Here is a 49,388-nt window from a genome sequence, read left to right on the forward strand (position 1 = left end):
AGGTATCGCTCCAGCTGAAGGAATGCGCCATACCTGTATGAGCGGGCGCCCCCGCGACCACCGGCGTAGCCGCTGCCATCCACCGCGTCGCCTGCTTCGCGGGTGAACCCGCTCCCACAGGGGCGGCGCACCCCCGGCAGTTTGTCGGCTTAATCGTTTCGATAGCTGTCACACTATTGTATTGTCGACTATGTTGCATTCTGTCCCAGTACACTTTGCAACTGTTACGGTATCCTCTACCGTCACTGAGCCGTACAAGAATAACGAGTCTGCCGCCATGACCAACCTGCTGTTGTACCAGCGTATCGCCCAGCAACTGGCCGATGACATCCGTCGTGGTGTCTACCAGCCAGGCGAGCGGGTACCCTCCGTGCGCAAGATGAGCGCCCAGCTCAATGTCAGCCATGCCACGGTGCTGCAGGCCTATGCCAATCTCGAGGACCAGGGGCTGATCCGTGCGCGGCCGCAGTCCGGCTACTACGTGCACCAGACCACGGCCCTGACCGCGCAGACCCCGGACATCGCCCGGGTCGAGCGCCCCGGCCTGGTCACCCGCGCCAGTATCATCCAGCAGGTGCTGACCGAGGCTCGCCGTGATGGCGTGTTCCCGTTCGGCGCCGCGGTGCCGCACGTCGACTACCTGCCGGTCCGTGCCTTGCACCAGCAGATTGCCAAGGTCACGCGCTTCCACAGCCCGCGTGCCTTCAGCTACATGTTCAGCCCCGGTTTCGAGCCGCTGCGCCGGCAGATCGCCATTCGCATGCGTGATGCCGGTGTGCTGGTCGACCCGCGTGAAGTGATCGTGACCCATGGCTGTGTCGATGCGCTGCAGATGTCGCTGCGCGTGCTGACCCGTCCCGGCGACCTGATCGCCGCCGAATCGCCCACCTATTACGGGCTGCTGCAACTGGCCGACCTGCTAGGCCTGAAGGTGATCGAGATCCCCAGCGACCCGTCCACCGGTATCAGTCTCGAAGCGCTGCAGCTGGCGGCCAACCAGTGGTCGATCAAGGCCCTGGTTCTGACTGCGCGTCTCAGCAACCCGCTGGGTGGCACTGTCCCGGAAGAGCGGCAGAAGCAGTTGCTGCGCCTGGCGTCGGACTTCGATATCCAGATCGTCGAGGATGACATCTATGGCGAGCTGATGTTCGAGCAGGGCAAGACCAAGGCGCTCAAGGCATTCGACCGGTTGGACCGGGTGATCTATTGCTCGAGTTTTTCCAAGACCCTGTCCCCCGGCGTGCGCGTTGGCTGGATGATCGCCGGGCGCTATCAGGACGAAATCCAGCGCCTGCAAACCTTCACCACCCACTCGGCCTGCAGCGTGACGCAGATGGGGGTGGCGGCCTACCTGGAAAATGGCGGCTACGACCGGCACCTGCGTTACATCCGCCAGGAGTACCGCAAGAACCTCAGTGCCTACCAGCTGGCGGTGCAGCAGCACTTCCCCGAGGGTACCCAGATGACCCGGCCGACGGGCGGTTTCATCCTGTGGGTGAGCCTGCCGGGGCGGGTCAATACCCAGGAGCTGCATGTGCGCGCGCTGGAGCAGGGTATCAGTATTGCGCCGGGGCTGATCTTCAGTAACACCGAGCAGTTCAACCACTGTATCCGGCTTAATTGCGGTATACCCTGGAACAAGGAAGCCGAGCGTGCGGTGATCACGCTCGGTTTGCTGGCTCAGCAATTGTGCCGGGAGCCAGCAGCGGCACTTTTGTAGGCTTGCCACGCGCCCGTGGAACAGGGAGCATACGCACTTTTCCTGCCAGTCTGTCTATTTGCCATGAATGCTTTGCGCCGTTTTGCCCTGATCTTGTGCCTTGTACCGCTCGGCAGCCTGGCTGGTGTTGCCCAGGCTGCGCAGCCGGCAGGCCAGGCGCAGGCGGCGCCGGTGCAGAAAGCCAAGCCGGTGCAGAAAGCCGCAGCCAGGCCAGCGCACAAGCAGCCTGCAAAAAAAGCCGGTAACAGCAAGGCCAGGCCGGCGCGCAAGCAGGTGAGCAAGGAGGTTGCCAAGCCGCTACCCAAGGCGAAGCTGGACCTCAGCCTGCCGGCCGATATGGTCGATGACCTTGAGCCGAATGTGGGCAGCCCTTCGCCGATACAGCGACGCAAACCTTTGCTGCCACCCATGTTCACTGAAAAGCCGGAGACCAGCGACAGCCCGTTCCAGCTCAATGGCCGGTTGATCAGCAACGAAATGCAGCTGCAGCTGCGCAATGACAGCCGTCGTGACGTGGAAGGGGCGGCCATCGATTTCGAGTACCGCCAGTAGCTGGCGAACTGACTGCCGGGTCACGGCAGATTTCATCATGCCAGCAATTTCAAACGCCTGTTTGAGCGGTTACTATCCAGGGACGTTCGTCCCGTTTTGTTCCAGGGAGTCCTGATTTTGGTGAATAGCCATGAATTGCCGTGAGGGCTGTGGTGCCTGCTGCATTGCCCCGTCCATCACCTCTGCGATGCCGCGCATGCCCAATGGCAAGCCGGCTGGCGAGCGCTGCCTGCACCTGACCGTCGACAACCTCTGCGAGCTGTTCGGCAAGCCCGAGCGGCCGGCAGTGTGTGGCGGTTTCAAGGCGGATGTGGAGGTATGCGGCAGTGACCGTGACGAGGCCATCAGGATTCTTGGCTGGTGGGAGCAGATGACGGCGGCGTGACAGGCTGGATCTTCGACAACAAGGATAAACATGATGAGATCGTTCAAGCGTATTGCTCTGCTGTGTGGCATGGGTGTTCTGCTGTCGCCCGCGGCCTGGGCCGAAAACTGGCAGGTGGCCAAGGACGAGGAGGGGATCAAGGTTTCCCTCAGTGAAGTGGCCGGTTCCAAGTACAAGGCCTATCAAGGCGTCACTGTGATCAAGGCGCCGCTGGCCAAGGTGCAGGCGTTGCAGGAGGACGTGGTCGGGGCTTGTGCGTGGATTCACGAATGCAAGTCGCAGAAGCTGCTCAAGCACGAAGGTGACCAGAGCTGGACCTACACCCAGTTCAATACGCCGTGGCCGGTCACGCCGCGGGACTCGGTGTTACATGTGACCACGGTGAAGGGGGCTGATGGCAGCCTGGTGCGCAACCTGAAGGAAGAGCCGACCTACGTCCCGGAAGAGAAGGGCTTTGTGCGGGTGGCGAAGGTCGAAGGCTTCTGGAAGCTGGTGCCCAAGGGTGACAGCACGGAAGTGACCTATCAGGTGCACACCGAGCCGGGTGGTAGCGTGCCGGCGATGGTGGCCAACAAGTTCGTGGTGGATGCACCGTTCAATACCCTGAAAGGGTTGCGAGAGCGGGCTGAGAAAAACTGAGGCTTTTGGGTTGCCTGTCCCGGCCTCTTCGCGGGCTTGCCCGCTCCCACAGGTGCGTCATGGTCTTCGAGGCCTGTGGAGTTCCTGTGGGAGCGGGCAAGCCCGCGAAGAGGCCGGCACAGGATGAATAAAAAAGGCTGCCCGAGGGCAGCCTTTTTGCGTTCGGCTATGGAAGCTTACTTGCGGTCCTGCAGCGCAACGATGTCGCGCTTCTGCTCGCCGGTGTACAGCTGGCGCGGGCGGCCGATCTTGTACGGGCTGGAGAGCATTTCTTTCCAGTGCGAGATCCAGCCCACGGTACGTGCCAGGGCGAAGATCACGGTGAACATGCTGGTCGGAATGCCGATCGCCTTGAGGATGATTCCCGAGTAGAAGTCGACGTTCGGGTACAGCGAGCGCTCGATGAAGTACGGATCGGTCAGGGCGATCTCTTCCAGGCGCATGGCCAGTTCCAGCTGCGGGTCGTTCTTGATGCCCAGCTCGCGCAGGACTTCGTCGCAGGTCTGCTTCATCACGGTGGCGCGCGGGTCGCGGTTCTTGTACACGCGGTGACCGAAGCCCATGAGCTTGAACGGGTCGTTCTTGTCCTTGGCCTTGGCGATGAACTTGTCGATGTTCGAGACATCGCCGATTTCATCGAGCATGGTCAGTACCGCTTCGTTCGCACCGCCGTGGGCCGGGCCCCACAGTGCGGCGATACCGGCGGCGATACAGGCGAACGGGTTGGCACCCGACGAACCGGCCAGACGAACGGTAGAGGTGGAGGCGTTCTGCTCGTGGTCGGCGTGGAGGATGAAGATCCGGTCCATCGCCTTGGCCAGCACCGGGCTGATCGGTTTGATCTCGCACGGGGTGTTGAACATCATGTGCAGGAAGTTTTCCGCGTACGACAGGTCGTTGCGCGGATACATCATCGGCTGGCCCATGGAGTACTTGTAAACCATCGCGGCCAGGGTCGGCATCTTGGCGACCAGGCGCACCGCGGAAATTTCGCGGTGTTGCGGGTTATTGATGTCCAGGGAGTCGTGATAGAACGCCGACAGGGCGCCGACCACGCCGCACATCACCGCCATCGGGTGGGCGTCGCGGCGGAAGCCGTTGAAGAAGGACTTCAGCTGCTCGTGAACCATGGTGTGGTTCTTCACGGTGCTGACGAACTGGGCCTTCTGCTCGGCATTCGGCAGTTCGCCGTTGAGCAGCAGGTAGCAGGTTTCGAGGTAGTCGGACTTTTCGGCGAGCTGCTCGATCGGGTAGCCGCGGTGCAGCAGGATACCTTTGTCGCCGTCAATGTAGGTGATCTTCGACTCGCACGAGGCAGTCGCCATGAAACCAGGGTCGAAGGTGAAGTGACCAGTGGCCCCCAACCCGCGGACGTCGATTACATCAGGACCAACGGTGCCGGTTAAAATGGGCAGCTCGACGGGGGCAGCGCCCTCGATGACCAACTGCGCTTTTTTGTCAGCCATGTGGCCTCCTATTAATGCTTGAAATCATCAGACAGACCCCCCACGCAGGGCCCGCACCACTATAGAGGGATAAATTCAGATGTCAATTTGCCTAAAGGCTTGTTGAAACAGGCATTGAGGCCTGATTTTTCGCGAAATTCTCGCCCATTTACGCCTTTTGTGCGTTAAAGGCAATGCGCTATTTGGGCTACCCCGTCACGTTGTCATAAGCAGCCTAACTGTCTATACTCGCAACCCGACCGCCAGGGGCTTGCAAGCCCGAACTGCTGGGGGTCGCCGTTCCCTGGGTGGTGGGTACCTGACCAGTACACTTACCAACAACTTTGCCCTGATTCGCTAGGGGCTCTTCAGTGTGAAAAAAGCCGTGAAAAGCCAACGACCTGTAAACCTAGACCTAAGGACCATCAAGCTCCCCGTCACTGCGTACACGTCCATCCTGCATCGTATCTCCGGCGTCATCCTGTTCCTTGGCCTTGCCATCATGCTTTATGCACTGGGCAAGTCGCTGGGTTCCGAGGAAGGCTTTGGTGAGGTGAAGGCGTGTCTGACCAGCCCGCTGGCCAAATTCGTGACCTGGGGCCTGCTATCCGCCCTGCTTTATCACCTCGTGGCAGGTGTACGTCACCTGATCATGGACATGGGCATCGGTGAGACGCTGGAAGGCGGCAAGCTGGGCTCGAAAATCGTGATCGTCATCTCCGTGGTGCTGATCGTTCTGGTGGGAGTTTGGGTATGGTAACCAATGTCACGAACCTGTCGCGTTCGGGCCTCTATGACTGGATGGCGCAGCGCGTTTCTGCGGTCGTTCTCGCGGCTTACTTCCTCTTCCTGATCGGCTACGTGGTCGCCCACCCAGGCATCGACTACACCCAGTGGCATGGTCTGTTCTCCAACAACGCGATGCGGATCTTCAGTCTGCTGGCCCTCGTTGCCCTTGGCGCTCACGCCTGGGTCGGCATGTGGACCATTGCGACCGACTACCTGACGCCAATGTCGTTCGGCAAGTCGGCAACTGCGATTCGTTTCCTGTTCCAGGCGGTATGCGGCGTTGCGATGTTCGCTTACTTCGTCTGGGGTGTGCAGATTCTCTGGGGTATCTGATCCATGGCTAGCATTCCAACCATTTCCTTCGACGCCATCATCATCGGTGGCGGCGGCGCCGGCATGCGCGCAGCGCTGCAGCTGGCTCAAGGCGGCCACAAGACTGCCGTGGTCACCAAGGTCTTCCCGACCCGTTCGCACACTGTATCCGCCCAGGGCGGCATCACCTGCGCCATCGCTTCGGCCGACCCGAACGACGACTGGCGCTGGCACATGTACGATACCGTCAAAGGCTCCGACTACATCGGTGACCAGGACGCTATCGAATACATGTGTCAGGAAGGCCCGGCTGCGGTCTTCGAGCTGGACCACATGGGCCTGCCGTTCTCGCGTACCGAAACCGGCCGCATCTACCAGCGTCCGTTCGGTGGCCAGTCCAAGGACTTCGGTAAAGGTGGCCAGGCCGCCCGTACCTGTGCTGCTTCCGACCGTACCGGTCACGCGCTGCTGCACACCCTGTACCAGGGCAACCTGAAGGCAGGCACTACCTTCCTCAACGAGTACTACGCTGTTGACCTGGTGAAGAACCAGGACGGCGCGTTCGTCGGTGTGATCGCAATCTGCATCGAAACCGGCGAAACCATGTACATCAAGTCCAAGGCCACCGTTCTGGCCACTGGCGGTGCCGGTCGTATCTACGCCTCCACCACCAACGCCCTGATCAACACCGGTGACGGTATCGGCATGGCGCTGCGTGCAGGCGTGCCGGTGCAGGACATCGAGATGTGGCAGTTCCACCCGACCGGCATCGCCGGCGCCGGTGTACTGGTTACCGAAGGTTGCCGCGGTGAAGGTGGCTACCTGATCAACGCCCACGGCGAGCGCTTCATGGAGCGTTACGCGCCGAACGCGAAAGACCTGGCCGGCCGCGACGTGGTTGCCCGTTCCATGGTCAAGGAAATCATCGCCGGCAACGGCGTGGGCCCGAACAAGGACCACGTGCTGCTGAAGCTGGACCACCTGGGCGAGGAAGTGCTGCACAGCCGCCTGCCAGGTATCTGCGAGCTGTCCAAGACCTTCGCCCACGTCGACCCAGTCGTCGCGCCGGTCCCGGTCGTACCGACCTGCCACTACATGATGGGCGGCGTTGCCACCAATATTCATGGCCAGGCCATCACCATGGACGCCGAAGGCAAGGACCAAATCATCCCGGGTCTGTTCGCAGTGGGTGAAGTGGCGTGCGTATCGGTCCACGGTGCCAACCGCCTGGGCGGCAACTCGCTGCTCGACCTGGTGGTGTTCGGTCGTGCCGCTGGCCTGCACCTGGAAAAATCGCTGTCCGACGGCGTGGAATACCGCGACGCCAGCGACACCGATATCGATGTTGCCCTGAACCGCCTGAACAAGCTCAACGAGCGTACCACTGGCGAAGACGTTGCCAGCCTCAAGCGCGAGCTGCAGAGCTGCATGCAGAACTACTTCGGTGTATTCCGTACTGGCGAATACATGCAGAAGGGTATCGAGCAGCTGGCCGGCCTGCGTGACCGTATTGCCAACGTCAAGATCAACGACAAGTCCCAGGCCTTCAACACCGCGCGTATCGAAGCGCTGGAGCTGCAGAACCTGCTGGAAGTCGCCGAAGCTACCGCCATCGCGGCCGAAGCCCGTAAAGAGTCCCGCGGCGCCCACGCCCGTGAAGACTTCGAAGACCGTGACGACGAAAACTGGCTGTGCCACACCCTGTACTACCCGGGTGAGAAGCGCGTTGCCAAGCGCGGCGTCAACTTTGCGCCGAAGACTGTTCCAGCCTTCGAACCAAAAGTCCGGACTTACTAAGGGTGGCTGCTATGTTGAAAGTCGAAGTTTATCGTTACAACCCGGACACCGACTCGGCGCCCAAAATGGAGTCGTTCGACGTCGATACCGGCGGCAAGGACCTGATGGTTCTCGATGTATTGGCGCTGATCAAGGAAAAGGACGAAGGTTTCTCGTACCGTCGCTCCTGCCGTGAAGGCGTTTGCGGTTCCGACGGCATGAACATGAACGGCAAGAACGGCCTGGCCTGCATCACCCCGCTGTCGGCGGTGGTGAAGGGCAACAAGCTGGTTCTGCGCCCGCTGCCGGGCCTGCCGGTCATTCGTGACCTGGTCGTCGACATGAGCATCTTCTACAAGCAGTACGAGAAGGTGAAGCCGTTCCTGCAGAACGACACTCCTGCGCCGGCCATCGAGCGCCTGCAGTCGCCGGAAGACCGCGACAAGCTGGACGGCCTGTACGAGTGCATCCTGTGCGCTTGCTGCTCGACTTCCTGCCCATCGTTCTGGTGGAACCCGGACAAGTTCCTGGGCCCGGCTGCACTGCTGCAGGCCTATCGCTTCCTGGCCGACAGCCGTGACACCAAGACCCAGGAGCGCCTGGCGTCCCTGGATGACCCGTTCAGCGTATTCCGCTGCCGCGGGATCATGAACTGCGTCAACGTTTGCCCGAAAGGTCTGAACCCGACCAAGGCAATCGGCCACGTACGTAACATGCTGCTGCAAAGCGGCACCTGATACAAAGAGTTGTACCTGCAGTAAGCCGAGGTGCGGGTGGTGAGCCCGCACTGAGGTAAAACCCGAACAAGGGCTCACAAAGCCCGCGTTCATTACCTATGAAGATATGAGACCAGCAGGGGCTTTCCGGGCTGGTACCCGGAAAATCAGCAGGATCCAAGTGGCGTGGTTCAGTCGCTGTATTCGGACTTTTCCAGGTTTGCTGTGGCTCTCGCCGATCAGTCCCCTAACCGAGGGTGACCAAGCATGCAAGAAAGCGTGATGCAGCGCATGTGGGAAAGCGCCCACCTTTCAGGTGGTAACGCTGCATATGTGGAAGAGCTTTATGAGCTCTACCTGCACGACCCTAACGCTGTGCCAGAAGAGTGGCGCACCTACTTCCAGAAGTTGCCCGCCGACGGCAGCACCGCTACCGATGTATCGCACTCGACAATCCGCGACCATTTCGTACTGCTGGCAAAGAACCAGCGCCGCGCCCAACCGGTATCCGCCGGGAGCGTGAGCAGTGAACACGAGAAGAAGCAGGTTGAAGTTCTGCGACTGATCCAGGCCTATCGTATGCGCGGCCATCAGGCTGCCAAGCTCGACCCGTTGGGGTTGTGGCAGCGTCCTGCGCCCGTAGACCTGTCGATCAATCACTACGGCTTGACCAATGCCGATCTTGATACGACCTTCCGTGCCGGCGACCTGTTCATCGGCAAAGAGGAGGCGAGCCTACGCGAGATCTTCGAGGCGCTCCAGAAGACATATTGTCGCACCATTGGCGCCGAGTTCACCCACATCGTCGATTCCGAGCAGCGCAGCTGGTTCCAGCAGCGCCTGGAAAGCGTGCGCGGCCGTCCGGAGTTTTCCGCTGACGTGCAGGCCCACCTGCTCGAGCGCGTGACCGCCGGTGAAGGCCTTGAGAAATACCTGGGCACCAAGTACCCGGGCACCAAGCGTTTCGGCCTCGAGGGCGGCGAAAGCCTGATCCCGATGCTGGACGAGATGATCCAGCGTTCCGGTTCCTACGGCACCAAGGAAGTCGTGATCGGCATGGCCCACCGTGGCCGCCTGAACGTTCTGGTCAACACCTTCGGCAAGAACCCGCGCGAGCTGTTCGACGAGTTCGAAGGCAAGAAGATGAACGAGCTGGGCTCCGGTGACGTGAAGTATCACCAGGGCTTCTCCTCGAACGTGATGACCCCGGGTGGCGAAGTGCACCTGGCCATGGCGTTCAACCCGTCCCACCTGGAAATCGTCTCGCCAGTGGTCGAGGGTTCGGTGCGCGCCCGTCAGGACCGCCGCAACGACACCGTTGGCGACAAGGTACTGCCGATCTCGATCCACGGCGACGCAGCATTCGCCGGCCAGGGCGTGGTCATGGAAACCTTCCAGATGTCGCAGACCCGCGGTTTCAAGACCGGCGGTACCGTGCACATCGTGATCAACAACCAGGTTGGTTTCACCATCAGCAACCCGCTGGACGCGCGCTCCACCGAGTACGCCACCGACGTTGCCAAGATGATCCAGGCGCCGATCCTGCACGTGAACGGGGACGACCCGGAAGCCGTGCTGTTCGTGACCCAGCTGGCCATCGACTACCGCATGCAGTTCAAGCGTGACGTGGTCATCGACCTGGTCTGCTACCGCCGCCGCGGCCACAACGAGGCCGACGAGCCGAACGGCACCCAGCCTTTGATGTACCAGCAGATCAGCAAGCAGCGCACCACGCGTGAACTGTACGCTGAGGCGCTGATCCAGGCCGGCCGCATCGATTCCGAGCGCGCCCAGGCCAAGATCGACGAGTACCGCAACGCGCTGGACAACGGCCTGCACGTGGTGAAGAGCCTGGTCAAGGAGCCGAACCGCGAGCTGTTCGTCGACTGGCGTCCGTATCTGGGCCATGCCTGGACCGCGCGTCACGACACCCGCTTCGACCTCAAGACCCTGCAGGAACTGTCGGCCAAGCTGCTGGAGATCCCGGAAGGTTTCGTCGTCCAGCGCCAGGTCGCCAAGATCTACGAAGACCGTCAGAAGATGCAGGCCGGTGGCTTGCCGATCAACTGGGGTTATGCAGAGACCATGGCCTACGCCACCCTGCAGTTCGAAGGTCACCCGATCCGCATGACCGGCCAGGACATTGGCCGTGGCACCTTCTCGCACCGTCACGCGGTGCTGCACAACCAGAAGGACGCCAGCACCTACGTACCGCTGAAGAACCTGTTCCCGGGCCAGCCTCAGTTCGAACTGTACGACTCCTTCCTGTCGGAAGAAGCGGTACTGGCCTTCGAATACGGCTACTCGACCACCACGCCGAACGCGCTGGTGATCTGGGAAGCCCAGTTCGGTGACTTCGCCAACGGTGCGCAAGTGGTGATCGACCAGTTCATCACCAGCGGCGAGCACAAGTGGGGCCGTCTGTGCGGTCTGACCATGCTGCTGCCACACGGTTATGAAGGGCAGGGCCCGGAGCACTCCTCCGCGCGCCTGGAGCGTTACCTGCAGCTGTGCGCCGAGCACAACATCCAGGTCTGCGTACCGACCACCCCGGCCCAGATCTACCACCTGCTGCGTCGCCAGGTCATCCGTCCGCTGCGCAAGCCGCTGATCGTGCTGACGCCGAAGTCGCTGCTGCGCCACAAGCTGGCCATCTCGACCCTGGAAGACCTGGCAGAAGGCTCGTTCCAGACCGTGATCCCGGAAATCGACAGCCTCGATCCGGCCAAGGTCGAACGCCTGGTCCTGTGCGGCGGCAAGGTTTACTACGACCTGCTGGAAAAACGCCGTGCCGAAGGCCGCGAAGACATCGCCATCGTGCGTATCGAGCAGCTGTATCCGTTCCCTGAGGACGACCTGGTCGAAATCCTGGCGCCTTACACCAACCTCAAGCATGCGGTCTGGTGTCAGGAAGAGCCGATGAACCAGGGCGCCTGGTACAGCAGCCAGCACCACATGCGCCGTATCCTGGGCCGCCACAACAAGGCACTGGTCCTGGAATACGCCGGCCGCGACGCTTCCGCCGCGCCAGCCTGTGGTTACGCATCGAAGCACGCCGAACAGCAGGAAAAACTGCTGCAAGACGCCTTCACTGTTTAATGCCTTCGCGCACCTGAAACCGAATTTAAGGAAACACAGATAATGGCTATCGAGATCAAAGCCCCAACCTTCCCGGAATCGGTTGCCGATGGCACCGTTGCCACCTGGCACAAGCAGCCGGGCGATGCCGTCAAGCGTGACGAGCTGATCGTCGACATCGAGACCGACAAGGTCGTCCTGGAAGTACTGGCCACCGCCGACGGCGTGCTGGGCGCCATCGTCAAGGGCGAGGGCGACACCGTCCTGTCCGACGAAGTACTGGGTTCGATCGTTGAAGGCGGTGCTGCCGCCGCTGCACCAGCTGCTGCCCCGGCCGCTGCTGCCCCGGCTGCCGCTGCTGCCGACGCTGGCGAAGAAGACCCGGTTGCCGCCCCGGCCGCGCGCAAGCTGGCTGAAGAGAACGGCATCGACCTGGCTACCGTTGCCGGCACCGGCAAAGGTGGTCGCATCACCAAGGAAGACGTCGTCGCTGCCGTCGCCAACAAGAAGTCGGCGCCTGCTGCAGCTGCCAAGCCTGCCGCCGCTGCCGCTGCTGCCCCGGTTGTCGTTGCCGCTGGCGACCGCACCGAGAAGCGTGTGCCGATGACCCGCCTGCGCGCCAAGATCGCCGAGCGTCTGGTCGAAGCCCAGTCGAGCATGGCCATGCTGACCACCTTCAACGAAGTCGACATGACCGAAGTCATGGCCCTGCGTTCGAAGTACAAGGACCTGTTCGAGAAGACCCACAATGGCGTACGCCTGGGCTTCATGTCGTTCTTCGTCAAGGCCGCCACCGAAGCCCTGAAGCGCTTCCCGGCTGTCAACGCCTCGATCGACGGCAACGACATCGTCTACCACGGCTACGCCGACGTCGGCGTTGCCGTGTCCAGCGACCGTGGCCTGGTGGTACCGGTACTGCGTAACGCCGAGTCGATGAGCCTGGCGGAAATCGAGAACGGCATCGCCACCTTCGGCAAGAAGGCCCGTGACGGCAAGCTGGCCATCGAAGAGATGACCGGCGGCACCTTCACCATCACCAACGGTGGTACCTTCGGTTCGATGATGTCGACCCCGATCGTCAACCCGCCGCAGGCCGCCATTCTCGGCATGCACAACATCATCCAGCGCCCGATGGCCATCAATGGCCAGGTGGTGATTCGCCCGATGATGTACCTGGCGCTGTCGTACGATCACCGCCTGATCGACGGCAAGGAAGCGGTAACCTTCCTGGTCACCATCAAGAACCTGCTGGAAGATCCGTCTCGCCTGCTGCTGGACATCTAACCCTCTGGCTGCGTACCGTGCCGGCCCTGGCTTCGCAGGAAGCCATGCCGCGCGGTCCGCGGCTTGTAGCTTGTAGCTGATAAGGAATCTTTTATGACCCAGAAATTCGACGTAGTGGTGATTGGTGCAGGTCCTGGCGGCTATGTGGCTGCCATCAAGGCCGCACAACTTGGTCTGAAGACTGCCTGTATCGAGAAATACACCGACGCCGAGGGCAAGCTGGCCCTGGGCGGCACCTGCCTGAACGTAGGTTGCATCCCTTCCAAGGCGCTGCTGGACAGCTCCTGGAAGTACAAGGAAGCCAAAGAGAGCTTCAACGTCCACGGTATCTCCACTGGTGAAGTGAAGATGGACGTCGCCGCGATGGTTGGCCGCAAGGCTGGCATCGTCAAGAACCTGACTGGTGGCGTTGCCACCCTGTTCAAGGCCAACGGCGTTACTTCGATCCAGGGCCACGGCAAGCTGCTGGCCGGCAAGAAAGTCGAAGTCACCAAGGCTGACGGCACCACCGAAGTCATCGAAGCCGAGAACGTGATCCTGGCTTCCGGCTCGCGCCCGATCGACATTCCGCCGGCTCCGGTCGACCAGAACGTCATCGTCGACTCCACCGGCGCCCTGGAATTCCAGGCCGTGCCGAAGCGCCTGGGCGTTATCGGTGCTGGCGTGATCGGCCTGGAGCTGGGCTCGGTATGGGCTCGCCTGGGTGCTGAAGTCACCGTCCTGGAAGCCCTGGACACCTTCCTGATGGCTGCCGACACCGCCGTGTCGAAAGAAGCCCAGAAGACCCTGACCAAGCAAGGCCTGGACATCAAGCTGGGCGCGCGCGTCACCGGCTCGAAAGTCAACGGCAACGAAGTCGAAGTGACCTACACCGACGCCAACGGCGAGCAGAAGATCACCTTCGACAAGCTGATCGTCGCGGTCGGCCGTCGCCCGGTGACCACTGATCTGCTGGCCGCCGACAGCGGCGTGACCATCGACGAGCGTGGCTACATCTTCGTCGACGACTACTGCGCTACCAGCGTGCCGGGCGTGTACGCCATCGGTGACGTGGTGCGCGGCATGATGCTGGCCCACAAGGCCTCGGAAGAGGGCATCATGGTGGTCGAGCGCATCAAGGGCCACAAGGCCCAGATGAACTACGACCTGATCCCGTCGGTCATCTACACCCACCCGGAAATCGCGTGGGTCGGCAAGACCGAACAGGCCTTGAAGGCCGAGGGCGTTGAGGTTAACGTGGGCACCTTCCCGTTCGCGGCCAGCGGCCGAGCGATGGCTGCCAACGACACCGGTGGTTTCGTCAAGGTCATCGCCGATGCCAAGACCGACCGCGTCCTGGGTGTCCACGTGATTGGCCCATCGGCTGCCGAACTGGTACAGCAGGGCGCAATCGCAATGGAATTCGGCACCAGTGCCGAGGATCTGGGCATGATGGTCTTCAGCCATCCGACCCTGTCCGAAGCGTTGCATGAAGCAGCGCTGGCAGTGAATGGCGGCGCCATTCACGTGGCCAACCGTAAGAAGCGTTAATTATAAGAAACCACGGCGGGCTGCCCGTCGTGAGTCTTGCGTGCATGACTCACCGCGGAAAGTCCGCCGGACCGGATCACACGGGAAAACCCGGGGTCAACGGTCACAGGTGGTGCGGCGCCAGTGATGGCGCAGCGCCGAAGCGCAGTACCTAACGAAGACGGTAAAAAGCATGAATCTTCACGAGTATCAGGGTAAGCAGCTGTTCGCTGAATACGGCCTGCCAGTTTCCAAGGGTTTCGCTGTCGATACCCCTGAGCAAGCTGCAGAAGCCTGCGACAAGATCGGCGGGAACGAGTGGGTGGTAAAAGCCCAGGTTCACGCGGGTGGTCGCGGTAAAGCGGGCGGCGTCAAGCTGGTTCGCAGCAAAGAAGACGCCAAGGCGTTCGCTGCACAGTGGTTGGGCAAGAATCTGGTTACCTACCAGACCGATGCCAACGGTCAACCCGTCTCCAAGATTCTGGTCGAATCCTGCACTGACATCGCCAAAGAGCTGTATCTGGGCGCTGTAGTCGATCGTTCGAGCCGCCGTATCGTGTTCATGGCTTCCACCGAAGGTGGCGTGGACATCGAGAAAGTCGCTCACGAAACGCCTGAGAAGATCCTCAAGGCCACCATCGACCCGCTGGTCGGCGCTCAGCCGTTCCAGGGTCGCGAGCTGGCATTCCAGCTGGGCCTGGAAGGCAAGCAAGTTCAACAGTTCGCCAAGATCTTCGTTGGTCTTGCCAAGCTGTTCAAGGATCACGACCTGGCCCTGCTGGAAGTGAACCCGCTGGTGATCAAGGCCGACGGCGACCTGCACTGCCTCGATGCCAAGATCAACATCGACGCCAACGCCATGTACCGTCAGCCTAAGCTGAAAACCTTCCACGACCCGTCGCAGGACGACGCCCGTGAAGCCCACGCTGCCAAGTTCGAACTGAACTACGTTGCCCTCGAAGGCAACATCGGCTGCATGGTCAACGGTGCCGGCCTGGCCATGGGTACCATGGACATCGTCAACCTGCACGGCGGCAAGCCGGCCAACTTCCTCGACGTTGGCGGTGGTGCTACCAAAGAGCGCGTTACCGAAGCGTTCAAGATCATTCTGTCCGACAGCAATGTCGCGGCCGTTCTGGTCAACATCTTCGGCGGCATCGTTCGCTGCGACATGATTGCCGAAGGCATCATCGGTGCAGTGAAAGAAGTCGGCGTGAAAGTTCCGGTCGTCGTTCGCCTTGAAGGCAACAACGCCGAACTGGGCGCTAAAGTACTGGCAGAAAGCGGTTTGAACATCATTGCGGCAACCAGCCTGACCGACGCTGCTCAACAAGTTGTCAAAGCTGCGGAGGGCAAGTAATGAGCGTCCTGATCAATAAAGACACCAAAGTCATCTGCCAGGGCTTCACCGGCTCGCAGGGTACTTTCCACTCCGAACAGGCCATCGCCTACGGCACCAAGATGGTCGGCGGCGTAACCCCAGGCAAGGGTGGCACCACCCACCTGGGCCTGCCAGTGTTCAACACTGTGAAAGAAGCTGTGGAAGCTACCGGCGCTGACGCTTCGGTCATCTACGTTCCGGCTCCTTTCTGCAAGGACTCGATCCTGGAAGCTGCCTTCGGCGGCATCAAGCTGATCGTGTGCATCACCGAAGGCATTCCTACCCTGGACATGCTGGATGCCAAGGTCAAGTGCGACGAGCTGGGCGTGACCCTGATCGGCCCTAACTGCCCAGGTGTCATCACCCCGGGCGAGTGCAAGATCGGCATCATGCCAGGCCACATCCACCTGCCAGGCAAGGTCGGTATCGTTTCGCGTTCCGGCACCCTGACCTACGAAGCTGTGAAGCAGACCACCGACGCCGGCTTCGGCCAGTCGACCTGCGTCGGCATCGGCGGTGACCCGATCCCGGGCTCCAACTTCATCGACATCCTGAAGCTGTTCCAGGAAGACCCGAAGACCGAAGCGATCGTCATGATCGGCGAGATCGGCGGTTCGGCTGAAGAAGAAGCTGCGGCCTACATCAAGGCCAACGTCACCAAGCCTGTCGTTTCCTACATCGCTGGTGTTACCGCACCTGCGGGCAAGCGCATGGGCCACGCTGGCGCCATCATCTCCGGCGGCAAGGGCACTGCGGACGAGAAGTTCGCGGCCCTGCAGGACGCTGGTGTGAAGACCGTGCGTTCCCTGGCTGACATCGGCAAGGCCCTGGCCGAGCTGACTGGCTGGGAAGTCAAGAAGTAATACTGCTACACCCCCCACGCGCACAGAGGCCACCTTCGGGTGGCCTTTGTCGTTTCTGGGTATTGGGTATTCCTGTGCCGGCCTCTTCGCGGGCTTGCCCGCTCCCACAGGAGATCTCCACATTACGGGCCTGTGGTGATCCCCTGTGGGAGCGGGCAAGCCCGCGAAGAGGCCGGCACAGGCAACATGGATTTTTCGATGGGTTTGATAGGAATTTTCACGCAGACGAATGTTTCAATCCGAGGATAATTCTCGCTGTCCTCGGTCGCACAGACGACAAACATGTACGCACATCGGACAAGCAGCACTGTGCCAGTGCGTTTGACTGACAAAACAGTTACATTACGCGTTCACTCTGTGCCCGTACCCCAAAAGGGAACGACACGCTAAACGGGTCTGGCCTATCAAGCCGGGCAGCATTTCCCCTCATCCAAAGGGAAATCCCCTCTCGAATCCCGATTTCAGCAGTGTGGTACTACCTTAAATGAAAGTTCTCAAAGGCCAGGATATCCTGGCGCTTGGCTTTATGACGTTTGCGCTTTTCGTGGGCGCTGGCAACATCATCTTCCCGCCTATCGTCGGTCTGCAGTCTGGCCCGCACGTATGGATGGCGGCCTTGGGCTTCCTGGTTACCGCCGTGGGCCTGCCGGTCATCACCGTGGTCGCCCTGGCCAAGGTCGGCGGCGGCATGGATGCCCTGAGCAGCCCGATCGGCAAGTTCTTCGGTGGCCTGCTGGCGGCCGTGTGCTACCTGTCGGTCGGCCCGCTGTTCGCCACCCCGCGTACCGCGACCGTATCATTCGAAGTGGGCGTTGCGCCGCTGACCGGCGAAAGCCCGCTGGCGCTGTTCATCTACAGCCTGGTGTACTTCCTCGTGGTACTGGCCGTGTCCATGTACCCGGGCAAGCTGCTCGACACCGTGGGCCGCTTCCTGGCGCCGTTGAAGATCATCGCCCTGGCGGTGCTGGGCATCGCCGCCTTCGCGCTGCCTGCCGGCACCATTGGTGAAGCGCAGCCGGCCTATGCCGCCGCAGCGTTCTCCAAGGGCTTCTCCGATGGTTACCTGACCATGGACACCCTGGGTGCCCTGGTGTTCGGTATCGTCATCGTCAACGCCATCCGCTCGCGCGGTGTCGAGTCGCCGAAGCTGATCACCCGCTATGCCATCATCGCCGGCCTGATCGCCGGTGTCGGCCTAGCCCTGGTGTACATCAGCCTGTTCCGCCTGGGTGCAACCAGCCACGATATCGCGGCTGACGCCACCAACGGCGCGGCGGTACTGCATGCCTACGTGCAGCACACCTTCGGTTCGCTGGGCAGCGGCTTCCTCGCCGTGCTGATCGCGCTGGCTTGCCTGGTGACCGCAGTCGGCCTGACCTGTGCCTGCGCCGAGTACTTCAGCCAGATGCTGCCGCTGTCGTACCGTGCACTGGTGGTGATCCTGGCGGGCTTCTCGCTGCTGATCTCCAACCTCGGCCTGACCAAGCTGATCATGTTCTCGATCCCGGTGCTCACCGCGATCTACCCGCCGTGCATCGTGGTGGTCGGGCTCAGCTTCGTGAAGGACCTGTGGAACTCGCCAACCCGTATCCTGGCGCCAGTGATGCTGGTGTCGCTGCTGTTCGGCATGGTCGATGCAATCAAGGGCAGCGGCATTGCCCACGTGCTGCCGGACTTCATGGCCCACCTGCCGTTGAGCGACCAGGGCCTGGCCTGGCTGGTGCCTTCGGTGGTGACCCTGGTTGGCGCCGTGGTCTGCGACCGCATGCTCGGCAAGCCGCGCGAAGCGCTGGCCTGATAGTCGAAGCCTGAGGGCGGCACCGGCCACAAGCCGAAGGGTGCTCGCCAAGGGTGGAAACTCAAGAGCCCCGTATCCTAGAGGATGCGGGGCTTTTTCTTTGCCTGTACCGGCCTCTTCGCGGGCACGCAAACCTCAAAGGTGGCGCTGTACCTGTGCGAGCGGGCGTGCCCGCGAAGAGGCCGGATGAGCAGTGCAAATATCAGGATGGATGTGTGCCTTTTGCCGCTTGCCAGCGTCGAAATCCGGTCCCTATCCTTCAGGTATCTGGCCCTCCCGGGAACCCTGCATGAACTTCATCCAAAGCAACTTCAACAACCTGTTGGCCATCGCCTGGTTCGCCCTGTGCTGGGGCGGTTACACCCGTTATGCCATCTGGAAGGGCCGCGACACCGCGTGCCTGGCCAGCGTGCTGCACCTGTACCGCGAAGACTGGATGCGCCGCATGCTGCTGCGCGACAACCGCATTGCCGATGCCAGCGTGATCGGCAATCTCGAGCGCAACGCCTCGTTCTTCGCCTCCAGCACCCTGATCATCCTTGCCGGTATCCTCACCGTGCTCGGGGCCTCCGACCGGGCGCTGTCGCTGCTGGCCGACCTGCCGCTGGTGCAGCAGACGTCCCAGGGCATGTCGGAGATCAAGCTGCTGTGCCTGGCCATGGTCTTCGTCTACGCCTTTTTCACCTTCAGCTGGTGCATGCGCCAATACAACTTCGCCGCAGTGCTGGTGGGTTCGGCGCCGATGATCGGTGAACGGCTGGTCAATGAACTTGAACGCAAGGCATTCGCCTCGCGGGCGGCGCGGGTGCTGTCGCTTGCCGCCAACCAGTTCAACCTGGGCCTGCGTTCCTATTACTTCGGCATGGCCATGTTGAGCTGGTTCATCAGCCCATGGTTGTTCATGGTCATGAGTGTCGGCGTAGTGCTGATTCTGTACCGCCGCGAGTTCCATTCGGATGTGTTGGATGTGATGGTGTTCACACCTACCGAAAGTGTTTCGATCGAACCCGCCAAGGAAAACACCGCTCCTGGCACCTGAAACGTTTAATCCATAAGTTTCAGGCACAAAAAAACCCGACAATGTCGGGTTTTCTTGTTTTAGCCGATTACTGCTTGGCAGGTTCGGCTGGAGCAGCTGGGGCAGCTGGGGCAGCTGGCGCGGCTTCCGGAGCCGGAGTAGCCGGAGCGGCTTCTTCGGCGGCCTTCTGCTCGGCTTCGGCCTGATCTTTGGCGGCTTCGGCGTTTTCCTTGGCAGCCTCGTTCATTTTATCCTGAGCTTCGCCCGCTTTTTCCTGGGCTTGCTCGGCGTGTTGCTGTGCGTCCTGGGCTTTGTCTTCGCTCGCTTTATCGCAAGCGGCCAGGCCCATGGCAGCGGCCAGCATCAGAGCAAAAGCAAAAGGTTTACGCATGGGGGTGTTTCTCCTTGGTGGAATAAGTGACTTGTTCCTTCGAGTGCAACTACGCGGAATAAGTTCCGCGAAGATTACACATATATAACGCCTCGTTCTATATAGACTTTTTAACGATTTTATGCCGCTGCGGCAATGCGCAGGGAAACAGCCAATGAGCGATTCAACCTTGATGGCCATGGCCGAGCGTTTTCTCTCGGCGTTGAAACATTGTCAGTTGTTGCAAATGCGTGTGGCGCAAACCAATGCCGATGGTATGACCTTGGTGCTGCCCTGGTCTCCGGCTATCGTCGGCAACCCGCAGACCGGCGCCGTGCATGGCGGCGCGCTGACCACGCTGATGGACACCACCTGCGGCATGGCCACATTGTGCGTGCTGCCGCGCTTCGAGGTGTGCCCGACACTGGACCTGCGCATCGACTACATGCACCCGGCAGAGGCCGGCAAGGACATCTACGGCCATGCCCAGTGCTACCGGGTCACCCGCGATGTGATCTTCACCCGTGGCACGGCCTACCAGGACGACCCCGCCCAGCCGATCTGCCAGGTGGTGGGCACGTTCATGCGCCTGGGCCAGGAGATCAAGGGTGGCATCCGTTTCGGCAACAGCCTGAAGGAGGGCGGGGCATGATTCCGCACGAGGTTCGTCAACAGCTCAACGCCGCCCACGCAGTGGGAGACTATCGGCCTTTGCTGGCACTGATCCCCTATGCCGGCCTGATCGGCATCGAATGCGAGCGCGAGGGCGATGACCTGCTATTCCGTCTGCCGGCCAGCCAGGACAACATCGGCAACCCGCTGCTGCCGGCCATCCACGGCGGGGTGATCGCGGGCTTCATGGAGCTGTCGGCAGCGCTGTACCTGCTGATCTTCAGCGAGAGCGCGAGCATTCCGAAGATCATCGACTTTTCCATCGATTACCTGCGCGCCGGGCACTTTCGCGATACCTATGCCCAGTGCCAGCTGTGGCGCCAGGGCCGGCGGGTGACCAATGTGGCCATCACCGCCTGGCAGGGTGACAGGCAGTCGCCGATCGCCACGGCTCGCGCGCATTTCAAGATCGAACCGGAAAAGCCCTTGAAATCATCCGGGCAGCCCCCATCTGCATGACATCCGCCGCTAACGCAGGCCAACCCGGCCGCCAGGCGTCAACTGCCATCAGATCGGAGTTTTGAAGACCATGAGTGTGGAGACTCAAAAAGAAACGCTGGGCTTCCAGACCGAGGTAAAGCAGCTGCTGCACCTCATGATCCATTCCTTGTACTCGAACAAGGAGATCTTCCTGCGTGAATTGATCTCCAACGCCTCCGACGCCGCCGACAAGCTGCGTTTCGAGGCCCTGGCCAAGCCAGAGCTGTTCGAAGGCGACGCCGACCTGAAGATTCGCCTGAGCTTCGACAAGGACGCCGGTACCGTGACCCTCGAGGACAACGGCATCGGCATGAGCCGCGAAGACGTCATCGCCCACCTGGGTACCATCGCCAAGTCCGGCACTGCCGACTTCATGAAGAACCTCACCGGTGACCAGAAGAAGGACTCGCACCTGATCGGTCAGTTCGGTGTGGGCTTCTACTCCGCGTTCATCGTTGCCGACAAGGTCGATGTGTACAGCCGCCGTGCCGGCCAGCCGGCCGCCGAAGGCGTGCACTGGTCGTCGAAAGGCGAGGGCGAGTTCGAAGTCGCCACCATCGACAAGCCACAGCGCGGCACCCGCATCGTCCTGCACCTGAAGAAGGACGAGCAGGAGTTCGCCGATGGCTGGCGCCTGCGCAACGTGGTCAAGAAGTACTCCGACCACATCGCCATGCCGATCCAGCTGCCGAAGGAGCAAGCTGCCGCCGAAGGCGAAGAACAGCCGGCCGAAGAGTGGGAAACCGTCAACCGTGCCAGCGCCCTGTGGACCCGTCCGCGTACCGAGATCAAGGACGAGGAGTACCAGGAGTTCTACAAGCACATCGGCCATGACTTCGAAAACCCGCTGGCCTGGAGCCACAACAAGGTCGAAGGCAAGCTCGAATACAACTCGCTGCTGTACGTGCCGGCCCGCGCGCCGTTCGACCTGTACCAGCGCGAAGCGCCACGCGGCCTGAAGCTGTACGTGCAGCGCGTGTTCATCATGGACCAGGCCGAGTCGTTCCTGCCGCTGTACCTGCGCTTCATCAAGGGTGTGGTCGATTCCAACGACCTGTCGCTGAACGTGTCGCGTGAAATCCTGCAGAAAGACCCGATCATCGACTCGATGAAGACCGCGCTGACCAAGCGCGTGCTGGACATGCTGGAGAAGCTGGCGAAGAACGAGCCCGAGCAGTACAAGGGCTTCTGGAAGAACTTCGGCCAGGTGCTGAAGGAAGGCCCGGCCGAAGACTTCGCCAACAAGGAAAAGATCGCCGGCCTGCTGCGCTTCGCTTCCACCCAGGACGACAGCGGCGAGCAGAGCGTCGCCCTGGCCGACTACCTGGCACGCGCCAAGGAAGGCCAGGACAAGATCTACTACCTCACCGGCGAGTCGTACGCGCAGGTCAAGAACAGCCCGCACCTGGAAGTCTTCCGCAAGAAAGGCATCGAGGTACTGCTGCTGACCGACCGTATCGACGAGTGGCTGATGAGCTACCTCAACGAGTTCGACGGCAAGGCCTTCGTCGACGTCGCCCGTGGCGATCTGGACCTGGGCAAGCTGGATTCGGAAGAAGACAAGAAGGCCCAGGAAGAAGTCGCCAAGGACAAGGAAGGCCTGGTCGAGCGCCTGAAGGGCGCGCTGGGTGACAGCGTGGCCGAGGTGCGCGTGTCGCACCGCCTGACCGATTCGCCGGCGATCCTGGCCATCGGTGAGCAGGACCTGGGCCTGCAGATGCGCCAGATCCTCGAAGCCAGCGGGCAGAAGGTGCCGGAGTCCAAGCCGATCTTCGAGTTCAACCCGACCCACCCGCTGATCGAGAAACTGGACAACGAGCAGAGCGAAGACCGCTTCGCCGAGCTGTCGCACATCCTGTTCGATCAGGCGGCCCTGGCGGCCGGTGACAGCTTGAAGGACCCGGCGGCTTACGTTCGTCGCCTGAACAAGCTGCTGGTCGAGCTGTCTGCTTGAGTTGATGCATAGGAAAGCCCGCTTCGGCGGGCTTTTTTCATGGCGAGCATATTGATGACGAGTGCCAAAGGAGTGCTTGATGAGCAAAGTAATCGTCGAATCGCTGGTCTATCACCTGTCCGGCAAGGCGTATGAAAGCCGCCTGGTCTACGAGCCGGGCGCGCTGGGGCGGCCAGGCCTGGTGATGGCGCCGAACTGGATGGGTATCGGCGAAGGTGCCGAGCGCATCGCCAAGGAAGTGGCCGAGAAGGGCTATGTGGTGCTGATTGCCGACCTGTACGGGCAATCGGTGCGTCCGTCCAACGCCGACGAGGCCGGCGCGGCGATGATGCCGTTGAAGAACGACCGTGGCGAGCTGCGCAAGCGCATGCAGGAAGCCCTGGCGCAACTGTTGGGGCAGTCGAAGGCGCTGCTGGAGCCGGGCAAGGTCGGCACGTTTGGTTTCTGCTTTGGTGGCTGCTGTGCACTGGAGCTGGCCCGTACTGGCGCCGATTTGCGTGCGGCGGTGTCGTTCCATGGCACGCTGGACACGCCGAACCCGGAAGATGCCAAGCGCATCAAGGGCTCGGTGCTGGTGCTGCACGGCGCTTCCGACCCACTGGTGCCGAAGGAGCAGCTGCCGGCGTTCGAGGAGGAGATGAACGCGGCCAAGGTTGACTGGCAATTGCTCAGCTATGGCGGCGCGGTGCACTCGTTTACCGACCCGAGTGCCAATGTGCCGGGCAAGATGCAGTATGACCGGCGTACCTCGGAGCGGGCGTTCCGCTCGATGCATAACCTGCTGACCGAAGTGTTCCAGCGCTGATGGCGCATTGGGGCTGCTGCGCAGCCCTTCGCGGGCTTGCCCGCTCCCACAGGTACGGAACTGCCCGTAAGTGCAACGCCGTCCCAGTGGGAGCGGGCAAGCCCGCGAAGGGCCGCAAAGCGGCCCCAATTACCGCGGCAGCTCGATCCTCGAAGTTTCCCCCGGCACCACCGGCCAATCCCCCGCAGCCCACTTTGCCCGGGCCTGTTCGATCAGTTCCACATCGCTGGCGACAAAGTTCCAGTTCATCCGCCGCGGCCCATCCAGCGGCGCTCCACCAATCAGCACCAGCTGGCACTCACCTTCCGCATACAATGTCACCTCTTCGCCCTCCGGCAGCACCACCAGGCTGCACGGCTCCACCTCCTCATCGTTCATCAGCAATTCGCCATCCAGTACGTACAGCGCCCGTTGCGCATGCTCATTCGGCACCTGCAAGGTAGTCGCCGGCTGCATCCGCACATGCGCGTAAAGGGTAGGGGAGAGCACCGGCACCGGGGATTCCAGGCAGAACCCGCTGCCGGCAATCATGCAGATGCGCACCCCCAGGTTGTCGCTGACCGGCAGGCTTGCCGCCGGGTGGTGGCTGTAACTTGCCGGGCCTTGTTCATGCTCGCGTGGTGACGCCAGCCATACCTGCAACCCGTGCAGGCGTGAACCATGGGCCAGGGCATCTTCAGGCGTGCGCTCGACATGGGCCACGCCGCTGCCTGCGGTCATCCAGCTGACATCGCCCGGCAGCACCCGCTGCGCCGAGCCGAGGCTGTCCTTGTGCAGGATTGCCCCTTCGAACAGGTAGGTAAGGGTCGACAGGCCGATATGCGGGTGCTGGCGGATATCCATGCCGTGCCCCGGGGCATAGTCGGTTTCGAGCATGTGGTCGAAAAACACGAACGGGCCGACGCTGCGGCACTGGGCCGACGGCAGCGGGCGCAGGATCGGCTGGCCCTCGACCGATTCGGCACGTGGGCGGATGACCAGGGGGCTGCTCATGGGAAGGCTCCAGGCAAGGTGGAAATGCCCCAAGCATAGCGGTTTGCCTGCCGCGGCTGAACCGTCTCGTTGGCTGGCCGGTCTAGAGGTGTGGTACCCGGAAAAGGAAGCTTCATCATGATCGTCAGAGCGCTGGCCTGCGTGCTGTTATCCACCTGGCTGTGCCAAGCGGCGCAGGCGCGCGACTACCGCTACAGTGATGCCCACCTGCACTACGTCGACTTCTTCCAGGAAAGCGAAGGCATGCCCGCGCTGATCAAGGCCATGGATGCCGCCGGTATCGAGCAGTCGATGATTTCCGGCGTCCCGGTGGCCAAGAAGTGGCACGAAGACGAGCCCAAGCGCCCGCGCTATTACGCTGGGGATGACGCCGAAGCCTACTGGTACAGCGCCACCGACACCTACGTGGCCGCGGCGTTGCAGCAACTGCCCGACGAGCAGCGCAAGCGCTTTCATCCGTTCCTGGCCGGCTTCAATCCGGTGGACAAGAACGCCGCCAGCCATATCGAGCGCATGCTCGATCTGCATCCGGGGCTGTGGCAGGGCATTGGCGAGGTGTTCACCCGCCACGATGACCTGACGGCACTGACCAGCGGTGACACGCCGCGCGCCAACAACGAAGCCATGACGCGTATCTATCACCTGGCAGCCGAGCGCGACTTGCCGGTGCTGCTGCATTCCAACATCACCTCCAAACGCGAGCGCAACCCCTTGTACCTGGCGGAGATCGAAGAGCCGCTGCGCAATCACCCGCACACGCGGTTCATCTGGGCGCACGCCGGCAGCAGCATGGAGATTCACCGGCACCAGACACAGATGGACTTTCTGCTGCCGGTGCTGACGCGGTTACTGGAGGATTACCCGAACCTCTATGTCGATTTGTCGTGGAGCGTGCTGGAGCCTTATCTGCTGGATGACCGGGGTGTGCCGCGCAAGGAGTGGTTGGCACTGGTCGAGAAATTCCCGGAGCGGTTCATGCTGGGTTCGGATGTGGTGGGGCGGTTTGGTAGCCTTGGGGAGCAGATGCATGGGTTCAGGCCGTTTCTGGATGCATTGCCGGAGGCGGTGGCGAACAAGGTGGCTCGGGAAAACTTTCTGGGAGTGCTGCCCAAAGTTCACCAATAACCTGTACTGGCCTCTTCGCGGGCACGCCCGCTCCCACAGGGACCCCACAGGTTCCGAAGTCTGTGCAAGACCTGTGGGAGCGGGCGCGCCCGCGAAGAGGCCGGTACAGACGATACAAATGAAAACGCCCCGAACCAGTCGGGGCGTTTTCGTTTACCGCAGCAGCGTCTTACTTGCCTTCCCAGCGCTTGAGCACCAGGGTGGCGTTGGTGCCGCCGAAGCCGAAGCTGTTGCTCATGACCGTGTCGATCTTGGCGTTTTCTTCGGTCTTGCGCAGGATCGGCAGGTCGGCGACCTCCGGGTCCAGCTCGTCGATGTTGGCGGAGCCGGCGATGAAGTTGTTTTCCATCATCAGCAGGCAGTAGATCGCCTCGTGTACGCCGGCAGCGCCCAGCGAGTGGCCCGACAGGCTCTTGGTCGAGCTGATCTTCGGTGCCTTGTCGCCGAACACGGCGCGAACGCCCTTGATCTCGGCAACGTCACCGACCGGGGTCGAGGTGCCGTGGGTGTTCAGGTAGTCGATCGGGGTGTCGACGGTCGACAGCGCCTGCTGCATGCAGCGGATGGCACCTTCGCCGCTCGGGGCAACCATGTCGTAGCCGTCGGAAGTAGCGCCGTAGCCGACGATTTCCGCGTAGATCTTGGCGCCACGGGCCAGGGCGTGCTCCAGCTCCTCGACCACCACCATGCCGCCACCGCCAGCGATGACGAAGCCATCACGGTCGGCGTCGTAGGCGCGCGAGGCCTGCTCCGGGGTTTCGTTGCGCTTGGTCGACAGGGCGCCCATGGCATCGAACAGGAACGACTGGCTCCAGTGCTCTTCTTCACCACCACCGGCGAAGACGATGTCCTGCTTGCCCCACTGGATCTGCTCCAAGGCGGTGCCGATGCAGTGTGCCGAAGTGGCGCAGGCCGACGAGATCGAGTAGTTGATGCCCTTGATCTTGAACGGGGTGGCCAGGCACGCCGAAACGGTGCTGCCCATGGTGCGGGTAACGCGGTACGGGCCGACGCGCTTGACGCCTTTCTCGCGCAGGGTGTCCAGCGCTTCCATCTGGTTCAGGGTCGAGGCGCCGCCGGAGCCAGCCACCAGGCCGGTACGCGGGTTGGAAACCTGCTCTTCGGTCAGGCCGGCGTCCTTGATCGCGTCCTGCATCGCCAGGTAGGCGTAGGCAGCAGCGTGGCCGACGAAGCGGTAGACCTTGCGGTCGATCAGTTCTTCGAGGTTGAGGTCGATGGACCCGGAAACCTGGCTACGCAGCCCCATTTCCTTGTATTCCGGGTTGTAACGGATACCCGGACGGCTGTTGCGCAGGTTTTCGGTGACGGTAGCTTTGTCATTGCCCAGGCACGATACGATGCCCAGACCAGTGATAACGACGCGGCGCATGCGAATAACCCTTAGAAATTGTCAGTGGAGGTGAACACGCCGACCCGCAGGCCTTCGGCAGTGTAGATCTCGCGGCCGTCGACGCTGACCGAGCCATCGGCGATGGCCATGTTCAGCTTGCCCTTCAGGACGCGCTTGATGTGAATGTTGTAAGTGACTTTCTTGGCTTCCGGCAGTACCTGGCCAAAGAACTTCACCTCGCCCGAACCCAGGGCGCGACCGCGGCCCGGCAGGCCCTGCCAGCCGAGGAAGAAACCTACCAGCTGCCACATGGCGTCGAGGCCCAGGCAGCCCGGCATTACCGGGTCGCCTTCGAAGTGGCAGGCGAAGAACCACAGGTCCGGATTGATATCCAGCTCGGCGACCAATTCACCTTTGCCGTACTTGCCGCCTTCTTCGCTGATATGGGTGATGCGATCGACCATCAGCATGTTCGGCGCGGGCAGTTGCGCATTACCTGGGCCGAACAGCTCACCGCGACTGCAGCGCAGCAGGTCTTCCCGAGTAAAGGCGTGTTGTTTGGTCATGCGAGCTCCTCAATAACCCCCTGCGGCAGGGGATGAATCTTCCCGGCCGGCCCGATACGCATCGCGTCCGAGACGGCAGCCTACAGGTAGACTATTGCGTTGTGGTGAAAGTCACAGTGCACCCGGTGAAAGAAGTACAGGTGTGCACTGAAACGTCTATTTTCAGGTCCGATGAAGGTCCTGTCCAGTGTTTAAGACTGCCGCACTTTAGCATTTATCGCCAGTCGCGGTTGTCTGACCAGGTAGCCAGCGCTGCAGCACACGCTGCAGTTCGGTGCGGCGCAAGGGTTTGCTCAGGTAGTCGTCCATGCCGGCCGCCATGCAACGCTCGCGGTCGCCCTGCAAGGCGTTGGCGGTCAGGGCGATGATCGGTAGCCTGGCGCCGTTGGGCAGCTGGCGGATACGCCGGGTGGCTTCATAGCCGTCCAGGTGCGGCAGGCGGCAGTCCATCAGCACGGCGGCAAAACGCTGCCGGCTGACCCGTTCGACCGCCTCCAGGCCGTCCTCGGCCGTGCATACCGCCAGCCCCAGGCTACGCAGCATGGCCTCGATGACACTTTGGTTGACCGGATTGTCCTCTACCAGCAGCACCTGATCATTGTCGGCCACCGCCGGCGGCGCAGCGCTTGGCAGCGTCAGCGATACCGGGGCAGGGCTGGCCAGGGCCAGCGGCATCTCCAGGGTAAAGGTCGAGCCCAGGCCTTCACGGCTTTCGCCGCGCAGCTTGCCGCCCATGCGTTCGGCCAGGGTGCGGGCGATCGACAGCCCCAGCCCGGTGCCGCCATAGCGGCGGGAAATCGAGCTGTCGGCCTGCTGGAAGGCGACGAACATCATTTCCAGGCGCTCGTTGTCGATGCCGATCCCGGTGTCGCGCACGCTGCAGGTCAGCCAGATCAGCTGGCGGTCGAGCACCTGCCAGTGCGCCTCCACCTGTACCTGGCCGCGTTCGGTGAATTTCAGCGCATTGCCGACCAGGTTCAGCAGGATCTGGCGGATGCGCGTGGGGTCGCCGTTCACCTGCAGCTGCTCGATACCCGCCGGCAGTTGCAGGTGCAGGGCAAGGCCGCGCTGCTGGGCGCTGTGCTGGAACGACTGGACGCTGCTGGTGATCAGCTCGCCCAGGTTGAAGTCGATGTGTTCCAGTTGCAGCGCGGCGCGTTCGATGCGCGAGAAGTCGAGGATGTCGTTGATGACCTTGAGCAGGTGCCCGGTGGATTCGCTGGCCACCGCGGTGTACTCGGCCTGTTCGCTGTTCAGCTGGGTGGTTTCCAGCAACTGCAGCATGCCCAGCACGCCATTCATCGGCGTGCGCAGCTCGTGGCTCATCATCGCCAGGAAGTCCGATTTGGCGCGGTTGGCCTGTTCGGCCTCCTCGCGGGCCTGGATCAGTTCGGCAATGGCCTGCTTCTGTTCATTGCTGGCCTGCTCCAGGGCGTGGGCCAGGTTGTTGATGTGGCGCGCCAGGTGACCCAGTTCGCTGTCATCGACCACCGGCAACAGGGTGTGGTACTCGCCCTGCTGGATGGCCTTGACCGCATGCCCCATGTCGCTGATCGGCTTTGCCAGGCTCAGGGCCAGGCGGCGCGCCAGCAGGAAGGTGAACAGCAGGGCGAACAGCGCGAGGATACCGGCCTTGATCACGATTTCCTGCTGGCGCTGGCTGAAGGCGTCATCGGACATGCCGACGATGACCCGGCCCAGGTAATCGTCGCCGATGGCCGGGGTGGTGGCCTTGCCCTGTTGCAGGAAGTCGCTGTCCAGGCGGATCTGCTGCAGGCGGATGGGCGCCTGGAACACTTCGACACGTTGCGCGCGGTTGGCGCTTTCGTCGGACTGCTCCACGTACACCAGGATGTGGTTGCGGCTGTCCTGCACCTCGAGGAAGCGCACGTGGGGGATGCTGAGCGTGGCGCGCATCAGGCCCTCGAGCACTTCGTTGTTGCCCGAGATCACCCCGTATTCCGAGGCTGGCGCCAGCTGGTTGGCGATCAGTTGCCCGGTGTGGTTCAGTTCCTGGCGCAGGTCCTGGATACGCACGAAGGTGAAGAAACTGATCAGCAGCAAGGTCAGCAGCAGGGCAGGGCCGAGGCTGATGATCTGGGTGCGGGTGTGGATGTCCCAGCTCAGGCGCTTGCTCATGGGGTGGGTTCTCCTTCGGCCAGGGCCTTGGCGGCGGCGTTCGGATCGATCGGTTCAAGGCCCAGGGCGCGCGCCACCTGCTGGTTGCCGCTGACGCCGAAACGTACCGGGTACAGGCTGCGCGGCCAGCGCGCCGGTGGCTGGTCGAGCAACTGGTCGAGTACCGCCAGCCAATCGTCCTGGTCGCTGAAGGTGCTGGCCAGGGCGCCGGCGCGGACGAACCCGGCGTTCGGGCCGATCAGCGCCATCTGCCGGCCATAGCTGCTCAACAGCAGGTTCTTCGCAGTCTTGGAGTTGAACAGGTCGGCGTCGTCCAGGCCCAGCAGCACGTCACTGTTGGCCAACAAATGTTGCAGAGGTCGGCTGTCGCGCGGGTCGGGCCAGTCCTGGGCAATGATCTCCAGGCCCAGCGCGCGGGCGGCATGGCGCAGCTCTTCGAGCAGAAAGCTGCTGTGCTCACCGTACAGCACACCAATGCGCTGGGCCTGCGGCAGCAGGTAGCGCGCCAGGCGCAGCTGCCGGCCCAGCGGCGGGTCGCTCCACAGCAGCGTGAGGAACGCGGGCCGCGACTTTCCCAGGCGCTGTTCAGCCTGTACCCGGCTGACCCTCATGGCCAGGGCCGGCGGGCCGGCGGTTTCCCCAAGGCGCCATTCCAGTGCGGCGTTGTCCAGCAAGATCAGGCGCTGGTCAGCCTTGAGCTTGCCCGGGGGTGGCAGGTCGGCGGTGGTCTGGAAATGCACGTGATCGTGCGGCCGGCGGCTTTCCAGCGCAGCGACGAAACTGCGAATGCCGGGCTGGTCTTCCGCGCCTACCAACACGATTTCGCTGGCGGACAGCGGCCCCATCGGCCACAGGCACAACAGCAACAGGCGCAGCAGCAGGGCCATCAGAACTCCAGCTCCGCGCTGACGCTCAGGCGGTGGCGGCTGTCGTAGCGGTTCTGGATTGCCGTGGTCGGCTCATCATCCAGGCGCTGTTGCCACAGCGCCGCCAGCTCCAGGTTGCTGCCATGCACCCGGAAGCGCTTGGCCAGGCGCAGGTCCAGGCGCTCGTAGCGGTACTGGTTTAGCGCATCGTCGCCGTAATAGAACAGCGCACTGGACCAGCCGTCGCCCCACTCGCGCATCCACCCGGCCGAGCCGCTGTTGCGCGCGCTGAGGCGGCGGTCGGCGGGGTTGCTGGCCCAGGCATCCACGTAGGCGTAGGTAAGGCGCAGGCGGTCGCGCAGGGTCGGGCGCCAGTCCAGTTGCGCCTCGCTGCCGCTGAAACGGGCCTTGTTGGCGTTGCTGGCGATGTACTGGTTGTTCTTCAGGGGCTCGCTGATCATTCCGGTGATCTCGTCGTAGAACAGCTTCACATCCATGTTCAGGTCGATGTCGCTGAAGTAGCCGTTGTAGCCCAGCTCGCGCGAGCGCATGCGTTCCTGGTCGAGGTCGCCCGGGCCACGGGTCTTGACGAAGTACTCGCCGTTTTGCAGCTTGAATGCATTAGGGGTTGGGGTCAGGTTCTTGACCGTGTAGCTCCAGTTGACGTTGTTCTCGAACATGTCTGGCGAGCGCACTGCCTCGGAATACACCGCACGCAGGCCATGGCGCGGGGTGATCAGGTAGTTGACCGCCACGCGCGGGGTCAGCGAGCTGCCGGACAGGCGCGAGTCCTCGAACATGGCACCGCCCTGCAGGATCCAGTGCTCGTCGGCGCGCCACTCCAGCTGGCCGAACAGGCGCCAGGTCTGGTCGTCGATGCTGCCATTGAAGTAGGTCTGCGAGTCGGCACGATCATAGCGGTAGTTCATGCCGCTGAGCAGGCGCAGGCTGTCGGTCAGGCTCAGGGTGTCCTGGATTTCCAGGTCGTAGCGGGTTTCGCGGGTGCTCTGGTCGACGTCGCCGCAAACCTGCTGCTTGCCACCGTTCGCCCATTGCTGCTGGACCTTCTCCAGAAGCGCTTTCATCACGGGATCGTTGGTCGAAAGTGGTGCGCCGGTAGCAATGCCGCGCGCCACTTTTTCGGCGAAGTCAGGGTTCATTTGCCAGAGCTGGGTCAATTCCGGGCTGAACGACTGCAAGGCGTCGCAGGCACGCCACACCTGCTGGCGGTCGAAATGCTGGGCAGAGCCCTGGATATACAGGCTGTGCTCGGAGCTGAAGTCCTTGGTCCAGCGCAATGAGCCGGCGTAGTCCTTGGCATTGACGTCAGCGTTGTTACCGGCTTCGTATTTGGCGAACACCGGCTGATAGGTATAAGGCCGCTGGTTGCTGCCTTCCTTCGCCGCCAGTTGCCATTCCAGGGTCTGGTCGTGCGCCAGGCTGTGGCTGGCGTTGATATTGAAGCGGGTCAGCCGGCGGCTGTCGCGGTAGTCCTGGCCGAACTGGTTCTCGTCGAAGCCATCGTCCTGCTGGCCGGACAGCGACAGGCGCATGTCGCCGCCATCCCAGCCGAAGCCGTGGCTGGCGTAGAAATCGTTGATGCCGTCCTGGCCGCGGGTCATCTTCAGCCGCGTGCCATGGCTGTCGGCAGGGTTGCGGGTAAGGATGTTGACCACCGCCATCAGCGCGTTGGCGCCGTAGCTGACCGTGTTGGGGCCGCGGAACACCTCGATGCGCTCGATATCCTCCATGGCCAGGGGGATGTCGCTCCAGTCCACCGTGGCCAGGCCGGCGCGGTACACCGAACGGCCATCGATCAGCACCTGCATGCGCCGGGCATCGTTGACGTTGCTGCCGTGGTAGTTGACCGTGGGTTGGTTGCCGGCGTTGTAGCCCACCATCATGCCCGGCACCAGGCGCAGTAGCTCGGGGATGTCGCGGGCACCGCTGGCGCGAATCAGCTCGCTGTCGAGCACGGTCATGCTGCCCGGGACTGCGGCGGGGGATTGTTTCAGGCGCGTGGCGGTCAGAACCTGCGGCAGGTCCGTGTTGTCGATGAACAGGTCATCGGCCACGGCCGGGCCACCGAGCAGGGCAGTCAGTATGAGCAGGCGCGGGTACGGGGGCGTGCCAGGGAACACAAAGCGGCCTTGTATCAGGATTGAAACAGGCATGGTAACCGACCGCGGGGGTTTTGCCAGTGATCTGCTCTACCTGTCGGGCCCTTTCGCGGGCACGCCCGCTGCCACAGCCGCTCTGAAGGACTGCGCTATCTCTGTGGGAGCGGGCGTGCCCGCGAAAGGGCCGGTACTGACACTGGTTCTGTAGCAGGCGAGCCGTATAATGGCCGGGTCGCCACTTAACTTTTGGCTTTAACGGATTGGATATGACTGAACAGCAACCTGTTGCAGTTCTGGGAGGCGGCAGCTTCGGCACCGCCGTGGCGAACCTGCTGGCAGAAAACGGTGTGCCGGTGCGCCAATGGATGCGCGACCCGGAACAGGCCGAGGCCATGCGCGTCAATCGCGAGAATCCGCGCTACCTCAAGGGCATCCGCCTGCACGACGGCGTCGAGCCGGTCAGCGACCTGCTGGCCACCCTGCAGGCCAGCGAGCTGATTTTCGTCGCCCTGCCATCGAGCGCCTTGCGCAGCGTGCTGGCCCCGCATGCCGAGCTGCTGCGCGGCAAGGGCCTGGTCAGCCTGACCAAGGGCATCGAAGCGCAAAGCTTCAAGCTGATGAGCCAGATCCTCGAGGAAATTGCCCCCGAGGCGCGCATCGGCGTGCTGTCCGGCCCCAACCTGGCCCGTGAAATCGCCGAACATGCGCTGACCGCCACGGTGGTTGCCAGCGAGGACGAAAAACTGTGCCAGCAGGTGCAGGCCGTGCTGCATGGGCGTACCTTCCGCGTCTATGCCAGTGCCGACCGCTTTGGCGTCGAGCTGGGCGGGGCGCTGAAGAACGTCTACGCCATCATCGCCGGCATGGCGGTGGCCCTGGGCATGGGCGAGAACACCAAGAGCATGCTGATTACCCGCGCCCTGGCCGAGATGACCCGCTTCGCCGTCAGCCAGGGCGCCAACCCCATGACTTTCCTCGGCCTGGCCGGTGTCGGTGACCTGATCGTCACCTGCTCCTCGCCCAAGAGCCGCAACTACCAGGTCGGCCACGCGCTGGGCCAGGGCCTGAGCCTGGAGCAGGCGGTCAACCGCCTGGGCGAAGTGGCCGAAGGCGTCAACACCCTCAAGGTGCTCAAGGCCAAGGCGCAGGAAGTGCAGGTGTACATGCCGCTGGTGGCTGGCCTGCATGCCATCCTGTTCGAAGGCCGCACGCTGAACCAGGTGATCGAGCACCTGATGCGTGCCGAGCCGAAGACCGATGTCGATTTCATTTCCATCAGCGGTTTCAACTGAGCCTTCAGCGGCTCTGACAACAGCAAGGAGCAACACATGAACGATACGCCCGAACGCGCCCAGCGCGAGTCGATCATCCTGCGGGTCCTGTGGATGGTGGTGTTCCTGGTGGTCTGGCAGCTGGCCGAGCTGCTACTCGGTGGCCTGGTGCTGGTACAACTGATCTACCGTCTGGTGTACGGCGCCCCCAGCGCCAGCCTGATGAACTTCGGCGACAGCCTGAGCCAGTACCTGGCGCAGATCGGCCGCTTCGGCAGCTTCCACAGCGACCAGAAGCCCTGGCCGTTCGCCGACTGGCCGGCACCGCGTGCCCCGGAAGGCGAGGCGCCGCATGCGGTGGCCCCGGCCCCGCACCCGGTGCGTGACGAGGAGCCCAAGCTGTGAAGCTGTGGGTGCTGCGCCACGGCGAAGCGGAGCCGCGGGCCAACAGCGATGCCGAGCGCCGGCTGACCGCCCATGGTCGCGAACAGGTGCTGCATAGCGCCGCCCGCCTGCTGGGCCAGCCGCTGCAGGCGATCATCGCCAGCCCTTACGTACGCGCCCAGCAAACGGCTGCCCTGGTGCATGACACCCTGGGCTTCGCCGAACCGGTGCGCACCGTGCCCTGGCTGACGCCTGACAGTGATGTGCAGCAGGTTATCGGCAAAATCGAGCACCTGGGCCTGGAGCATGTGCTGCTGGTCAGCCACCAGCCGCTGGTGGGTACCCTGGTCGGGGCTTTGCAGCATGGCCACACGCAGCAACCGGCAGGCATGAGCACTGCAAGCCTGGCGGAGCTGGAAGGGGACTGGCCGCTGGCTGGGTTGATGACCCTTCAGGCGATCAGCTCGCCGGCCTGAAACCCCGGGGCCGCTGCGCGGCCCTTCGCGGGCTTGCCCGCTCCCACAGGTGTGTCGCTGAGCTCATGGTTTACGCGATCCCTGTGGGAGCGGGCAAGCCCGCGAAGGGCTGCAAGGCAGCCCCAGTCAAACCGACAAACCTTAACTGACTCGCATTAGGACTTGGCGAAGCCCGTGCCATCCTCCGCCGCGCCGCGCCCGCAAACCTGACCTGATAGCCCTCGCCGATGACCTTTCCGGACGTTGCCGAACTGCCCCGCGATACCGACAATGGGCCATCATCCCCCATCCGGACCCGGCGCCATGTCGCAGCAGATCTTCTTCGCCCATGCCAACGGTTTCCCCTCGGCCACCTACGGCAAGCTGTTCGCCGCCCTGGCACCGGACTACCAGGTGCAGCACCTGGCCCAGCACGGGCACGATCCGCGCTTTCCGGTGGACGACAACTGGCAGAGCCTGGTCGATGAACTGCTGCATCACCTGGCCCGGCAGGACCAGCCGGTATGGGGCGTCGGCCATTCGCTGGGCGGGGTGTTGCACCTGCACGCAGCCTTGCGCTGCCCCGAGTACTACCGCGGCGTGGTGATGCTCGACTCGCCGGTGCTCACCCGCGCCGACCAGTGGCTGCTGCGCACCGCCAAGCGCTTCGGCTTCATTGACCGTATCACCCCGGCTGGCCGCACCCTGGGGCGCCGCGAAACCTTCAATGACCGCGACAGTGCCCGGGACTATTTCGCCGGCAAGTCACTGTTCCGCCATTTCGATCCCGAATGCCTCGATGCCTACATAGAGCACGGCCTGCAGGCGATGGAGCAGGGGCTGCAGTTGCGCTTCGACCCGGTCACGGAAATCAGCATCTACCGCAGCATCCCGCATACCAGCCCTGCGCCCGCGCGGCAATTGCAGGTGCCGCTGGCCATGGTCCGCGGCGAGCGCAGCAACGTCATTCGCCGCCACCACACACTGGCTGTGCGCGGCATGCCCAGGGGCGAATACCACAGCGTGCCGGGTGGGCACATGTTCCCGCTGGAGCGACCAACCGACACCGCCAGCCTGATCAAGGGCCTGTTCGACCGCTGGAGCCAGGCATGAGCGCGCAGGTCGAGGAAATCCGCCTGAGCCTGGGCCATATCGAACTGGCGGCGCACCTGTTCGGCCCCGAGGACGGGCTGCCGGTAATCTCCCTGCATGGCTGGCTGGACAACGCCAACAGCTTCGCCCGCCTGGCGCCGCAGCTGAAAGGCCTGCGCATCGTCGCCCTGGACCTGGCCGGGCATGGTTACTCCGAGCACCGGCCGCTCGGCGCCGGCTATGCCCTGGCCGACTACGCCCATGACGTGCTGCGGGTGGCCGAGCAGCTGGGTTGGCAACGTTTCGCCCTGCTGGGCCATTCGCTGGGGGCAATCATTTCCGTGCAACTGGCTGGCGCGCTGCCGGAGCGGGTCAGCCATCTGGCCCTGATTGACGGCGTCATCCCGCCGACCGGCGCCGAGCAGGACGCCGGCGAGCGGTTGGGCATGGCACTGCAGGCCCAGTTGCGCCTGGATGGCAAGCGCAAGTCGGTGTACACCACACTGGAGCAGGGCGTGCAGGCGCGCATGAAAGGCATGGTCGCGGTCAGCCGCGAGGCAGCCGAGCTGCTGGCCCAGCGTGGCCTGATGCCGGTGCCCGGCGGTTACAGCTGGCGCAGCGACAGCCGCCTGACCCTGCCTTCGCCAGTGCGCCTGAGCGAGGCCCAGGCCATGGCCTACGTGCACCGGGTGAGTTGCCCGGCGCGCCTTGTGGTGGCTGCCGACGGCATGCTGGCGCGCCACACAGGGTTGCTGGAGCAGCTACCCTTCGAGCAGGTGACGCTGCCCGGTGGCCATCACCTGCACCTGAACGATGAGCAGGGCGCGGCCCTTGTCGCAGACTGTTTCAATCGCTTCTTTGGCTTTGCTTGACTTGCACCGGACAAGTGTCGAGGCTTGGCGGGTTGAACAGGGAGACAACCATGCAACTGCCAGACATCCTGGAGCTTCACCTCGGCGCTGAGCGCCGCCTGGCTCGCCAATGAGCGCGCCTGTTGCCATCCGTAATGCCATCGCTGCCTGCCTGGTGTGCGCCAGCCCCGTTTTGTGGGCCGGCAGCCTGCCGGTACCGGTGGACGCCAAGGTGGTCGACCAGCGCCCGGCCGTGGAGCAGGAGCGTGTCTACCCCATGGGCCCGCTGCGCAAGATCAGCGGCCGCCTGCGGGTCGAGGACAAGGTCGAAAGCCGTGGCCAGGTCAGCTCGGTAACCTACGAACTGCCGGTCGAGCGTACCGCCCGCGAAGCCTTCACCAGCGCTCGCGAAGCACTGCAGCGCGACGGCGGCTACCCGCTGTTCTGGTGCCAGGGCCGCGATTGCGGCGAGGCCAGCCTGTGGGCCAATGATGTGTTCGCCAATGCCCGCCTCAACGGCGGCGACGAGCAGCAGGCGTTCATCCTGCTGCGCCGCTCGGCGGAGCAGGCCGATACCCTGGTCGCGCTGTACAGCGTCACCCGCGGCAACCGCCGCGCCTACCTGCACGTGGAAGAGTTCGTCGCCGGCAGCCCGCTGGGCGAACTGCTGCCGACCGCCGCCACGGTGCTGCGCGAAATGCGCGACACCGGCAAGCTCGACTACCCTGACCTGGCCGCACCGCAAGACGCCTGGGCGAACCTGTTGGCCCGCAGCCTGAACCTCGACAGCACCCTGCGTGCCAGCCTCAGTGGCGCCCAGGCTGAAGCCTGGCGCGAGGCCTTGGTCAAGGCGGGGGTGCGCAATGGCCGCCTCGAAGTCGGTAGCGCGCCTACCGACGGCCTGCACCTTGAACTGATCCGTTGAACGGGCACCACCATGGCTAACAATGACCGCTTGCTGGTCCAGATTCTGCTGCTGGCGCTGCTGGGTGCCGGCCTGTGGGTAATGGCACCTTTCATTTCAGCGCTGTTGTGGGGGGCCATCCTGGCCTTTGCCAGCTGGCCGTTGATGCGCTTGCTGACGCGTGCGCTGGGCGGGCGCGAAACCCTGGCGGCCAGCCTGCTGACCACTGCCTGGATCCTGATCGTGGCGCTGCCGCTGGTGTGGCTGGGGTTCAACCTGGCCGACCACATTCGCGATGCGACGGCGTTCGTGCGTGACGTGCAGGTGGACGGCCTGCCCGATGCTCCGGCGTGGCTGGGTGGCATCCCGTTGGTTGGCGAGCGTCTGGTCAGCTGGTGGCAATCACTGGACCAGCAGGGCGCGGCCTTGCTGGCCTCGGTCAAGCCGCACCTGGGGCAGGTGGGCAACTGGTTGCTGGCGCGCAGCGCGCAGATCGGCAGCGGCGTGCTGGAGCTGAGCCTGAGCCTGGTATTCGTGTTCTTCTTCTACCGCGACGGCCCGCGCTTGTCGGCGTTCGTCCTGCGCTTGCTGCACCGCTTGATGGGCGACCGCGGCGAGTACTACCTGGAGCTGGTGGCCGGTACGGTGCAGCGGGTGGTCAACGGGGTGATCGGTACGGCCGCCGCGCAGGGCGTGCTGGCGTTGATCGGCTTCCTGATTGCCGGTGTGCCCGGGGCCATCGTGCTGGGGCTGGTGACCTTCATGCTCAGCCTGATCCCCATGGGCCCGCCACTGGCCTGGATCCCGGCCACGGGCTGGCTGGTATGGAAGGGCGAATACGGCATGGCGGTGTTCCTGGGGGTTTGGGGCACCTTCATCATCAGTGGCGTGGACAACGTGCTCAAACCGTACCTGATCAGCCGTGGCGGCAACCTGCCGCTGGTGATCGTGCTGCTGGGGGTATTCGGCGGTTTGATCGCCTTTGGCTTCATTGGCCTGTTCATCGGGCCGACCTTGCTGGCGGTCGGCTACAGCCTGCTGCTGGACTGGAGCCGCAACGCCGTCCCGCAGCCGCCCCAGCGGTAAGTCTGTGCCGGCCTCTTCGCGGGCTTGCCCGCTCCCACAGGTACAGCACAGGCCTTGAGCCTTGTAGAGTCCTGTGGGAGCGGGCAAGTCGAGGCGTCGAACCGCCGCGAAGAGGCCGGTACCGACAACCGAAAAGCCTGATCTTTACACCTTCTTTATTCCGATCCCCACCCCCCAATCTCGCCCCTTTACGCCCCTCGCTCGGACAATTTCCCCAAAGCGGCCCAAGCCGCAACACGGGGAGAACCACACATGAACATGCTCGACGGGCTGTCACTGCTGCTGGCAGTGGCATTGGCGTTTTATCTGCTGGTGGCGCTGCTGCGCGCCGATCGCAGCTAGGGAGCGGCCATGCACAGTTACGACTTCGCCTTGCTGTTGGCATTTTTCGCCATCGTGCTGCTGCCGGCACCCTGGCTCGGGCGGTTCTACTTCAAGGTCATGGAAGGCCAGCGCACCTGGCTGTCGCCCCTGCTGGGCCCGGTCGAGCAAACCTGCTACCGGCTGGCGGGCGTGCGCGCCGACCAGGAACAGAACTGGCAGCAGTACACCCTGGCCCTGCTGGCCTTCAACCTGGCCGGCTTCCTGCTGCTGTTCGCCGTGCTGCTGTTGCAGGGCTACCTGCCATTCAACCCGCAGCATCTGCCCGGCCAGGAATGGTCGCTGGCGTTCAATACCGCGGTCAGCTTCGTCACTAACACCAACTGGCAGACCTACAGCGGTGAGGCGTCGGTCAGCTACCTGAGCCAGATGCTCGGCCTGACCGTGCAGAACTTCGTCAGCGCCGCCACCGGCCTGGCCGTGCTGGTCGCCCTGTGCCGCGGCATCGCCCGGCGCAGCGCCACGACGCTGGGCAACTTCTGGGTCGACATGACCCGCGCCACCCTCTACGGCCTGCTGCCGCTGTGCCTGCTGCTGGCGTTGCTGCTGGTATGGCAGGGCGTACCGCAAACCTTGGCCGACTACGCCCACGCGGTCACCCTGCAAGGCACCGAGCAGACCATCCCGCTGGGCCCGGCCGCCAGCCAGATCGCCATCAAGCAGCTGGGTACCAACGGCGGTGGCTTCTTCGGGGTCAACTCGGCGCACCCGTTCGAGAACCCCACGGCCTGGAGCAACCTGTTCGAGGTGACTTCGATCATCCTCATTCCGGTGGCGCTGGTGTTCACCTTTGGTCACTACGTGAAGGACCTGCGCCAGAGCCGCGCCATCCTCGCCTGCATGCTTGCCCTGTTCCTGATCGGCGGCAGCACGGCGTTGTGGTCCGAGTACCAGCCCAACCCGGCCCTCGAGAGCGCGCAGGTACAGCAAAGCGCCCCCATGGAGGGCAAGGAAAGCCGCTTCGGCACCACCGGTTCGGTGCTGTGGACAGTGACTACCACCTCTGCCTCCAACGGTTCGGTCAATGCCATGCACGACAGCCTCAACCCGCTGACCGGCATGGTGGCGATGGTCAACATGATGGTCGGTGAGGTGATCTTTGGCGGCGTCGGTGCAGGGCTGTACGGCATGCTGCTGTTCGTGCTGATCGCGGTGTTCCTGGCCGGGCTGATGATCGGCCGCACCCCGGAATACCTGGGCAAGAAACTGCAGGCCCGCGAGGTGCAGTTGCTAGTGGCGACCCTGCTGGTGATGCCGGTCGGCGTGCTGGTGCTCGGCGCCATCGCCGCCAGTCTGCCGGGCCCGGCGGGTGCGGTCAGCAACCCGGGTGCGCATGGCTTCAGCCAGCTGTTGTACGCCTACACCTCGGGCACGGCCAACAACGGCTCGGCCTTTGCCGGCTTCGGTGCCAACACGGTGTTCCACAACCTGATGATCGGCCTGGCCATGCTTGTCGGCCGCTTCGGCTACATCCTGCCGGTGCTGGCGCTGGCCGGCTGCCTGGCGGCGAAGAAAAGCGCGCCCCAAGGGCTGAACAGCTTCCCCACCCATGGCCCGCTGTTCACCGGCCTGCTGCTGGTCACCATCCTGCTGGTCGGTGGCCTGACCTTCCTGCCGACCCTGGCCCTTGGGCCGATCGCCGAACACTTGAGCCTGGGTTTTTGAGGACCGACCATGAACATGCCCATTCCTGAAGTACAAACTCGGCACAGCGCCAAGGACCAGACCCGCTTCGCCGCGTTGTGGCGCCCGGCGCTGGTGCAGGCATTCGTCAAGCTCGACCCGCGCCAGCTCAAGCGCTCGCCGGTGATGCTGGTCGTCGCCCTGACTGCGATGCTGACCACCGTCCTGTGCTTTGCCCCCGGCAGCGGCGTGAGCACCGGCGTTGCCGTGCAGATCGCCCTGTGGCTGTGGTTCACCGTGCTGTTCGCCAACTTCGCCGAGGCCCTTGCCGAAGGCCGTGGCAAGGCCCGCGCCGACAGCCTCAAGGCCGGCAGCCAGGGCCTGACCGCCCAGCGTCGCAAGCGCGATGGCAGCTACGAGACCGTCGCGGCCAGTGCGCTGCGCAAGGACGATGTGGTGCGCGTGGTGGCCGGCGAAATGATCCCCGGTGACGGCGAGGTGCTCGAAGGTATTGCTGCGGTCAACGAGGCCGCCATTACCGGCGAGTCCGCGCCGGTGATCCGCGAGTCCGGCGGCGATCGCTCGGCGGTGACCGGCAATACCCGGCTGGTCTCCGACTGGTTGTTGATCCGCATCACCAGCAACCCGGGCGAGTCGACCCTCGACCGCATGATTGCCCTGGTCGAAGGCGCCAAGCGGCAGAAGACCCCGAACGAGATCGCTCTCGACATCCTGCTGATCGGCCTGACCCTGATCTTCCTGATCGTGGTGGTGACCCTGCAGCCGTTCGCCCATTTCGTCGGTGGCAGCCTGCCGCTGATCTTTCTCGCCGCATTGCTGGTGACGCTGATCCCCACCACCATCGGCGGCCTGCTGTCGGCCATCGGCATCGCCGGCATGGACCGGCTGGTGCGGCTGAACGTCATCGCCCGTTCCGGCCGCGCGGTGGAGGCGGCCGGTGATGTGCATACGCTGATGCTCGACAAGACCGGCACCATCACCTTCGGCAACCGCCGCTGCAGCGCCCTGCACGCCGCACCGGGCATCACCGCCCGCGAGCTGGGGGAGGGCGCCTTGCTGGCCTCGCTGGCGGACGACACCGCCGAGGGCAAGTCGATCGTCGAGTACCTGCGCCAGTTGCATGACTTCGTCGAACCGGCCGCCGGGCAGTTCGAGGCGGTGGCGTTCAGCGCCGAGACGCGCCTGTCGGGTATCGACTTGCAGCAGCACCGCTACCGCAAGGGCGCCGTCGACGCCGTGCTGGCGTTCGTTGGCATGCAACGCCTGGAAATGCCCCAGGCGCTGGCCCGTGAAGTGGAGCGCATTGCCCAGAGCGGCGGCACACCGTTACTGGTGTGCATCGACAAGCGCCTGCTCGGCGTGATCCACCTCAAGGACGTGGTCAAGCCCGGCATCCGCGAGCGCTTTGCCGAGCTGCGCAAGCTGGGCATCCGCACGGTGATGGTGACCGGCGACAACCCGCTGACCGCTGCTGCCATCGCTGCCGAGGCCGGCGTGGATGATGTGCTGGCCGAGGCCACGCCAGAGAAGAAGCTGGCGCGCATCCGCCAGGAGCAGAACGACGGCCGCCTGGTGGCCATGTGCGGCGACGGCGCCAACGACGCCCCGGCACTGGCCCAGGCAGACGTGGGCATGGCCATGAACGACGGCACCCAGGCCGCGCGCGAGGCGGCCAACATGGTCGACCTGGACAGCGACCCGACCAAGTTGCTGGATGTGGTGCAGGTCGGCAAGGAGCTGCTGGTGACCCGCGGCGCGTTGACCACCTTCTCCATCGCCAACGATGTGGCCAAGTACTTCGCCATCCTGCCGGCGCTGTTCGCCGCCATCTACCCGCAACTGGGCGTGCTCAACCTGATGCACCTGGCCAGCCCGCAGAGTGCGATTCTGTCGGCCATCGTGTTCAACGCGCTGATCATCATCGTGCTGATCCCGCTGGCGCTGCGCGGCGTGCGGGTGCAGGCGGCCAGTGCGGCGCACCTGCTGCGGCGCAACCTGCTGATCTACGGGTTGGGCGGCATTGTCGTGCCGTTTGCCGGGATCAAGCTGATCGACCTGCTGCTCAATGCCCTGCACCTGGTCTGAGGAGGCCACCATGAATGCTTATGTACGCCCGGCATTGAGCCTGGCCCTGTTGATGACCCTGGTGACCGGCGCGCTGTATCCGCTGGCGGTGACCGGTATTGCCCAGGTGGCTTTCCCCAGCCAGGCCAATGGCAGCCTGGTGCGCGATGACCGGGGCCAGGTGCGCGGTTCGGCGCTGATTGCCCAGGATTTCCAGGGCGATGGCTGGTTCCACGCGCGGCCATCGGCAGGCGCATACGCCACCGTGGCCAGCAGCGCCAGCAACCTGTCGCCGAGCAACCCGGCGCTGGCCGAGCGGGTCAAGGGCGATGCGGCTGCGTTGTACCAGGCGCAGCAGGGGCCGGTGCCCCAGGCGCTGCTCACCACCTCGGGCAGCGGCCTCGACCCGCACCTGCCGCCGGAGGCCGTGGCCTACCAGATCCCGCGGCTGGCGGCGGCACGGCAGTTGCCGGTGGAGCGCTTGCAAGGCTTGCTGGAAGAGGCCACCCTCCACCCATTGATCGGCCCGCCGGTGGTCAATGTGCTGGCCTTGAACCAGGCACTTGAGCATCTGGGCCACTGATATCGGGGCCGCTTTGCGGCCCTTCGCGGGCTTGCCCGCTCCCACAGGTACAGCGCAGCTTCCGAGTATTGCGATCACCCTGTGGGAGCGGGCAAGCCCGCGAAGGCCTGCAAAGCAGGCCCAAAAGAGGCTGCAGGACGCCGCCACACCAAAGGATGAAAGATGAGTGACTCCGCCCGCGCAGACGCGCTGTTGGCTACCCTCCCGCGAAGCGGCCGGGGGCGGTTGAAGGTGTTCCTTGGCGCCGCCCCGGGCGTCGGCAAGACCTTCGCCATGCTCCAGGCCGCCCACGCCCAGCAACGCCAGGGCGTGCAGGTGCTGGCCGGGGTGGTCGAAACCCATGGCCGTGCCGAAACCGAGGTATTGCTCGCTGGCCTTCAGCAGCAGCCCCTGCTGCGCAGCCAGTACCGCGGCGTCACCCTCGAGGAAATGGACCTCGACGGCTTGCTCAAGGCCGCGCCGGCCCTGGTACTGGTCGACGAACTGGCCCACACCAATGCGCCCGGCAGCCGCCACGCCAAACGCTGGCAGGACGTACAGGAACTGCTGGCCGCCGGCATCGATGTGTACACCACGGTCAACGTCCAGCACCTGGAAAGCCTCAACGACAAGGTCCGCGACATTACCGGCGTGCAAGTGCGCGAAACCCTGCCGGACTGGGTACTGCAGGAAGCCTTCGAGCTGGTGCTGATCGACCTGCCACCCCGTGAGCTGCTCGAACGCCTGCGCGAAGGCAAGGTGTACGTGCCCGAGCAGGCGCGGGCCGCCATCGATGCGTTCTTCTCGCAAACCAACCTTACCGCCCTGCGCGAACTGGCCATGCAGACCGCCGCTGCCCAGGTGGATGCCGACCTGGCCCACGGTTATCGCCAACGCGGCCAGGAAGCCCCGGCCCTGCGTGGGCGCTTGCTGGTGGGCGTGGATGGCGACGACCAGGCGGAACGTTTGGTGCGCCATGCCAGCCGCGTGGCGCAACGCCGCCACCTGCCCTGGAGCCTGGTGCACGTGGACAACGGCCGCCTGCGCGACGAAACCGCACGCCAGCGTCTGCAAGCTGCCCAGCAACTGGCCGAACGCCTGGGCGGGGAGGTGGTACTGCTGCGTGCCGGCGAAGTGGTGCGCACGCTGATCCAGCATGCCGCCGAACGGCGGGCCAGCCTGGTGCTGGTCGGGCAGTCCCGCGACCGCCTGCGCCGGCGCCTGTTCGGTGCCGGTGTGGCCGCGCGGCTGCTGCGCGAAAGCCACGGCCTGGAAATCAACGTGCTGGACCGCGACGCGCAGCCGCAAGCGCCGCGTTCGGCGGTGCGGCGGGGGTGGGGCTGGCGCCATTACCTGCTGGCGCTGCTGGCAACGGTCATGGCCGCGGGCCTGGCCTGGGCGGTGTCGAGCGTGCTGGCCCTGCCCAACATCTCGCTGGTGTTTTTGGCCGCGGTGTTGCTGGTGGCGGTGCGCAGCAGCCTGGGGCCTGCGCTGGCCTGCGCGGTGCTGTCGTTCCTGACCTACGACTTCCTGTTCATCCCGCCCAACCTGTCGTTCAGGATCCAGCGCGAAGAGGACGTGCTGACCCTGGTGTTCTTCCTGTTGATGGCAGCACTCACCGGCAACCTGGCTGCCCGTCAGCGCCGCCAGTTGCAGGCGCTGCGCGAGACCCAGGCGCAGACCAGCCAGTTGCTCGACCTGTCGCGCCGGCTGACCGTGGCCACCGACCGCCAGGCGGTGTTCAACGCCGCCGGCCAGCACCTGGACGGTTGGCAGGACATGCAGGTGTGCCTGCTGGAGCGCAATGTCGAAGGCCAGTTGCAGGTGGCCAGCGGCGAAGCTCATGCCTTCAGCGATAACGAACGCGCCGCCGCAGAATGGGCCTGGCAGCACGGCCAGGCCGCCGGTCATGGCAGCGACACCCTGCCCAATGGCCGCTGGTGGTGGTGGCCGCTGGCGGTGGATGAACAGCCCCTGGCATTGCTCGGGGTGCGCCCACGTTCCGGCCAGCCGCTCAGCGACCCGCGCCGGCGCCTGCTCACCGCCCTTGGTCAGCCACTGGCCCAGGCCCTGGCCCGCGCGCGCCTGGCCGAACAGCTGGAGGCCGCGCGCCTGCATGGTGAAACCGAGCAGCTGCGCAGCGCCTTGCTCGCGTCCGTTTCCCATGATTTGCGCACCCCGCTGACCGCCATGCGCGGCAGCATCGACAGCCTGCTGGCGCTGGGCGAGGCGATCCCCACCGCCGACCGCCGCGAACTGCTGGAGGGTACCCGCAACGAGGCCGAACGCCTCGACCGCTACATCCAGAACCTGCTCGACATGACCCGCCTGGGCCACGGCGGCCTCAAGCTGGCCCGCGACTGGGTGGCCCCGGCCGACATCGTCGGCAGCGCGCTCAACCGCCTTCGCGCGGTGCTGGCGCCGCTGCGGGTACACACTGATGTGCCGGCCGAGCTGCCGTTGCTGTTCGTGCATGCGGCGTTGATCGAGCAGGCCCTGGTCAACGTGCTGGAAAACGCCGCGCGCTTCTCGCCAGCCAATGGCCGGCTGGAGCTGCAGGTGTCGGTGCAGGACGCCCGGTTATGCTTTGCCGTCAGCGACCAGGGCCCCGGCATTCCCGTGGAAGACCGCGAGAAGATCTTCGACATGTTCTACACCGCCGCTCGCGGCGACCGCGGCGGGCAGGGCACCGGCCTGGGCCTGGCGATCTGCCAGGGCATGATCGGCGCCCATGGCGGGCAAATCCTGGTGGGTGAAGGCATCGATGGCCAGGGCACCAGCATCACTTTATGCTTGCCGCTGCCTCCTCAACCTGAAACCGAAAGCGAAACCCCATGAGTCAGTCCGCCACCCTTCTGGTCATCGACGATGAACCGCAGATCCGCAAGTTCCTGCGTATCAGCCTGGCCTCGCAAGGCTACAAGGTGCTCGAGGCCGCCACCGGCACGGAAGGGCTGGCCCAGGCGGCCTTGGGCAAGCCGGACCTGGTGGTGCTTGACCTGGGCCTTCCGGACATGGACGGCCAGCAGGTACTGCGTGACTTGCGCGAATGGAGCGCGGTGCCGGTGCTGGTGTTGTCGGTGCGCGCCAGTGAAGTGCAGAAGGTCGATGCGCTGGATGGTGGCGCCAATGACTATGTGACCAAGCCGTTCGGCATCCAGGAGTTTCTGGCGCGGGTGCGCGCCTTGCTGCGCCAGGTGCCGCAGGCCGGTGGCTCGGAAGTGGCGGCCAGTTTTGGGCCGTTGATGGTGGACTTTGCCTTTCGCCGGGTGACCCTGGATGGCGTGGAAGTGGCGCTGACCCGCAAGGAGTATGCGCTGCTGGCGCAGCTGGCCGGGCACCCGGGGCGGGTGATTACCCAGCAGCAGCTGCTCAAGGATATCTGGGGGCCTACCCATGTGGATGACACCCATTACCTGCGGATCGTGGTCGGGCATCTGCGGCAGAAGCTGGGCGATGACCCCACGGCGCCGCGGTTCATCATCACCGAGCCAGGGGTGGGGTACAGGTTGGTGGCGCCGACCATGTAACCCCGGTGGGAGCGGGCGTGCCCGCGAAGAATCCAGCGCGATGCATGGCACCGGCTGCGCCGGTGTTCGCGGGCATGCCCGCTCCCACAGGGTCCCTGCTAATTCAATGAGTCATGTGCAGTCCAAGAGAGATTGCCCAGCCCTTTGGGCTGCGTTGTCGCGTAGAAAACTGAATTCGCAAGCGGCCCGCGTACCCTTTGGGAGCGGCTTTAGCCGCGAAGAATCCAACGCGGTGCATGGCACCGGCTGCGCCGGTGTTCGCGGCTGAAGCCGCTCCCACAGAGTCCCTGCTAATTCAATGAGTCATGTGCAGTTCTATGAGAGCTGGCATGCCGGCGATGGGGCCAGAGCAAGCAGCGCAAGACAGTAAACTCAGGGGGCGGTTCTCGACTCCAGATCCATTTCCGCTGGCCACTCTACTCGGGGTGCCAGGCGCAGGGCGAACTCACACCAGAGCACATCGTTGTGATCCTTGGGCTCCCCGGGCGGCGGCAGTGCTGAGGGGCCTTCCTGCATGTAGGTGCAGATGTAGGCCCAGGCATGCTGGTCGGCACCCATCGTACTCAGGTGAAAACGGTCGATGACGTTGTTCGTGCCCGGCGCGACGATGGACAACATGACACCCCATTTGAAAATGACCCCACCGTTTGGCAGGGCGCCGGTTTGTGACCAGCGCTCGGCGCGGACTTGGGACCAGTCGTAACTGACCGGCACGACCTTGCCTTTGTCGAAGGGGTTCCACCATTGGCGTTTGAAGTTGTAGGCGTAGATTCTCTGGCGCGCACGGTTGAACCTGATGGGTAGGTCGCGAGGGGGGGATATATCAACTTGGTATCCAAAAAACGTACACCAGACGCCAAGGAGCAGTACAAGAATTCCAATGATGACTAGCTCTATGCTGCCAATACTCCAGCTTTTGAAGATCATGTGAGGAACCTGCAGCGTAAATATGGCCGCAGGTACGGAGAGTGCCGAGAGGATACCTCTAGGTGAAATAGGGGGCCGAGGCACTTCAAGGTAAATCGTATCTTGATGGTTTGGTATCTGCCTGCCCAAATTCCTGTCAACGGCTGGAGGAGTGGCTGGGCCAGGCAGATCCTCCTTCCAGCCAGCGCAAGGAGGGACTAGTAATGGGGAGGCCAATTGAGGTGCTCCAAAGATCTGATGTTGTTCTCTGTCATTGTTATCTGTGCTCGAGCTGACTCATCATCAGCATCAGGCCAATAAATCAGACTCAACTCCAGAGAGGTAATGTTGTGGTGATCTGTCAAGGGGAACGCCCCTTGGATGTTCAGGATCCTGCTTTCTGTGTCGACGTTTTTGTGTAGGCTTTCTAGTATGTCGTCTGCAAAAACACCGGCAACACTCAGTGCCGAGCTTGATGGCAGTACTAATCTAGTGCTGTCTCCTGATAGGGTGATAGTTTCTTTGCTTCCCCCGGTTCGATGCAAGTCCAGCTTCCATTGATAATGTGAAGTACCCACCGTGAAATTTGGCATGCTCATATACGCATTCAGTACAAAGCCTGCTGCCACCGTGTTGCCGTCACTGATTACTGAATCCATTTTCCCCTGTTTGAAACCAATTTCTATCGAGGCCTCGGCTCTCATGCCAAGCGCTGCGGCATTCAAAGCGCCAATAGCCAAATCAATACTTTTTGCCTCACACCAATACCGATGTTCGGGTGGTAATCCCCACCTGCTACGTCGAGCCCATAGTTCTGTCGCGGAGGATTCTTGTTGCTTCGCCCTAATCGCCAATGCGTATGCTGCCAAGCCCAAGATTATCGCGATTCCCAGCGGCCCTAGTAATGTGCCTGGGACAAGGGCGGCATAGCCCGCCGGGAAGATCGTGGCAAAGGCAATGGCGCTTGCATAGCCATAGGTTTGGGCGGACGCAACGTCCCCCTGGTCATCTGACCTTCGCGCAGCGAAGGCATATTGTGCTGCGTCAGATGCCCCCGCGAGTGCTGCTATGACGCCACCGAATTTAGCAATGCGCTCACCTAAATTCACGGTGCTAATAGCGCTTGGCCACAGCTTTTCCGGGCGAAGTAACTGTGCGGTAAGCCCCACACTCTCTACGCTTGCCCCCAGCACACCAAGGGAAGAAGACCATATTGCGGCAAGCGCTTCCGGGTCTACGTTGGCAGTTTCAAGTAGCGCCTGATAATTTTTGCGCAGGCTGTCTTGATGGAACCATATTCCGCCTAGCCCAAGCATCAGGCTGGCGCTTGTCGGGTTTGTTACAGCACTCCGCAAACTATTAGTCGTATCGCTTGCCAAGCTACGAGCCACCTCTGCACTTAGCCGAAAGGCGTTTGCACCTACAGTAATAGTACGCGCCAGCGTAGTGGCCCCTGATACGGCACTTGCCCGCAATTGAACTAGCCGCACCTGCAACCTCTCGGCGCTTTCGAGCGTCCAGAGCATCACTTCGATCATCTGGCTACGGTTAC

The 49,388-nt window shown here is 63.3% G+C and carries 42 protein-coding genes and 1 pseudogene; 33 read left to right on the top strand and 10 right to left on the bottom strand.

All coding sequences use genetic code 11. The annotated features are described in order from the left end of the window. Positions 1-277 precede the first annotated feature (277 nt). The 4 genes from B2790_RS14270 to B2790_RS14285 all read left to right on the top strand — a co-directional run bounded on the left by B2790_RS14270 (position 278) and on the right by B2790_RS14285 (position 3,296). Positions 278-1,720: a PLP-dependent aminotransferase family protein gene (locus B2790_RS14270; RefSeq protein ID WP_286919040.1), complete on the top strand. Its 1,443-nt coding sequence runs from the start codon at positions 278-280 to the stop codon at positions 1,718-1,720. Between the two features lie 63 nt (positions 1,721-1,783). Continuing rightward, positions 1,784-2,272: a hypothetical protein gene (locus B2790_RS14275; RefSeq protein ID WP_274078363.1), complete on the top strand. Its 489-nt coding sequence runs from the start codon at positions 1,784-1,786 to the stop codon at positions 2,270-2,272. 130 nt (positions 2,273-2,402) lie between these two features. Beyond that, positions 2,403-2,657 carry a YkgJ family cysteine cluster protein gene (locus B2790_RS14280; protein WP_286919041.1) on the top strand — a complete coding sequence of 85 codons (255 nt, stop codon included), beginning with the start codon at positions 2,403-2,405 and terminating at the stop codon, positions 2,655-2,657. A gap of 33 nt (positions 2,658-2,690) precedes the next feature. Beyond that, positions 2,691-3,296, top strand: a complete 606-nt coding sequence (locus B2790_RS14285; RefSeq protein WP_075045846.1) for an START domain-containing protein — start codon at positions 2,691-2,693, stop codon at positions 3,294-3,296. A 176-nt stretch (positions 3,297-3,472) separates the two neighbouring features. On the opposite strand, the gene gltA is transcribed toward B2790_RS14285, so the two are convergent. Then, positions 3,473-4,762, bottom strand: a complete 1,290-nt coding sequence (gltA, locus tag B2790_RS14290) for a citrate synthase (RefSeq protein WP_013973445.1) — start codon at positions 4,760-4,762, stop codon at positions 3,473-3,475. A 352-nt stretch (positions 4,763-5,114) separates the two neighbouring features. Between gltA and sdhC the strand changes: the two genes are divergently transcribed. The 11 genes from sdhC (at position 5,115) to B2790_RS14345 (ending at position 19,286) form a co-directional block, all read left to right on the top strand. Further along, positions 5,115-5,501 carry a succinate dehydrogenase, cytochrome b556 subunit gene (gene sdhC, locus B2790_RS14295; protein ID WP_012315350.1) on the top strand — a complete coding sequence of 129 codons (387 nt, stop codon included), beginning with the start codon at positions 5,115-5,117 and terminating at the stop codon, positions 5,499-5,501. Next, the gene (gene sdhD / locus B2790_RS14300; protein ID WP_003254214.1) at positions 5,495-5,863 is read left to right on the top strand and encodes a succinate dehydrogenase, hydrophobic membrane anchor protein; all 369 of its coding nucleotides are present in this window, start codon (positions 5,495-5,497) and stop codon (positions 5,861-5,863) included. Before sdhC ends, sdhD begins: the two co-directional genes overlap by 7 nt. Before the next feature lie 3 nt (positions 5,864-5,866). Then, a complete protein-coding gene (gene sdhA / locus B2790_RS14305) occupies positions 5,867-7,639 on the top strand; it encodes a succinate dehydrogenase flavoprotein subunit (protein ID WP_286919042.1) in 1,773 nt (590 codons plus the stop codon). Positions 7,640-7,650: 11 nt separating this feature from the next. Then, entirely contained in the window at positions 7,651-8,355 is a 705-nt protein-coding gene (locus B2790_RS14310; RefSeq protein WP_016711649.1) for a succinate dehydrogenase iron-sulfur subunit, read from the top strand. 246 nt (positions 8,356-8,601) lie between these two features. Next, entirely contained in the window at positions 8,602-11,433 is a 2,832-nt protein-coding gene (locus tag B2790_RS14315; protein WP_025339970.1) for a 2-oxoglutarate dehydrogenase E1 component, read from the top strand. Positions 11,434-11,475: 42 nt separating this feature from the next. Then, positions 11,476-12,696, top strand: a complete 1,221-nt coding sequence (odhB, locus tag B2790_RS14320) for a 2-oxoglutarate dehydrogenase complex dihydrolipoyllysine-residue succinyltransferase (protein WP_025339969.1) — start codon at positions 11,476-11,478, stop codon at positions 12,694-12,696. Between the two features lie 93 nt (positions 12,697-12,789). Beyond that, complete coding sequence (lpdA, locus tag B2790_RS14325; protein ID WP_013973439.1) at positions 12,790-14,226, top strand: dihydrolipoyl dehydrogenase; 1,437 nt, start codon at positions 12,790-12,792, stop codon at positions 14,224-14,226. 172 nt (positions 14,227-14,398) lie between these two features. Beyond that, complete coding sequence (gene sucC, locus B2790_RS14330) at positions 14,399-15,565, top strand: ADP-forming succinate--CoA ligase subunit beta (RefSeq protein WP_003254205.1); 1,167 nt, start codon at positions 14,399-14,401, stop codon at positions 15,563-15,565. Beyond that, on the top strand, positions 15,565-16,449 hold the full coding sequence (gene sucD, locus B2790_RS14335) for a succinate--CoA ligase subunit alpha (RefSeq protein ID WP_004376004.1): 885 nt from the start codon (positions 15,565-15,567) through the stop codon (positions 16,447-16,449). Before sucC ends, sucD begins: the two co-directional genes overlap by 1 nt. 484 nt (positions 16,450-16,933) lie before the next feature. Next, complete coding sequence (brnQ, locus tag B2790_RS14340) at positions 16,934-18,247, top strand: branched-chain amino acid transport system II carrier protein (RefSeq protein ID WP_286919043.1); 1,314 nt, start codon at positions 16,934-16,936, stop codon at positions 18,245-18,247. A gap of 289 nt (positions 18,248-18,536) precedes the next feature. Beyond that, entirely contained in the window at positions 18,537-19,286 is a 750-nt protein-coding gene (locus B2790_RS14345) for a DUF599 domain-containing protein (RefSeq protein WP_286100241.1), read from the top strand. A gap of 67 nt (positions 19,287-19,353) precedes the next feature. Here the strand turns inward: B2790_RS14345 and B2790_RS14350 are convergent, their stop codons facing one another. Then, complete coding sequence (locus B2790_RS14350; RefSeq protein WP_286919044.1) at positions 19,354-19,656, bottom strand: hypothetical protein; 303 nt, start codon at positions 19,654-19,656, stop codon at positions 19,354-19,356. Between the two features lie 154 nt (positions 19,657-19,810). Between B2790_RS14350 and B2790_RS14355 the strand changes: the two genes are divergently transcribed. The 4 genes from B2790_RS14355 (at position 19,811) to B2790_RS14370 (ending at position 23,546) form a co-directional block, all read left to right on the top strand. Next, the gene (locus tag B2790_RS14355; RefSeq protein ID WP_075045842.1) at positions 19,811-20,287 is read left to right on the top strand and encodes a PaaI family thioesterase; all 477 of its coding nucleotides are present in this window, start codon (positions 19,811-19,813) and stop codon (positions 20,285-20,287) included. Then, positions 20,284-20,766 carry a PaaI family thioesterase gene (locus B2790_RS14360; protein ID WP_025339965.1) on the top strand — a complete coding sequence of 161 codons (483 nt, stop codon included), beginning with the start codon at positions 20,284-20,286 and terminating at the stop codon, positions 20,764-20,766. The genes B2790_RS14355 and B2790_RS14360 overlap by 4 nt, the downstream gene beginning before the upstream one ends. Before the next feature lie 70 nt (positions 20,767-20,836). Further along, positions 20,837-22,741, top strand: coding sequence for a molecular chaperone HtpG (htpG, locus tag B2790_RS14365; RefSeq protein ID WP_025339964.1), 1,905 nt, complete (start codon positions 20,837-20,839; stop codon positions 22,739-22,741). A gap of 79 nt (positions 22,742-22,820) precedes the next feature. Next, a complete protein-coding gene (locus B2790_RS14370; RefSeq protein WP_015271090.1) occupies positions 22,821-23,546 on the top strand; it encodes a dienelactone hydrolase family protein in 726 nt (241 codons plus the stop codon). A gap of 129 nt (positions 23,547-23,675) precedes the next feature. Here B2790_RS14370 and B2790_RS14375 read toward each other — a convergent pair whose 3' ends face one another. Beyond that, positions 23,676-24,539 carry a pirin family protein gene (locus B2790_RS14375; RefSeq protein ID WP_286919045.1) on the bottom strand — a complete coding sequence of 288 codons (864 nt, stop codon included), beginning with the start codon at positions 24,537-24,539 and terminating at the stop codon, positions 23,676-23,678. Between the two features lie 117 nt (positions 24,540-24,656). On the opposite strand from B2790_RS14375, the gene B2790_RS14380 reads away from it, so the two are divergent. Beyond that, positions 24,657-25,664 (top strand): amidohydrolase family protein, encoded by a 1,008-nt coding sequence (locus tag B2790_RS14380; protein ID WP_286919046.1) that lies wholly within the window; start codon positions 24,657-24,659, stop codon positions 25,662-25,664. A gap of 169 nt (positions 25,665-25,833) precedes the next feature. Here the strand turns inward: B2790_RS14380 and fabB are convergent, their stop codons facing one another. The 5 genes from fabB to B2790_RS14405 form a co-directional block, all read right to left on the bottom strand. Further along, a complete protein-coding gene (fabB, locus tag B2790_RS14385; protein ID WP_013973429.1) occupies positions 25,834-27,054 on the bottom strand; it encodes a beta-ketoacyl-ACP synthase I in 1,221 nt (406 codons plus the stop codon). A gap of 11 nt (positions 27,055-27,065) precedes the next feature. After that, positions 27,066-27,581 (bottom strand): 3-hydroxyacyl-[acyl-carrier-protein] dehydratase FabA, encoded by a 516-nt coding sequence (gene fabA / locus B2790_RS14390; RefSeq protein ID WP_003251509.1) that lies wholly within the window; start codon positions 27,579-27,581, stop codon positions 27,066-27,068. Between the two features lie 207 nt (positions 27,582-27,788). Beyond that, complete coding sequence (locus tag B2790_RS14395) at positions 27,789-29,720, bottom strand: ATP-binding protein (RefSeq protein WP_274078359.1); 1,932 nt, start codon at positions 29,718-29,720, stop codon at positions 27,789-27,791. Further along, positions 29,717-30,607 (bottom strand): ABC transporter substrate-binding protein, encoded by an 891-nt coding sequence (locus B2790_RS14400; RefSeq protein ID WP_025339960.1) that lies wholly within the window; start codon positions 30,605-30,607, stop codon positions 29,717-29,719. Before B2790_RS14400 ends, B2790_RS14395 begins: the two co-directional genes overlap by 4 nt. Further along, the gene (locus B2790_RS14405) at positions 30,607-32,760 is read right to left on the bottom strand and encodes a TonB-dependent receptor plug domain-containing protein (RefSeq protein ID WP_286919047.1); all 2,154 of its coding nucleotides are present in this window, start codon (positions 32,758-32,760) and stop codon (positions 30,607-30,609) included. The genes B2790_RS14400 and B2790_RS14405 overlap by 1 nt, the downstream gene beginning before the upstream one ends. Positions 32,761-32,972: 212 nt before the next feature. Between B2790_RS14405 and B2790_RS14410 the strand changes: the two genes are divergently transcribed. The 13 genes from B2790_RS14410 (at position 32,973) to B2790_RS14470 (ending at position 46,930) form a co-directional block, all read left to right on the top strand. Then, positions 32,973-33,998, top strand: coding sequence for an NAD(P)H-dependent glycerol-3-phosphate dehydrogenase (locus B2790_RS14410; RefSeq protein WP_025339958.1), 1,026 nt, complete (start codon positions 32,973-32,975; stop codon positions 33,996-33,998). Positions 33,999-34,034: 36 nt separating this feature from the next. Next, positions 34,035-34,382 carry a DUF4389 domain-containing protein gene (locus B2790_RS14415; RefSeq protein ID WP_025339957.1) on the top strand — a complete coding sequence of 116 codons (348 nt, stop codon included), beginning with the start codon at positions 34,035-34,037 and terminating at the stop codon, positions 34,380-34,382. Then, complete coding sequence (gene sixA / locus B2790_RS14420; RefSeq protein WP_286919048.1) at positions 34,379-34,837, top strand: phosphohistidine phosphatase SixA; 459 nt, start codon at positions 34,379-34,381, stop codon at positions 34,835-34,837. The genes B2790_RS14415 and sixA overlap by 4 nt, the downstream gene beginning before the upstream one ends. Before the next feature lie 303 nt (positions 34,838-35,140). Next, positions 35,141-35,929 carry an alpha/beta fold hydrolase gene (locus tag B2790_RS14425; RefSeq protein WP_286919049.1) on the top strand — a complete coding sequence of 263 codons (789 nt, stop codon included), beginning with the start codon at positions 35,141-35,143 and terminating at the stop codon, positions 35,927-35,929. Beyond that, a complete protein-coding gene (locus tag B2790_RS14430) occupies positions 35,926-36,780 on the top strand; it encodes an alpha/beta hydrolase (protein ID WP_286919050.1) in 855 nt (284 codons plus the stop codon). Before B2790_RS14425 ends, B2790_RS14430 begins: the two co-directional genes overlap by 4 nt. Positions 36,781-36,889: 109 nt before the next feature. Further along, positions 36,890-37,684, top strand: coding sequence for a DUF4892 domain-containing protein (locus B2790_RS14435; protein ID WP_286919051.1), 795 nt, complete (start codon positions 36,890-36,892; stop codon positions 37,682-37,684). A gap of 12 nt (positions 37,685-37,696) precedes the next feature. Beyond that, positions 37,697-38,749, top strand: a complete 1,053-nt coding sequence (locus B2790_RS14440; protein WP_286919052.1) for an AI-2E family transporter — start codon at positions 37,697-37,699, stop codon at positions 38,747-38,749. A gap of 252 nt (positions 38,750-39,001) precedes the next feature. Beyond that, entirely contained in the window at positions 39,002-39,091 is a 90-nt protein-coding gene (gene kdpF, locus B2790_RS14445; protein ID WP_003251485.1) for a K(+)-transporting ATPase subunit F, read from the top strand. 9 nt (positions 39,092-39,100) lie between these two features. Beyond that, a complete protein-coding gene (gene kdpA, locus B2790_RS14450; RefSeq protein ID WP_286919053.1) occupies positions 39,101-40,795 on the top strand; it encodes a potassium-transporting ATPase subunit KdpA in 1,695 nt (564 codons plus the stop codon). A gap of 9 nt (positions 40,796-40,804) precedes the next feature. Then, positions 40,805-42,859, top strand: a complete 2,055-nt coding sequence (gene kdpB, locus B2790_RS14455) for a potassium-transporting ATPase subunit KdpB (RefSeq protein WP_286919054.1) — start codon at positions 40,805-40,807, stop codon at positions 42,857-42,859. 10 nt (positions 42,860-42,869) lie between these two features. After that, positions 42,870-43,421: a potassium-transporting ATPase subunit KdpC gene (gene kdpC, locus B2790_RS14460; RefSeq protein WP_286919055.1), complete on the top strand. Its 552-nt coding sequence runs from the start codon at positions 42,870-42,872 to the stop codon at positions 43,419-43,421. A gap of 162 nt (positions 43,422-43,583) precedes the next feature. Further along, on the top strand, positions 43,584-46,238 hold the full coding sequence (locus B2790_RS14465) for a sensor histidine kinase (protein ID WP_286919056.1): 2,655 nt from the start codon (positions 43,584-43,586) through the stop codon (positions 46,236-46,238). Further along, positions 46,235-46,930, top strand: a complete 696-nt coding sequence (locus B2790_RS14470; RefSeq protein ID WP_025339949.1) for a response regulator — start codon at positions 46,235-46,237, stop codon at positions 46,928-46,930. Before B2790_RS14465 ends, B2790_RS14470 begins: the two co-directional genes overlap by 4 nt. Before the next feature lie 372 nt (positions 46,931-47,302). Here B2790_RS14470 and B2790_RS14475 read toward each other — a convergent pair whose 3' ends face one another. Beyond that, positions 47,303-47,857 (bottom strand): DUF6708 domain-containing protein, encoded by a 555-nt coding sequence (locus tag B2790_RS14475; RefSeq protein WP_286919057.1) that lies wholly within the window; start codon positions 47,855-47,857, stop codon positions 47,303-47,305. 197 nt (positions 47,858-48,054) lie between these two features. After that, positions 48,055-49,388, bottom strand: a pseudogene (locus tag B2790_RS14480) (hypothetical protein); the annotation flags it as partial.

Source organism: Pseudomonas sp. UBA6753 (genome assembly GCF_002453565.1).
Taxonomy (GTDB): Bacteria; Pseudomonadota; Gammaproteobacteria; order Pseudomonadales; family Pseudomonadaceae; genus Aquipseudomonas; species Aquipseudomonas putida_Z.

Coding starts and splice junctions, on each gene's coding strand:
- B2790_RS14315 (WP_025339970.1), top strand. CDS start 8,602: ATGCAAGAAAGCGTGATGCAGCGCATGTGGGAAAGCGCCCACCTTTCA.
- B2790_RS14440 (WP_286919052.1), top strand. CDS start 37,697: ATGGCTAACAATGACCGCTTGCTGGTCCAGATTCTGCTGCTGGCGCTG.
- B2790_RS14425 (WP_286919049.1), top strand. CDS start 35,141: ATGTCGCAGCAGATCTTCTTCGCCCATGCCAACGGTTTCCCCTCGGCC.
- B2790_RS14380 (WP_286919046.1), top strand. CDS start 24,657: ATGATCGTCAGAGCGCTGGCCTGCGTGCTGTTATCCACCTGGCTGTGC.
- B2790_RS14350 (WP_286919044.1), bottom strand. CDS start 19,656: ATGCGTAAACCTTTTGCTTTTGCTCTGATGCTGGCCGCTGCCATGGGC.
- fabB (WP_013973429.1), bottom strand. CDS start 27,054: ATGCGCCGCGTCGTTATCACTGGTCTGGGCATCGTATCGTGCCTGGGC.
- B2790_RS14395 (WP_274078359.1), bottom strand. CDS start 29,720: ATGAGCAAGCGCCTGAGCTGGGACATCCACACCCGCACCCAGATCATC.
- B2790_RS14470 (WP_025339949.1), top strand. CDS start 46,235: ATGAGTCAGTCCGCCACCCTTCTGGTCATCGACGATGAACCGCAGATC.
- brnQ (WP_286919043.1), top strand. CDS start 16,934: ATGAAAGTTCTCAAAGGCCAGGATATCCTGGCGCTTGGCTTTATGACG.
- B2790_RS14310 (WP_016711649.1), top strand. CDS start 7,651: ATGTTGAAAGTCGAAGTTTATCGTTACAACCCGGACACCGACTCGGCG.
- sucC (WP_003254205.1), top strand. CDS start 14,399: ATGAATCTTCACGAGTATCAGGGTAAGCAGCTGTTCGCTGAATACGGC.
- kdpB (WP_286919054.1), top strand. CDS start 40,805: ATGAACATGCCCATTCCTGAAGTACAAACTCGGCACAGCGCCAAGGAC.
- B2790_RS14400 (WP_025339960.1), bottom strand. CDS start 30,607: ATGGCCCTGCTGCTGCGCCTGTTGCTGTTGTGCCTGTGGCCGATGGGG.
- sucD (WP_004376004.1), top strand. CDS start 15,565: ATGAGCGTCCTGATCAATAAAGACACCAAAGTCATCTGCCAGGGCTTC.
- sdhA (WP_286919042.1), top strand. CDS start 5,867: ATGGCTAGCATTCCAACCATTTCCTTCGACGCCATCATCATCGGTGGC.
- B2790_RS14375 (WP_286919045.1), bottom strand. CDS start 24,539: ATGAGCAGCCCCCTGGTCATCCGCCCACGTGCCGAATCGGTCGAGGGC.
- B2790_RS14370 (WP_015271090.1), top strand. CDS start 22,821: ATGAGCAAAGTAATCGTCGAATCGCTGGTCTATCACCTGTCCGGCAAG.
- kdpC (WP_286919055.1), top strand. CDS start 42,870: ATGAATGCTTATGTACGCCCGGCATTGAGCCTGGCCCTGTTGATGACC.
- sdhD (WP_003254214.1), top strand. CDS start 5,495: ATGGTAACCAATGTCACGAACCTGTCGCGTTCGGGCCTCTATGACTGG.
- htpG (WP_025339964.1), top strand. CDS start 20,837: ATGAGTGTGGAGACTCAAAAAGAAACGCTGGGCTTCCAGACCGAGGTA.
- odhB (WP_025339969.1), top strand. CDS start 11,476: ATGGCTATCGAGATCAAAGCCCCAACCTTCCCGGAATCGGTTGCCGAT.
- B2790_RS14270 (WP_286919040.1), top strand. CDS start 278: ATGACCAACCTGCTGTTGTACCAGCGTATCGCCCAGCAACTGGCCGAT.
- B2790_RS14465 (WP_286919056.1), top strand. CDS start 43,584: ATGAGTGACTCCGCCCGCGCAGACGCGCTGTTGGCTACCCTCCCGCGA.
- B2790_RS14405 (WP_286919047.1), bottom strand. CDS start 32,760: ATGCCTGTTTCAATCCTGATACAAGGCCGCTTTGTGTTCCCTGGCACG.
- B2790_RS14475 (WP_286919057.1), bottom strand. CDS start 47,857: ATGATCTTCAAAAGCTGGAGTATTGGCAGCATAGAGCTAGTCATCATT.
- B2790_RS14285 (WP_075045846.1), top strand. CDS start 2,691: ATGAGATCGTTCAAGCGTATTGCTCTGCTGTGTGGCATGGGTGTTCTG.
- B2790_RS14435 (WP_286919051.1), top strand. CDS start 36,890: ATGAGCGCGCCTGTTGCCATCCGTAATGCCATCGCTGCCTGCCTGGTG.
- B2790_RS14430 (WP_286919050.1), top strand. CDS start 35,926: ATGAGCGCGCAGGTCGAGGAAATCCGCCTGAGCCTGGGCCATATCGAA.
- B2790_RS14410 (WP_025339958.1), top strand. CDS start 32,973: ATGACTGAACAGCAACCTGTTGCAGTTCTGGGAGGCGGCAGCTTCGGC.
- B2790_RS14275 (WP_274078363.1), top strand. CDS start 1,784: ATGAATGCTTTGCGCCGTTTTGCCCTGATCTTGTGCCTTGTACCGCTC.
- kdpA (WP_286919053.1), top strand. CDS start 39,101: ATGCACAGTTACGACTTCGCCTTGCTGTTGGCATTTTTCGCCATCGTG.
- gltA (WP_013973445.1), bottom strand. CDS start 4,762: ATGGCTGACAAAAAAGCGCAGTTGGTCATCGAGGGCGCTGCCCCCGTC.
- B2790_RS14355 (WP_075045842.1), top strand. CDS start 19,811: ATGAGCGATTCAACCTTGATGGCCATGGCCGAGCGTTTTCTCTCGGCG.
- lpdA (WP_013973439.1), top strand. CDS start 12,790: ATGACCCAGAAATTCGACGTAGTGGTGATTGGTGCAGGTCCTGGCGGC.
- B2790_RS14415 (WP_025339957.1), top strand. CDS start 34,035: ATGAACGATACGCCCGAACGCGCCCAGCGCGAGTCGATCATCCTGCGG.
- B2790_RS14345 (WP_286100241.1), top strand. CDS start 18,537: ATGAACTTCATCCAAAGCAACTTCAACAACCTGTTGGCCATCGCCTGG.
- B2790_RS14360 (WP_025339965.1), top strand. CDS start 20,284: ATGATTCCGCACGAGGTTCGTCAACAGCTCAACGCCGCCCACGCAGTG.
- B2790_RS14280 (WP_286919041.1), top strand. CDS start 2,403: ATGAATTGCCGTGAGGGCTGTGGTGCCTGCTGCATTGCCCCGTCCATC.
- fabA (WP_003251509.1), bottom strand. CDS start 27,581: ATGACCAAACAACACGCCTTTACTCGGGAAGACCTGCTGCGCTGCAGT.
- kdpF (WP_003251485.1), top strand. CDS start 39,002: ATGAACATGCTCGACGGGCTGTCACTGCTGCTGGCAGTGGCATTGGCG.